43 protein-coding genes, 1 tRNA gene and 2 rRNA genes (2 of these 46 running past the window's edge) are annotated in these 51,157 nt (G+C 62.5%); 16 read left to right on the forward strand and 30 right to left on the reverse strand.

Annotated features, from left to right (window positions below; all coding sequences use genetic code 11):
• On the forward strand, positions 1-816 hold the 3' portion of the coding sequence (locus ACT5M9_RS10355) for a 1-aminocyclopropane-1-carboxylate deaminase/D-cysteine desulfhydrase (protein WP_457981729.1). It extends 120 nt beyond the left edge of the window; only the last 816 of its 936 coding nucleotides appear in the window; its start codon lies off the left edge, out of view; its stop codon occupies positions 814-816.
• Between the two features lie 52 nt (positions 817-868).
• Here the strand turns inward: ACT5M9_RS10355 and ACT5M9_RS10360 are convergent, their stop codons facing one another.
• Entirely contained in the window at positions 869-2,797 is a 1,929-nt protein-coding gene (locus tag ACT5M9_RS10360; protein ID WP_457981728.1) for an EAL domain-containing protein, read from the reverse strand.
• A 509-nt stretch (positions 2,798-3,306) separates the two neighbouring features.
• On the opposite strand from ACT5M9_RS10360, the gene ACT5M9_RS10365 reads away from it, so the two are divergent.
• Positions 3,307-4,839 (forward strand): EAL domain-containing protein, encoded by a 1,533-nt coding sequence (locus ACT5M9_RS10365; protein ID WP_457981727.1) that lies wholly within the window; start codon positions 3,307-3,309, stop codon positions 4,837-4,839.
• A gap of 161 nt (positions 4,840-5,000) precedes the next feature.
• Positions 5,001-6,098: a calcium:cation antiporter gene (locus ACT5M9_RS10370; RefSeq protein ID WP_457981726.1), complete on the forward strand. Its 1,098-nt coding sequence runs from the start codon at positions 5,001-5,003 to the stop codon at positions 6,096-6,098.
• Positions 6,099-6,202: 104 nt separating this feature from the next.
• Here ACT5M9_RS10370 and hutH read toward each other — a convergent pair whose 3' ends face one another.
• From hutH to ftsY, 10 genes are all read right to left on the reverse strand, one after another.
• Positions 6,203-7,735 (reverse strand): histidine ammonia-lyase, encoded by a 1,533-nt coding sequence (gene hutH / locus ACT5M9_RS10375; protein ID WP_457981725.1) that lies wholly within the window; start codon positions 7,733-7,735, stop codon positions 6,203-6,205.
• A 1-nt stretch (position 7,736) separates the two neighbouring features.
• Positions 7,737-9,440, reverse strand: coding sequence for a urocanate hydratase (hutU, locus tag ACT5M9_RS10380; protein ID WP_457981724.1), 1,704 nt, complete (start codon positions 9,438-9,440; stop codon positions 7,737-7,739).
• A 50-nt stretch (positions 9,441-9,490) separates the two neighbouring features.
• A complete protein-coding gene (gene hutG, locus ACT5M9_RS10385; RefSeq protein ID WP_457981723.1) occupies positions 9,491-10,429 on the reverse strand; it encodes a formimidoylglutamase in 939 nt (312 codons plus the stop codon).
• Positions 10,422-11,657, reverse strand: coding sequence for an imidazolonepropionase (hutI, locus tag ACT5M9_RS10390; protein ID WP_457981722.1), 1,236 nt, complete (start codon positions 11,655-11,657; stop codon positions 10,422-10,424). Before hutI ends, hutG begins: the two co-directional genes overlap by 8 nt.
• Positions 11,658-11,813: 156 nt before the next feature.
• The gene (gene hutC, locus ACT5M9_RS10395; RefSeq protein ID WP_457981721.1) at positions 11,814-12,518 is read right to left on the reverse strand and encodes a histidine utilization transcriptional repressor HutC; all 705 of its coding nucleotides are present in this window, start codon (positions 12,516-12,518) and stop codon (positions 11,814-11,816) included.
• 11 nt (positions 12,519-12,529) lie between these two features.
• Entirely contained in the window at positions 12,530-13,186 is a 657-nt protein-coding gene (can, locus tag ACT5M9_RS10400; RefSeq protein WP_349920686.1) for a carbonate dehydratase, read from the reverse strand.
• A 139-nt stretch (positions 13,187-13,325) separates the two neighbouring features.
• Entirely contained in the window at positions 13,326-14,180 is an 855-nt protein-coding gene (gene rpoH, locus ACT5M9_RS10405; RefSeq protein WP_349920685.1) for an RNA polymerase sigma factor RpoH, read from the reverse strand.
• A gap of 456 nt (positions 14,181-14,636) precedes the next feature.
• Positions 14,637-15,590, reverse strand: coding sequence for a permease-like cell division protein FtsX (gene ftsX / locus ACT5M9_RS10410; protein WP_438551738.1), 954 nt, complete (start codon positions 15,588-15,590; stop codon positions 14,637-14,639).
• Entirely contained in the window at positions 15,590-16,264 is a 675-nt protein-coding gene (ftsE, locus tag ACT5M9_RS10415) for a cell division ATP-binding protein FtsE (protein WP_438551739.1), read from the reverse strand. The genes ftsX and ftsE overlap by 1 nt, the downstream gene beginning before the upstream one ends.
• A 198-nt stretch (positions 16,265-16,462) precedes the next feature.
• Positions 16,463-18,277 carry a signal recognition particle-docking protein FtsY gene (gene ftsY, locus ACT5M9_RS10420; RefSeq protein WP_457981718.1) on the reverse strand — a complete coding sequence of 605 codons (1,815 nt, stop codon included), beginning with the start codon at positions 18,275-18,277 and terminating at the stop codon, positions 16,463-16,465.
• A gap of 111 nt (positions 18,278-18,388) precedes the next feature.
• On the opposite strand from ftsY, the gene rsmD reads away from it, so the two are divergent.
• Together rsmD and ACT5M9_RS10430 are read left to right on the forward strand one after the other, a co-directional pair.
• The gene (rsmD, locus tag ACT5M9_RS10425; protein ID WP_457981716.1) at positions 18,389-19,018 is read left to right on the forward strand and encodes a 16S rRNA (guanine(966)-N(2))-methyltransferase RsmD; all 630 of its coding nucleotides are present in this window, start codon (positions 18,389-18,391) and stop codon (positions 19,016-19,018) included.
• A 262-nt stretch (positions 19,019-19,280) separates the two neighbouring features.
• Positions 19,281-19,592, forward strand: a complete 312-nt coding sequence (locus tag ACT5M9_RS10430) for a DUF1145 domain-containing protein (protein WP_438551742.1) — start codon at positions 19,281-19,283, stop codon at positions 19,590-19,592.
• Between the two features lie 43 nt (positions 19,593-19,635).
• Here ACT5M9_RS10430 and ACT5M9_RS10435 read toward each other — a convergent pair whose 3' ends face one another.
• Positions 19,636-20,001 (reverse strand): YijD family membrane protein, encoded by a 366-nt coding sequence (locus ACT5M9_RS10435; protein ID WP_457981714.1) that lies wholly within the window; start codon positions 19,999-20,001, stop codon positions 19,636-19,638.
• 17 nt (positions 20,002-20,018) lie between these two features.
• Positions 20,019-20,639 carry an HTH-type transcriptional repressor FabR gene (gene fabR, locus ACT5M9_RS10440; RefSeq protein WP_349920678.1) on the reverse strand — a complete coding sequence of 207 codons (621 nt, stop codon included), beginning with the start codon at positions 20,637-20,639 and terminating at the stop codon, positions 20,019-20,021.
• Between the two features lie 149 nt (positions 20,640-20,788).
• Here fabR and ACT5M9_RS10445 point away from each other — a divergent pair, with 149 nt between their 5' ends.
• Entirely contained in the window at positions 20,789-21,907 is a 1,119-nt protein-coding gene (locus ACT5M9_RS10445) for a fatty acid desaturase (protein ID WP_457981712.1), read from the forward strand.
• A gap of 453 nt (positions 21,908-22,360) precedes the next feature.
• Here ACT5M9_RS10445 and ACT5M9_RS10450 read toward each other — a convergent pair whose 3' ends face one another.
• On the reverse strand, positions 22,361-23,611 hold the full coding sequence (locus ACT5M9_RS10450) for a phospholipase D-like domain-containing protein (protein ID WP_457981710.1): 1,251 nt from the start codon (positions 23,609-23,611) through the stop codon (positions 22,361-22,363).
• A gap of 75 nt (positions 23,612-23,686) precedes the next feature.
• Between ACT5M9_RS10450 and ACT5M9_RS10455 the strand changes: the two genes are divergently transcribed.
• Positions 23,687-23,839 (forward strand): hypothetical protein, encoded by a 153-nt coding sequence (locus ACT5M9_RS10455; RefSeq protein ID WP_457981708.1) that lies wholly within the window; start codon positions 23,687-23,689, stop codon positions 23,837-23,839.
• A 3-nt stretch (positions 23,840-23,842) separates the two neighbouring features.
• On the opposite strand, the gene ACT5M9_RS10460 is transcribed toward ACT5M9_RS10455, so the two are convergent.
• From ACT5M9_RS10460 to tatA, 3 genes are all read right to left on the reverse strand, one after another.
• Positions 23,843-25,303 carry an MltF family protein gene (locus ACT5M9_RS10460; protein WP_457981706.1) on the reverse strand — a complete coding sequence of 487 codons (1,461 nt, stop codon included), beginning with the start codon at positions 25,301-25,303 and terminating at the stop codon, positions 23,843-23,845.
• A gap of 122 nt (positions 25,304-25,425) precedes the next feature.
• Positions 25,426-25,722 carry a YfcZ/YiiS family protein gene (locus ACT5M9_RS10465; RefSeq protein WP_438551778.1) on the reverse strand — a complete coding sequence of 99 codons (297 nt, stop codon included), beginning with the start codon at positions 25,720-25,722 and terminating at the stop codon, positions 25,426-25,428.
• A 14-nt stretch (positions 25,723-25,736) separates the two neighbouring features.
• Positions 25,737-25,898: a twin-arginine translocase TatA/TatE family subunit gene (tatA, locus tag ACT5M9_RS10470; protein WP_100858833.1), complete on the reverse strand. Its 162-nt coding sequence runs from the start codon at positions 25,896-25,898 to the stop codon at positions 25,737-25,739.
• Positions 25,899-26,168: 270 nt separating this feature from the next.
• Here tatA and ACT5M9_RS10475 point away from each other — a divergent pair, with 270 nt between their 5' ends.
• A complete protein-coding gene (locus tag ACT5M9_RS10475; protein WP_457981704.1) occupies positions 26,169-27,137 on the forward strand; it encodes a LysR family transcriptional regulator in 969 nt (322 codons plus the stop codon).
• 33 nt (positions 27,138-27,170) lie between these two features.
• Here ACT5M9_RS10475 and ACT5M9_RS10480 read toward each other — a convergent pair whose 3' ends face one another.
• Together ACT5M9_RS10480 and ACT5M9_RS10485 are read right to left on the reverse strand one after the other, a co-directional pair.
• Positions 27,171-27,770: a YhgN family NAAT transporter gene (locus ACT5M9_RS10480; RefSeq protein ID WP_438551749.1), complete on the reverse strand. Its 600-nt coding sequence runs from the start codon at positions 27,768-27,770 to the stop codon at positions 27,171-27,173.
• A 99-nt stretch (positions 27,771-27,869) separates the two neighbouring features.
• Positions 27,870-28,115, reverse strand: coding sequence for a YecH family metal-binding protein (locus tag ACT5M9_RS10485; RefSeq protein WP_457981702.1), 246 nt, complete (start codon positions 28,113-28,115; stop codon positions 27,870-27,872).
• 208 nt (positions 28,116-28,323) lie between these two features.
• Between ACT5M9_RS10485 and ACT5M9_RS10490 the strand changes: the two genes are divergently transcribed.
• Entirely contained in the window at positions 28,324-29,607 is a 1,284-nt protein-coding gene (locus ACT5M9_RS10490; protein ID WP_438551751.1) for a dicarboxylate/amino acid:cation symporter, read from the forward strand.
• 400 nt (positions 29,608-30,007) lie between these two features.
• On the opposite strand, the gene ACT5M9_RS10495 is transcribed toward ACT5M9_RS10490, so the two are convergent.
• Positions 30,008-30,322, reverse strand: a complete 315-nt coding sequence (locus ACT5M9_RS10495; protein WP_457981700.1) for a putative signal transducing protein — start codon at positions 30,320-30,322, stop codon at positions 30,008-30,010.
• A gap of 57 nt (positions 30,323-30,379) precedes the next feature.
• Entirely contained in the window at positions 30,380-31,282 is a 903-nt protein-coding gene (locus ACT5M9_RS10500; protein ID WP_457981698.1) for a LysR family transcriptional regulator, read from the reverse strand.
• A 98-nt stretch (positions 31,283-31,380) separates the two neighbouring features.
• Between ACT5M9_RS10500 and ACT5M9_RS10505 the strand changes: the two genes are divergently transcribed.
• Both ACT5M9_RS10505 and ACT5M9_RS10510 read left to right on the forward strand, forming a co-directional pair.
• Positions 31,381-32,433, forward strand: coding sequence for an HlyD family secretion protein (locus ACT5M9_RS10505; RefSeq protein ID WP_457981696.1), 1,053 nt, complete (start codon positions 31,381-31,383; stop codon positions 32,431-32,433).
• Entirely contained in the window at positions 32,433-33,986 is a 1,554-nt protein-coding gene (locus ACT5M9_RS10510; RefSeq protein ID WP_457981695.1) for a DHA2 family efflux MFS transporter permease subunit, read from the forward strand. Before ACT5M9_RS10505 ends, ACT5M9_RS10510 begins: the two co-directional genes overlap by 1 nt.
• A 61-nt stretch (positions 33,987-34,047) precedes the next feature.
• On the opposite strand, the gene ACT5M9_RS10515 is transcribed toward ACT5M9_RS10510, so the two are convergent.
• Positions 34,048-34,674 carry a lysoplasmalogenase gene (locus tag ACT5M9_RS10515; protein WP_457981693.1) on the reverse strand — a complete coding sequence of 209 codons (627 nt, stop codon included), beginning with the start codon at positions 34,672-34,674 and terminating at the stop codon, positions 34,048-34,050.
• 172 nt (positions 34,675-34,846) lie between these two features.
• Between ACT5M9_RS10515 and ACT5M9_RS10520 the strand changes: the two genes are divergently transcribed.
• Positions 34,847-35,005, forward strand: coding sequence for a hypothetical protein (locus tag ACT5M9_RS10520; RefSeq protein WP_457981691.1), 159 nt, complete (start codon positions 34,847-34,849; stop codon positions 35,003-35,005).
• A 193-nt stretch (positions 35,006-35,198) separates the two neighbouring features.
• Here ACT5M9_RS10520 and ACT5M9_RS10525 read toward each other — a convergent pair whose 3' ends face one another.
• The 5 genes from ACT5M9_RS10525 to ACT5M9_RS10545 all read right to left on the reverse strand — a co-directional run bounded on the left by ACT5M9_RS10525 (position 35,199) and on the right by ACT5M9_RS10545 (position 42,764).
• Positions 35,199-37,763, reverse strand: coding sequence for a TRAP transporter permease (locus ACT5M9_RS10525; protein WP_457981689.1), 2,565 nt, complete (start codon positions 37,761-37,763; stop codon positions 35,199-35,201).
• A 77-nt stretch (positions 37,764-37,840) separates the two neighbouring features.
• Complete coding sequence (locus ACT5M9_RS10530; RefSeq protein WP_438551759.1) at positions 37,841-38,812, reverse strand: TAXI family TRAP transporter solute-binding subunit; 972 nt, start codon at positions 38,810-38,812, stop codon at positions 37,841-37,843.
• 679 nt (positions 38,813-39,491) lie between these two features.
• Positions 39,492-41,660, reverse strand: a complete 2,169-nt coding sequence (locus ACT5M9_RS10535; RefSeq protein WP_457981687.1) for a S9 family peptidase — start codon at positions 41,658-41,660, stop codon at positions 39,492-39,494.
• A gap of 299 nt (positions 41,661-41,959) precedes the next feature.
• On the reverse strand, positions 41,960-42,391 hold the full coding sequence (locus tag ACT5M9_RS10540) for a DUF411 domain-containing protein (protein ID WP_438551761.1): 432 nt from the start codon (positions 42,389-42,391) through the stop codon (positions 41,960-41,962).
• A 49-nt stretch (positions 42,392-42,440) separates the two neighbouring features.
• Positions 42,441-42,764, reverse strand: a complete 324-nt coding sequence (locus ACT5M9_RS10545; protein ID WP_457981685.1) for a hypothetical protein — start codon at positions 42,762-42,764, stop codon at positions 42,441-42,443.
• Between the two features lie 258 nt (positions 42,765-43,022).
• On the opposite strand from ACT5M9_RS10545, the gene kefF reads away from it, so the two are divergent.
• The 4 genes from kefF to ACT5M9_RS10565 all read left to right on the forward strand — a co-directional run bounded on the left by kefF (position 43,023) and on the right by ACT5M9_RS10565 (position 47,232).
• The gene (gene kefF / locus ACT5M9_RS10550) at positions 43,023-43,622 is read left to right on the forward strand and encodes a glutathione-regulated potassium-efflux system oxidoreductase KefF (protein ID WP_457981683.1); all 600 of its coding nucleotides are present in this window, start codon (positions 43,023-43,025) and stop codon (positions 43,620-43,622) included.
• A gap of 70 nt (positions 43,623-43,692) precedes the next feature.
• On the forward strand, positions 43,693-45,549 hold the full coding sequence (locus ACT5M9_RS10555) for a monovalent cation:proton antiporter-2 (CPA2) family protein (RefSeq protein WP_457981681.1): 1,857 nt from the start codon (positions 43,693-43,695) through the stop codon (positions 45,547-45,549).
• Positions 45,546-45,932, forward strand: coding sequence for a SirB2 family protein (locus ACT5M9_RS10560; RefSeq protein ID WP_457981679.1), 387 nt, complete (start codon positions 45,546-45,548; stop codon positions 45,930-45,932). The genes ACT5M9_RS10555 and ACT5M9_RS10560 overlap by 4 nt, the downstream gene beginning before the upstream one ends.
• A gap of 313 nt (positions 45,933-46,245) precedes the next feature.
• Entirely contained in the window at positions 46,246-47,232 is a 987-nt protein-coding gene (locus ACT5M9_RS10565; RefSeq protein WP_438551766.1) for a helix-turn-helix transcriptional regulator, read from the forward strand.
• Between the two features lie 1,210 nt (positions 47,233-48,442).
• Here the strand turns inward: ACT5M9_RS10565 and ACT5M9_RS10570 are convergent.
• The 3 genes from ACT5M9_RS10570 to ACT5M9_RS10580 form a co-directional block, all read right to left on the reverse strand.
• A tRNA-Asp gene (locus ACT5M9_RS10570) sits at positions 48,443-48,519 on the reverse strand.
• 96 nt (positions 48,520-48,615) lie between these two features.
• Positions 48,616-48,730: ribosomal RNA gene (gene rrf, locus ACT5M9_RS10575) — 5S ribosomal RNA — on the reverse strand.
• A 122-nt stretch (positions 48,731-48,852) separates the two neighbouring features.
• Positions 48,853-51,157, reverse strand: a 23S ribosomal RNA gene (locus ACT5M9_RS10580) (it continues 584 nt past the right edge of the window).

Raw genomic sequence — 51,157 nt, forward strand, 5'->3', positions numbered from 1 at the left:
AAACGGGACGATCTGATCCACCCGGCTCTCTCCGGCAACAAGTGGCGAAAGCTCAAATATCATCTGCTGCAGGCCAGGAAAGAAGGGAAAGATCACCTGCTCTCATTTGGTGGTGCCTACTCCAATCACATCCATGCTCTGGCGGCGGCAGGCCACCGGGCCGGGCTGAGCACCACGGGCATCATACGCGGTGAAGCCGGCACCGTCAGCAATTCCACCCTGAGTGCGGCCAGAGAATGGGGCATGACGCTGCACTTTGTGGACAGGCAGAGCTACCGGCGGCGCCAGGATCCCGAGTGGCTGGCCCAGTTCGAGGCCCCCCATACCCTGATAGTCCCCGAGGGAGGCAGCAGCCCGCTCGCCGTGCCCGGCGTCGCCGAGCTGGTGGCCGAGGTGCCCTTCTCGCCGGATCTCTGGGTGCTGCCCTGCGCCAGTGGTGGCACCCTGGCGGGACTGATCGCGGGCAAACGGGAGGCGGAACGGATACTGGCCATCGCCGTGCTCAAGGGGGGCGCCTTCATCCATGACGAGGTGTGCCGGCTGCACCCCCAAGCTGCCAGCACGACCGGCTGGCGCATCGCGCTGGATCACCACGACGGCGGTTATGCCAGGTTCAGTCAGGCCATGTGGCAGTGGGTGCAATCTTTTAGCGCAGAGACGGGTCTGCCCCTCGAGCCCATCTACAGCGGCAAGGCGATGTGGGGGCTGTTTCGGGAGCTGGCGGCGGGCAGGATCCCCCCTGGCAGCGAGATCGTCTTCATCCACACCGGCGGCCTGCAGGGGTTGGCGGGGCTGAGGGAGCAGGGCCGGATCTGACGGGGCTCATCAGGGCCTACTCCCCAGGGGCGGGCGGCCCCAAACGCCAGACTCAGGTGCCGGCCGCCTCCGCCGGCAGGCGCTGCGGCTCGGCGAACCAGGGCCCCTGCCCCGCGTGCACCCCGAGATGGCGCAGCATCTTCCACTCGTCGCCGCTCTCCACCCCCACTGCAATCACCCGGGTCTGGGTGTTGGCGCAGCCCCCCACTAGGCTGCGCACCGCCATCTGGTTCACCTGACGCAAGTGGATCTCCCGCACCAGGCTGGGGTGCAGCCTGAGGAAGTTGATCTCGAACTCCTTGATGTACTGGGTACTCACCACGTCCTGGCCCGCATGATCGATGGCCAGCTGGCAACCCAGCATGCGCAGCGCCCGCAGCGGCCGCTTGAGGGCCTCATAGTGACGGGTCACCTGAGCCTCCGACAGCTGCAACACCAGGGTCTCATTGGTGCTGCGGGGCAACTGGAAGAGGTCGAAGAAGAGCTCGCGCTGGAACTCCCGATTGAGCAGGCTCTGGGCACAGAGGGACAGGCTGATGGGGCAGCCCCCCTCAGGACGCTGACGCAGCAGGCGCAGGGTGCGGGCGACCACCAGCTTGTCCAGGGGCAGCAAGAGCCCGGCCTTCTCCGCCATGGGCATGAAGACCCCCGCCTGCAGCTCCCGCTCCTGCTCATCCTGAATGCGGATCAGCAGCTCCTGCTGCAGGATCACCTGATCCTGCTCCTGCTGTACCGGCTGCAGATAGAAGTGGACCCCCTGCTCTTCGATGCGGCGAGTGATCAGGGTGCGCCAGCGCACCGTCCCCTTGCTGCTCCCCTCCTCATCCAGGGATTTCTCGTACAGGAACCAGCCGCTGTGCCCCTGCAGCCTCGCACTCTTGAGCGCCAGCTCCGCCTCTTCCTGCACCTTGAGCAGCGAATCCTGCGCCTGATAGCAGACGGCACCGAGATAGATGGCGGTCTCGACATTGACCGCCTCCGGCCAGTGCAGGCGTTGCAGGCTCTTGAGCAGCTGGCTGGCACCGTCGACCATCTCGCTCTCGGACATGTTGGGCAGCAGCACGGCGAACACCTGGCCGGCATAGCGGGCCTGCAGGGCACCGCTGTGCTTGCGCACGAAGGCGGCGATGGAGGCGCTCGCCTCCATCAGCAGCTCCTGGCAAGGTCGCCCCGCCAGCTCGGGATCCAGCTCCTCCAGCCCGGCCAGCTCGATCAGCATGACACCGCCGCTGATCACGCTCGCCTCCATGATGGCGCTCTCCAGCCGGTTGTCGAAGAACAGGCGATTGCCGATGCCGGTCACCTTGTCGACGAAGGCGTTGCTGCGGATGAAGTTGTCGAAGCGGCTGCGCTCCTTGCGGGCATCCGCCAGCTCCGCCAGCAGATGGTTGAGTGCCTGGCTGGCGGAGGCGGGCCACTCGTCGGCCGGATCGTGCGCCAGCTTGGTGAGCTTGCCGTCCAGAATGAGCTGGGCCCGATCGGCCAGGAGTTCGGCTCCCCGTAGTTGCAGACGCAGCCAGCGAATGGAGTACCAGAGCCCGAACACTACTATGGTGACCCCGAGGGAGATGCCGGACATGGCCTGCATGGAGTATTCGAACTCCTTGAACGGCCGCTCCAGCTTGAAGTCGGCCCACATGCCGGCCTGATTGGGGATCGCCTTGCTGTAGGGGATCAGCAGGCTCTCGTCGGTCTGTTGCTGCACATCGCGAAACCAGTAGACCCGCTGCTTGTCCTGACGGATCTCCAGCTCCACCACGTGGGAGGCGCGCAGCAGGGAGGGCAGCCAGCGGGCCAGATCCTGGGGATCGTCGGCGGCGCCCACCTGCTTGTCGATGATCTCCACCAGCGAGTCGACCCGGTTCTGCTGCAGCTCCATCCCCATCTGACGAAAGCTGAACACCCCGCCGAGCAGCACCATGGTCATGGCCGAGATCACGCACAGGGTGATAAAGGAGACGAGTTGAGTGGTCAGTTTCATGTGCCTTTCCGTAGCCGACAGCATCCATTAGGGCATCATGGTATCAGCCTTGGTCAAAACCCGCCTATGGATGAAGATCCCGCTTCTGCAAATAAGCGGCAGCGGGCGTCGTGCCCGGGGAATGCAATGACCAAACGGGGAGAGGAAATGGGCCGGAAAATGGCGGAGAGTGGCGCGCAGGCAGAAAAATGGTCCCGCAGAGGGGACCAAAAGAAACACTCAATATCAAAACTAACACTCTGTGCTACTGACAAAAATAGATACAGGAGTATTGAACACACGGTGAGTCAAACCGCACGGCTACTCTAAACCAGTTCGGATAAGCTGAACAATTGTCACTTATGACAGGTTCACGATTGAATCTTAACCATTCATTATCACTAAATCAGAATTTATCAATGACTTAGCAATTAAACACTTAAAGGTTTTTTGCATTTATCAAATCGAAACAGCTAATGAACTATGATGGTCCGCCTCCACGCCTCGCCCCCATGTTCAACAGGTATGTTTTGAAACGATTCTCTTCCCTCTGGATCAGCGTGCTGCTGTTCGTGCTTCCCATCCTCGTCGGCCTCTCCCTGAATCAGCTGACGGGCAGCCTGCTGGCACAGCATCTGCTGCACAAGAAACGGAGCGAGATCGAGGCGGCCATGAACGATCGCCAGCTGGCGCTGGAGCGGAGCATGGGCGACCAGATGACCCACTTCGCCTTCGACTGTGGCGAGCGGGACATGATACTGCTGCGGGATCCCAAGCATTACAGCCGTTACATCCGGCTGCAGGGGGTGAAGCTGGCCTCGGGCAAGGGGTGCTCCAGCCTGGGACCGGATCTGCCGCTCTTCGATGCCGACAGTCTGCCCGACCCCGGCCTGGACACCATAGGTCTGACCGCCACCGAGCAGGATTTCAATACCGAGCAGGAGCTGGTCATCTTCTCCAAGCACCAGGGCCACCTCGCCTACTGGGTGCTGAGCAACAGCTGGAGCCACACCATTCTGGAGAAACCCTGCCTCGACTGTTTCTACCTCGAGCTCATTCCCCTGGTGCCAGGCCTCTCCCGCCAGGAGCTCTTCCCCCGGGGCGACAAGCGCATCAAGGAGGAGGCCGACAGCCTGAGCCTGAGCTTCACCCCCATCTCCAGTCAGCTCCAGCAGACCCTGTGGGCGGGGCGGGCGCTGCAGGAGTATGCCCAGAACAAGGCCAGACGGGACACCTTCTGGATTGGCGGAGCCCTGGGGCTCCTGCTGCTTGCCGGTTACTGGCTCCATCGCAACTACAGACGCTCTCTCAAGGGGCTGATCTATCGCGGCCTTGCCCGCCAGGAGTTCGTGCCATTCTATCAGGCCGTCGTCGACAGCCGGACCCGGGCTGTGGTCGGCTTCGAGGCGCTGCTGCGCTGGGAGCGCGAGAATGCGTTCACGCCACCCGGCGCCTTCATCGCCTACGCGGAGGAACAGGGGCTGATACTGCCGATGACGGAGCAGTTGCTGGAGAAGATCATCGCCGATCTCCCCCACCTGGCCCCCCAGCAGTGGGTCAGCGTCAACCTGGTGGCGGCCCACCTCGAGCACCCGCACCTGCGCAGCCAGTTGCAGCGCCATGACTGGCCGTCCCCGACCAGACTCACCTTCGAACTGACCGAGCGCGAGCCCATACTGGACATCCAGGCCGCCATCAGCGAGATCACCCTGCTGCAGGAGAAGGGATACCACTTCAAGTTGGACGACTTTGGTACCGGCTATGGGGGCTTTGCCTACCTGCAGCGCCTCGGCATCCGCCAGTTCAAGATCGACAAGATGTTCATCGACACCATAGGCACCGACGATCCCAAGCGCAATCTGCTGGAAGCCATCATCGCCTTCGGCCTCAAGTCGAGCATGGAGATGATCGCCGAGGGGGTCGAGACCCAGGAGCAGGTCGACTATCTCGCCCACCGTGGCGTGTACCTCATCCAGGGTTATCTGTTCGCCCGCCCCATGCCCCTGCGCGACCTGCTGCCCTGGCTGCAGGCTCAGACGGCGGCTCCGCATTCGGCGGGATGAGTCACGGCAGGGCACCAGATCGGCAGGCTGATACCTGTCCCGCCGGAAAAATGGTGTGACCTGCCGGCAACTACCCTTATCATGTGCGGATTCGCCATGGTCCATGACGGACTGTCCTGTCCCCGTCGGCATCCGCCGACCCGAGATGAGAACTACCGCCTATGAAGTCATTTATCCGGCAAGAGCTTGCCCTGCCCGTCAGCCTGCTGGCCCTGCTGTTCTTCAAGACGCAAGGCAGCGACCTGCTGACGGAGGCCACCCCCCTTGCCATCTATCTGCCGGTCTCCCTGGCCCTGCTCGCCATCGTCACCTGGGCCATCTTCTCCGTCGTGCGCCACTCCGATGCCCTGGCCATCAAGCTGGGGGAACCCTTCGGTACCCTGATCCTGACCCTGTCGGTCATCTCGCTGGAAGTGGTGATGATCTCCTCCGTCATGCTGACCGGCGAGCCCAATCCCGAGATGGCGCGAGACACCATGTTCGCCGTGGTGATGCTGGTCACCAACGGCCTGGTGGGCTTCACCCTGCTGTTCGGAGGCTGGCGCTACCACACCCAGAGCTTCAATCTGGATGGGGTGAAGTCCTATCTGGTGGCCATCATCCCCCTGGCCCTGCTCTGCCTGGTGCTGCCGAATTTCACCGAAGGGGGCGACCTTGGCAGCATGTCCCGCCCCATGTCCTGGATGCTGATCATCATCTCGGTGCTGCTCTACGGCGTTTTCCTGCTGATCCAGACCCGCAGCCACAGCCACTTCTTCGTCGACAGCGATCACGAGGATCATGAAGAGCACCACGGTCCGCTGCAGAGCAACGTCTACCACACCCTGCTGCTGCTCGCCTACCTGGTGGTGGTGATCCTGCTGGCCAAGACCCTCGCCATCCCCATCAACCACGGGGTGCATGTGATGGATGCGCCAGCCGCGCTGGGGGGCTTCATTGTCGCCTGTATCGTGCTGGCCCCCGAGGCGGTCGGCGCCATCAAGGCTGCCTTCAACAACCAGTTGCAGCGCGCCATGAACCTCTACTTCGGTTCAGTGCTGGCGACCATAGCGCTCACCGTCCCGGCCGTGCTGTTTATCGGCGCCATGATGGAGCAGGAGGTGCGCCTCGGCCTGTCGGCTGCCGACATGGTGCTGCTCATCACCACCCTGATGGTGTGCAAGGTCACCTTCAGCAGCGGCCGCACCAATGTGCTGCACGGCGCCACCCACCTGGTGCTGTTCGTGGTCTATCTGTTCCTGATGTTCGAGCGGGCCTGATCCCTGCCGCAAATGACAAGACCGCCCCTCGGGGCGGTCTTTTGTTATGGGGCCAAATAACCTCCCCTCATCACCCTTGTTGCAAGGGAAGAGGGGAAGGGAACCTAGAGGCTGGGCAGCACCCCAGCCGGGATCAGATCGTTGTAGCTGGCGCGGCCCAGCAGGGCGGCGGCGGCCTCGATGTCCGGTGCGAAGTATCTGTCCTTGTCGTAGAAGCTGACCTCATCCCGCAGCCGGCCCTTGGCCAGCTCGACGAGTTCGGTGCTGCGCAGGGGAGCACGGAAGTCCAGCCCCTGGGCCGCCGCCAGCAACTCCACCGCCAGGATGCCGCGGGTATTCTCGGCCATGTCTGCCAGACGGCGACCGGCGAAGGTGGCCATGGAGACGTGATCCTCCTGGTTCGCCGAGGTGGGCAGGCTGTCCACCGAGGCCGGGTGGGCCAGCGTCTTGTTCTCGGAGGCCAGTGCCGCCGAGGTGACCTGGGCGATCATGAAGCCGGAGTTGACCCCGCCGTTGTTGACCAGGAAGGCGGGCAAGCCGGACATGCGCGAATCGATGAGTAGAGCCATGCGACGCTCAGACAAAGAGCCGATCTCGGCGATGGCCAGGGCCAGGTTGTCGGCGGCGAAGGCCACGGGCTCGGCGTGGAAGTTGCCGCCGGAGAGGATCTCCTCGTCATCGGCAAACACCAGGGGGTTGTCGGAGACCGCGTTGGCCTCGCACACCAGCACCTCGGCGGCCTGACGGATCTGGGTCAGGCAGGCCCCCATCACCTGGGGCTGGCAGCGCAGGGAATAGGGATCCTGCACCTTCTCGCAGTTGTGGTGGGACATGCCGATCTCGCTGCCATCCACCAGCAGGTGGCGATAGCAGGCGGCCGCATCGATCTGGCCACGTTGGCCGCGTACCGCGTGGATGCGGGCATCGAACGGACGACGGCTGCCGAGCGCCGCCTCCACGCTCATGGCACCTATGGTGATGGCGCCGGCATAGAGATCCTCGGCGTGGAACAGCCCCTCCAGCGCGAACGCCGTGCTGGCCTGGGTGCCGTTCAGCAGGGCCAGCCCCTCTTTCGGCGCCAGGGAAATAGCCTCCAGCCCGGCAATGCGCAAGGCGGCGGCGGCGTCCATCAGCTCACCCTTGTGGCGGGCCTTGCCCTCTCCTATGAGCAGACAGCTCATATGGGCAAGTGGGGCCAGATCGCCGGAGGCACCGACGGAGCCCTTCTTCGGCACGACCGGGTAGACCTCGGCATTGATGAGTCGCATCAGGGCTTGCAGCACCTCCAGCCGGATGCCGGAGAAACCACGGGCCAGGGAGTTGACCTTGAGCACCATCATCAGCCGTACGGTGGCGTCATCCATGTACTCGCCGATCCCCGCCGCGTGGGACAGCACTATGGAGCGTTGCAGCTCGTCGAGCTGCTCCACCGGGATCCGGGTGTTCGCCAGCAGGCCGAAGCCGGTGTTGATGCCGTAGACCACACGATTTTGCTCGATCACCTTGGTCACCACGGCCGCCGAGGCCTCGATGGCGGGTCTGGCGGACGGATCCAAACTGATATGTACCGGCTCGCGGCTGACGCGACGTAGGGTGGCTAGGGTCAGTTCACCGGGTAACAGATTGAGTTCAAACATCTTATTTCACTCCTTTGCCAGCAGCCGCCAGCATGGGCAAGTCCAGTTTCGCCTCATGGGCACAATCGATGGCAATCTCGTAGCCCGCATCCGCGTGACGCATCACGCCGGTGGCCGGATCGTTGCGCAGCACCCGACCGACCCGCTTAGCTGCATCCTCGGTGCCGTCACAGACGATCACCACGCCGGAGTGTTGGGAGAAGCCCATGCCCACGCCACCACCGTGGTGCAGGGAGACCCAGGTCGCGCCACCTGCTGTGTTGAGCAGGGCGTTGAGCAGGGGCCAGTCGGAGACCGCATCCGAGCCGTCCATCATGGACTCGGTCTCCCGGTTCGGACTCGCCACCGAGCCGGAGTCCAGGTGATCGCGACCGATCACCACGGGGGCCTTCAGCTCACCGTTTTTCACCATCTCGTTGAAGGCGAGGCCGAGGCGCACGCGATCCTTGACCCCGACCCAGCAGATCCGCGCCGGCAGGCCCTGGAAGGCGATGCGCTCACGGGCCATGTCGAGCCAGTTGTGCAGGTGGGGATCGTCCGGGATCAACTCCTTGACCTTCTGATCCGTCTTGTAGATGTCTTCCGGATCCCCGGACAGGGCCACCCAGCGGAAGGGGCCTATACCCTCGCAGAACAGCGGGCGTATATAGGCGGGCACGAAGCCGGGGAAGTCGAAGGCGTTCTTCACCCCCTCCTCCAGGGCCATCTGGCGGATGTTGTTGCCGTAGTCCAGGGTCGCGGCGCCGCGGCTTTGCAGGGTCAGCATGGCTTCCACCTGCCGGGCCATGGAGTGACGGGCGGCCTGATCCACCTCCTGGGGCGCGGTTTTTTGCAGCTCGCGCCACTGGGAGACGCTCCAGCCCTGGGGCAGGTAGCCGTGGATGGGGTCATGGGCTGAGGTCTGGTCGGTCACCACGTCCGGGGTGATGCCACGGGCCACCAGTTCGGCGAACACATCGGCGGCGTTGCCGAGCAGGCCTACGGAGACGGCGGTGCCGTTACGCTTGGCCTCCTCGACCAGGGCCAGTGCCTCGTCCAGGCTGTGGGCCTTCTTGTCCACGTAGCGGGTCTTCAAGCGAAAATCGATGCGGGTCTCGTCGCACTCCACCGCGATCATGGAGAAACCCGCCATGGTGGCGGCCAGGGGCTGGGCGCCGCCCATGCCGCCGAGGCCACCGGTCAGGATCCAGCGACCCGCAGGCTTGCCGTCGAAGTGCTGGTTCGCCACCGCGAAGAAGGTCTCGTAGGTGCCCTGCACTATCCCCTGGGTGCCTATGTAGATCCAGGATCCGGCGGTCATCTGGCCGTACATCATGAGCCCCTTCTTGTCGAGCTCGTTGAAGTGCTCCCAGTTCGCCCAGTGGGGCACCAGGTTGGAGTTCGCGATCAGCACCCTGGGCGCATCCTTGTGGGTCTGGAACACCCCGACCGGTTTGCCGGATTGCACCAGCAGGGTCTGATCCTCCTCGAGCCGGGTCAGCACCTCGACGATCTTGTCGTAACAGGCCCAGTTGCGGGCGGCGCGACCTATGCCACCGTACACCACCAGAGACTGGGGATGCTCTGCCACCTCGGGATCCAGGTTGTTCATCAACATCCGCAGGGGCGCCTCGGTGAGCCAGCTCTTGGCGGTGAGCGCGGTGCCGCGCGGCGCGCGGATGATCCGGTTTGGATCGTGGCGGGGATCCTGGTGTTGCTGGGACATATACACTCCTTGTTTATCGATGCAGCAGGGTGGCGGACTGAGACAGGCCGCTACTTGGTTAACTGGTGGATCAGCCGGGCGGCCACGCGGGCGCTGCGGTTGTCCTGATCCAGACTGGGGTTGTATTCGGCCAGATCGGCGAGCCTGAGCTTGCCGCTGGCCCGGATATGAGCGATCAGGGGTTCTATGACTGCCAGCTCGACACCGCGGGCGGCGGGGGCACTCACCCCCGGCATGACGGCACCGGGCAGCACGTCGAGATCGATGGTGAGATAGAGGTGATCACAGCGGGCGATGAAGGCATCCAGCCCGTTCAGCAGCTCGGGCAGATCGGCCGGGGTCATGGCCTCATCCAGCACGTGCCAGGCCCCCAGCGCCTCGGCGCGGGCGAACAGGGCCGCCGTGTTGGCGGTCTCGGCCACCCCGAGGCAGGCGTAGTGGAACGCCGAGCCCTGGGCGGCGCACTGCTCGGCAATCTGGAAGAAGGGGGTGCCGGAGCTCGCCTGCTCCACCTTGCGCCGCAGATCGAAGTGGGCATCCAGGTTGATGATCCCCATCCTCCCCTGCTGTTTCAGATGGCGGTTGAGGCCGCTCCAGCTGCCGAAGGCCACCTCGTGCCCCCCACCGAGCACCAGCGGGAAATGCCCCTCGCCCAGCAGGCGGGCAACCCGCTCCGCCAGCCGATCGTGGGCGGCATCGAGATCCCCGTCCTCACAGGCCAGATCGCCACTGTCGTAAACCGGTTGGCTCAAATGCCAGGCGCTGTTGGCCAGCATCTTGCGGATGGCCTGGGGTGCCTGTGCGGCCCCCACGCGCCCCTTGTTGCGGCGCACCCCCTCATCGCAGGCGAAACCCACCAGGGCCACGCCGGGGGCTGCATCCCCTTGCCAGGGCAGAACCTTGTCGTGCCAGCGCAAGGCCAGCTCGCCATCCTCCGGATCCTGCCGCCCCTGCCAGACAGACATGTCGATCCCGTTGTACTCAGCCATGGAGCGTCTCCTCGCCGTTGAATACCCGGCTGACCAGCTGATCCACGCCGACCAGGTAACTGAGTTCCGCCGGGTGGGCGCAGTTCCAGACCAGGAAGTCCGCCTGCATGCCCACTCTCAACTGGCCGAGTTTCTCCTGCTCGCCGAGGGCCTGGGCCGCGTGCCGGGTCACCCCGGCCATGGCCTCGACCGGCGTCAGGCCAAACAGGGTGCAGGCCATGTTCATGGCCATGCGCAGGGAGACGATGGGGGCCGTGCCCGGGTTGATGTCGGAGGAGACCGCCATGGGCACCCCGGCCCGGCGCAGCGCCTCGATGGGGGGCAGCTTGGTCTCTTTCAGGAAGTAAAACGCGGTGGGCAACAGGGTGGCCACCACGCCGCGATGGGCCAGAGCCTGGATCCCGGCGGAGTCCAGATGCTCAAGGTGATCCACGGAGAGGGCGCCGAAGTGGGCGGCAAGCGTGCTGCCCCCCAAGTTCGAGAGCTGATCCATGTGTCCCTTCACCGCCAGACCGTATTGATCCGCCGCCAGATAGACCTGCTCGGTCTGGGCCAGGGAGAAGCCGATGTGCTCGCAGAAGACGTCCACCGCATCAGCCAGACCCGCCTCGGCGGCCGCCGGGATGATCTCCTGACAGATGGTCTCCACCCAGGAGTCGGGATCGTCGCGAAACTCGTGAGGTACCGCATGGGCGGCCAGCAGGGTGGTCTTGACCCGGATGGGTTGCGACTCCCCCAGGCGCCGGGCGACCCGCAGCATCTTGAGTTCGTCCTCCAAGGTGAGGCCATAGCCGGACTTGATCTCCACGGTGGTGACCCCTTCCCGGATCAGGGACTTGATCCTCGGCAACGCCAGCTCATAGAGCCGATCCTCGCTGGCGGCGCGGGTGGCCCGCACCGTGCTCAGGATGCCGCCCCCCTTGCGGGCGATCTCCGCATAGGGCACGCCCTTCTGGCGTTGCTCGAACTCCTCGGCGCGGCTGCCGGCGAAGATGAGGTGGGTATGGCAGTCGATGAGACCCGGCGTGACCAGTTTCCCCTTCATATCGCGCCAATGGGCGGGATGCGGCCCCTTCAGATCCTGCATGGGCACCAGAGCGTGGATCTTGCCGTCGTGGATCCCCAGGGCATGGGGTTCCAGCAGACCGTAGTCCGCCAGGTCCGGGCGCAGGGTGGCGGGCGTCACGTTGAGCCAGACCCGCTCGCAGTTCAACAGTTCCTTGTTCATAGCGACCTCAAATGTATATACAATAATTTATAGCCGATCTCGAACGAGAAAGATAGGATCTATTTCACATCTTGATAACAGCGTTTTCATTAGAGTTTAGGCACAAAAAAGCCCACCGGATGGGTGGGCTGTTTCAGTGCTGATATGTATATACAATTAACTGAATTGGGTCTTGGAACTCAGCTTGTAGCGGGATCCCGGCGACAGCAACCTGGCGTAGGAGACCAGATAGCCGTCCGACCAGGTGCGGCGATGTAACAGCAGGCAGGGGGTATCGACCCGCACCTGCAACAATCCCGCCTCACCGGCGCTCGGCAGCACGGCCTCCACCACATGCTCCATCTCGGAGAGGGGGCAGATCTCCATCAGATAGCTGTTCGGCGTCTGGCGGGTGAAATCCTGATCCCCATAGTCCGGCAGGCGTTCCGCATCGACGAAGCGCTCCTCCAGCTGCAGCGGCTCCCCATCGGCCTGGTGGACGATGAGGCTGTGGAAGGTAGGTGCCCCCACCCTCAACCCCAGCCGTACCGCCACCTTCTCGTCGGCGGCCTGGCGCTGCAGGCGGATCACCCTGGCACTGTACTGGCTGCCCCGCTCGGCGATCTCGTCGGCGATGTTGCGAATGGCCAGCAGGGGCGACTCCGTACGCCTGTCCGCCACGAAGCTGCCGGAGCCGGCGGTACGCACCAGCCATCCCTCGGCCACCAGCTCCCGCAGCGCCTTGTTGACCGTCATCCGGCTAACGGCAAACTGCTCGCACAGGGCCGCCTCGGTCGGGATCCTGTCCCCCGCCTGATAGTGGCGTTCGCGGATCCCGTCGAGGATGTGTTGCTTGATCTGCAGGTAGAGGGCTGGAGCCAAAGGCGGGATCCTCAGCGACGACGGGGCGGACGGGTGTCCGGCCAGGCACGATAGACGTCGGCGATCTGGTCCGGTCCGCTGATGCAGAGATCCAGATCGTGCAGCAGACCGTCCTTGATCCCGTAGATCCAGCCGTGCACCGCCAGCTCCTGCCCCTTGCGCCAGGCGTTCTGGATGATGGTGGTGTGACAGACGTTGGCCACCTGCTCGGCCACGTTCAGCTCGCACAGGTAGTCGTGGCGCTCGTGCTCGTCTTCGATGGCATCGAGCTGCTCACGGTACTTGAAGTAGACATCCTTGATGTTGCGCAGCCAGTTGTCGATGAGACCCAGCTCGGTGTTCTTCATGGCGGCCAGCACACCCCCACAGCCGTAGTGGCCGCAGACGATGATGTGTTTCACCTTAAGCACCTCCACCGCATATTGCAGCACGGAGAGGCAGTTGAAGTCGGTGTGTACCACCAGGTTGGCGACGTTGCGGTGAACGAACACGTCCCCCGGCAGCAGGCCCATCAGCTGGTTGGCGGGCACCCGGCTGTCGGAGCAGCCGATCCAGAGATACTCGGGCGCCTGCTGGGCCGAGAGGGTGGCGAAGAACTCGGGGTCTTCGGCCTTGATCTGCTCCGCCCACTCGCGGTTATTGGTAAACAAGTCGTTTAACAGTTTCACTTCAACTCTCCCTAGAGTGTTAACCGCGGCAACATAACACATTCAAGACCATTGGGGGCACAGCGTCACCACAGATCCGATCTGGTGGCGCAGATACAAAAACAGGGCCATCAGGCCCTGCTTCGTATGGAGAGTGCCCTCAGGCATCCATGGCGTCTTTCAGTTTCTTGAGCGCATTCTTCTCGAGCTGACGCACCCGCTCCGCCGAGACGCCGTAGGTATCGGCCAGCTCCTGCAGGGTGGTCTTGCTCTCTTCGTCGAGCCAGCGGGCACGGATGATGTGCTGGCTGCGCTCATCCAGGGTCGCCATGGCCGCACTCAGACGACGGGTGGCATGGTTGTCCCAGTTATCGTTCTCTATGGTGGCGGCGAGATCGGAAGACTTGTCTTCCAGATAGTGCACCGGGGCGAAGCCACCCTCGTCTTCATCATCGCCGACCAGATCGAACGCCTGATCGTAGTTGCTCATCCGCGCTTCCATCTCGGTCACGTCGGACGGGGAGACCCCGAGCTCGGCGGCGACGGCCTGTACCTCGTCGTGGCTGAACCAGCCCAGACGCTTCTTGGATTTGCGCAGGTTGAAGAAGAGCTTGCGCTGGGCCTTGGTGGTCGCCACCTTGACCATGCGCCAGTTGCGCAGCACATATTCGTGGATCTCGGCCTTGATCCAGTGCACGGCGAAGGAGACCAGACGCACACCGACGCTCGGGTCGAAACGCTTCACCGCCTTCATCAGGCCTATGTTGCCTTCCTGCACCAGATCGGCCTGGGGCAGGCCATAACCGGCATAGCTCTTGGCCACGTGAACAACAAAACGCAGGTGCGACATGACCAGCTGACGGGCAGCCTCGAGATCGCCACCCTGCTGCAAACGCGTCGCCAGTTCACGCTCTTCCTCTGCGCTCAGCACAGGAATCGAGTTAACTGCCTGGATATAGCCTTCCAGACTACCTTGCGGGATCAGGGCCATAGTGCGTTGCAATGAAGTTCCCATGTTCTACCTCTTACTTTTCAATCGAATCAGTCTAACACCCTGAGAGGGTCTGTCTACTGACCGGATGCCATTCTGGGGTCTGAATCAAACATCGGCGATCCCAGCGCGAACCCGGCTTATCTTAGGACTGGGGGATGAATCATAAATGAACAATCAAAAAAAAGGGGTCACAGTGAAGGACCCCTGAAAAGTAGCATGCTAAGTCCATTGTTGCGGAGCTCGCAACCTTCACATGCTTGCCAAGTCAGACGAGCAAGGCAGAGGGGCCATACCCGTATACATTCTGTCGCACTTAATAGACTGCTTATAAATCAAAAGGTTCACGGGACTCAGACAAGATCCTGCGATCAGGTATCATTCAGATTACTCTGAGAAACTTGCCCGTGCCAGAAACGGGCCCTTCTTTTACTTGATCCAGTTCTCAAAATCCAGCGCTTTGCAGCGCTGGTAAATCAATCAGGAAGGTTCTATGTCACGAATGTGTCTGTGCACCGAAAACCAGGACGCGATCAAGCCCAACAAGGCACCCAGAAGTATCAGATTGAGACCATCGACGGCCCCCATCCCCACCAGCCGGAAATTGCTGTTGTAGAGACCGGCCAGCTCCTTCACCACCCCTTCGCTCCAGATCACCATCACCTCGGTCAGCCACCAGGCTAGCATGCCGCCGATGACCCCGAACCAGATGCCGGTATAGAGGAAGGGACGGTGAATGAAGGCATCGGTTGCCCCCACCAGCTTGAGCACCTCGATCTCGGAGCGCTGGTTGAGAATATTCAGCCTGAGCGTGTTGCCGACGATCAGCAGCACGGCGGAGAGCAGCAGCACGGCGATGCCTGTGATGGTGTGGCGCAGCAGGTTCATGATCCCCTGCAACCGGGTCAGCCATTGCAAGTCCAGCTTGCCCTGCTCGACACCGGGTTCGTTCTCCAGCTTGGCGAGCAGCTCGGCGGCCCCTTCCGGGTTCTGCCAGCGGGGATCCGGGATCACGCTCAGCACAGGCGGCAGCGGGTTGCTGTCGAGGTAGTCGAGGGCGTCACCGAAGCCTGAGATCTCGCGAAACTCCTTCAGCGCCTCGTCCCGGTTCATGTAGGTGACGGACTCCACCTCGGGGTAGAGCAGGATCCGCTGCTTCATGTCGAGGATGCTCTGCTCCGGCAGGTCCTTGCGCAGATAGAGGGAGATCTGGGAACTGGTCTGCCAGCTCCCCTCCACGATCTCGGCGTTCTTCAGCAGCACGTGGAAGCAGGAGGGCAGCGCCAGGCTGACGCCGAGCACCGCCAGGGTCATCAGGGAGGCGAGCGGATTGCGCCACAGCTCCCCCATGCTGGCGAAGGCCTGACGCAGGTGATCCACCCAGTACATGACGAGGCGGCGCAACAGGGGCTGTTTATGACGAACGATGGCCATCAGACTTCCTCCTCCGGTTGCTGTGAATACATGCGGCCCGCCTTGAGGGTCAAGGTGCGATAGCGCATGCGGGCGATGAGACCCAGATCGTGGGTGGCGATCAGCACGGAGACGCCGAAGCGATTGAACTCCTCGAACAGCCGCATGATGTCCATGGAGAGCTGGGGATCCAGGTTGCCGGTGGGCTCATCCGCCAGCAGCAGCGGCGGCTTGTTGACGATGGCACGGGCGATGCCGACCCGCTGCTGCTCACCGCCGGAGAGCATGCGCGGCTGGTAACGCTCCTTGCCGAGCAGGCCCACCTTGTCCAGCGCCGCCGCCACCCGCTTGTTGATGTCCCCGTGGCTGTAGCCGTCGATCACCAGGGGCAGGGCCACGTTGTCGAACACGGTTCTGTCCATCAGCAGGCGGTGATCCTGGAAGATCATGCCGATCTGACGGCGCACATAGGGGATCTGGCCACGCTTGATCTGGCTGACGTCGTCCCCGTGGAAGAAGACCCGGCCGTCGGTCGGCCGCTCCATCACGCTGATGAGCTTGAGCAGGGTACTCTTGCCCGCCCCGGAGTGACCGGTCAGGAAGGCCATCTCCCCCTTGCGCAGGTGGAAACTGACCTTCTGCAACGCCTGATGGCCGCCACTGTATACCTTGCTGACCTTATCGAAACGAATCATTCGGCTCCCTCATATTGACCAGTCCCGACCGGGATCGAAGCACGGGACGCTCACTCATGGTGGCATCACCTGACTGCTTGCGTGCCGTCACCGCGACCGTACATCTTGTTGATCTTGTCCCTGTGAGCCATCACAGACCCCGATAGCGACATGCCCCGATCGGGGTCGGGGCATGGCACAGGTTCATCACGACAGGACTTATTCGTCCCGGCTGAACAGCGCCTCGATGAAGTCGTTGGCGACGAACGGACGCAGATCGTCGATCCCCTCGCCCACCCCGATATAGCGGATCGGGATCTGGAACTTGTCGGCCACCGCGAAGATGACGCCGCCCTTGGCGGTGCCGTCCAGCTTGGTGAGGGTGATGCCGGTCAGGCCCACCGCCTCGCTGAACAGCTTGGCCTGGCTCAGGGCGTTCTGGCCGGTGCCTGCGTCCAGAGTCAGCATGATCTCGTGGGGCGCCGCATCGTCCAGCTTCTTCATCACCCGCACCACCTTCTTGAGCTCTTCCATCAGGTTGCTCTTGTTCTGCAGGCGACCGGCGGTGTCGGCGATCAATACGTCGGCGCCACGGGAGCGGGCAGCCTCGATGGCGTCATAAATGACGGAGGCGGAGTCCGCCCCGGTGTGCTGGGCAATCACCGGGATGTTGTTGCGCTGGCCCCACACCTGCAGCTGCTCGACGGCGGCGGCACGGAAGGTATCGCCGGCGGCCAGCATCACGCTCTTGCCCTCGGCCTGGAACTGCTTGGCCAGCTTGCCGATGGTGGTGGTCTTGCCGACGCCGTTCACACCCACCATCAGGATCACGTAAGGCTTCTTGCTGGTGTCGATCACCAGGGGCTGCTCGACCTTGGCCAGCATCTCGCCCATGTCCTGCTTGAGCAGGCCGTAGAGCGCTTCGGCATCCTTGAGCTGCTTGCGATCCGCATGCTGCACCAGCCCCTCGATGATGCGGCTGGTGGTATCGACACCGAGATCGGCGGTCAGCAGCTGGGTCTCCAGCTCCTCGAACAGCTCGTCGTCGATCTTCTTGCCACGGAACAGGCCGAAGAAACCGGAACCGATATTCTCCCGGGTGCGCACCAGACTACGCTTGAGGCGGGCGAAGAAACCCTCCCGCTGCGGCTTCTCCTGGGTATCGTCGTCCACCTTGGCGGCCAGCGGCAGGGCAGCCAGGGCGGCGGCTTCAGCCTCCATCTCGGCCACCAGGCGCAGATCTTCCGCGCGCTGGGCCTCTTTGGCGATACGGGCCTCTTCCGCGGCCTGGGCCTCGGCGGCAATGCGGGCCTCTTCGGCGGCCTGAGCCTCGGCGGCAATACGGGCCTCTTCGGCAGCCTGAGCCTCGGCGGCGATACGGGCTTCTTCGGCAGCCTGGGCCTCGGCGGCGATGCGATCCTCTTCCGCAGCCTGAGCTGCGGCAACGATGCGCTCTTCCTCCGCAGCCTGAGCCTCGGCGGCGATACGAGCCTCTTCGGCAGCCAGAGCCTCGGCGGCGATGCGGGCCTCTTCGGCGGCCTGGGCCTCGGCAACGATGCGGGTTTCTTCGGCAGCCTGAGCGGCGGCGGCGATACGAGCCTCTTCGGCGGCCTGAGCCTCGGCGGCGATGCGATCCTCTTCCGCAGCCTGAGCCTCGGCGGCAATGCGAGCCTCCTCCGCAGCCTGAGCTTCGGCGGCGATGCGGGCCTCTTCGGCGGCCTGTGCCTCAACGGCAAGACGAGACTCTTCCGCAGCCTGCGCCTCGTCGGCGATCAGGGCTTCGTTGACGATGACAGGTTCGAGCTCGGAGGTGCACTCCTCCACCACCAGGGGGCCTTCATCCGGTGTCTCGGGGAACTCTTCGGCAGTTGCAACGGCTGCCTCGGGCAGGGGAGTCTCGGCAACGGGAACGGAGGCCGCACCGGCCTCGGACTCAGGGATCACCGGGGTGGCTGCGGGGGCCTCTGATGGGGCGACCTCGGCCTCTTCTTTCTTGCGGCCGAAACCCAGCCAGGAAAACAAACCTTTTGCCATCTAAAAAATACTCACTTCGTTGGCTGACTGCTAAGATAGCCGTCCCTCGGTGGGCCGGCATAAAAATGAACCGGCTTATACTACCACTTTATTTTCTGACGACGAAACGCGATGCCCAGAGTGAAAACCAGCCGTAATAACCCCCACCCCAAGCCATCTTCACAGGGCAAGAGCGGGTTTGTAAGAATCATCAGCGGCCAGTGGAAGGGGCGTAAACTGCCGGTCAGGGACCTGGATGGGCTCAGACCCACCACGGATCGTGTCAAGGAGACCATCTTCAACTGGCTGGCCCCCCATGTGCGCGGCACCCGCTGCCTCGATCTCTTTGCCGGCAGTGGCGGCCTGGGGCTGGAGGCGCTCTCCCGCTATGCCGAGCAGGTGACCCTGGTCGAGATGGACAAGGGGGCCGCCGAGCAGCTCAAGAAGAACCTGGCGGCGCTCGGCAGCCCGCAGGGTCGAGTCATCCAGGCCGATGCCGTCAGCTGGCTGCAGGGCCCCGCGACTCCTTTCGATCTGGTATTCCTGGATCCGCCGTTTCGCCGCGAGCTGCTGCCCCAGGTGTGCGACCTGCTGGAGCAGCGTGGCTGGCTGGCGCCGGACGCCCTCATCTATCTTGAACGGGAAAAAGAGATGGCCGATCTGGCGCTGCCCGCCAGCTGGCAATTGCTCAAGGACAAACAGGCCGGTCAGGTCTGCTATCAGCTCTATCTGCGGGACACCAAGAATGACGCTGCGGTTTAAGCACCGGTCGGGAGGGGGAATGGGCGATGGGCCCCTCCCCGGTCAATGTGGGCAATGACTCAAGGACAAGCAGGTCGATCAGATCAGGCAGGTCTGCTACCAGCTCTATCTGCGGGACACCAAGAATGACACTGCGGTTTAAACACCGGTCGGGTGGGGAAATGGGCGATGGGCCCCTCTCCGTCAATTTGGGCAATTATTCAAGGACAAGCAGGTCGATCAAATCGGGTCTGCTATCAACTCTATGTGCGGGAGGTAAGTGATGAAGCGGGTGTTTAATCTGTTGGCGATGGGTGTGCTGCTGTTCTTCTGGCTCGGCGTGATCCTCGCGCTGCTGGGTACCCTGCCCGGCAAGTTGAACGGCTTCCTGCCGGTCTGCGGCCTGATCGTGGCGCTGATGCACTGGGTACAGGCCAGCCTCATCAAGGCGGCCTGCAAGCCCTACTTCGCGGTCACCCGGCTCGAGTTCACCCAGGTGCTGGTCTTCGGCGTCTTCGGCATGATGGAGATCCGCGCCAAGCTGCAGGCCATCATAGATGCCAAGCAAAAAGGCACGCCTCCTCAAGCCGACTGAGGTCGAGCCCTCAATCCAATCCCAGTGAGAAAGGAGTGATTCGTCACTCCTTTACTTTTTTCCCCAGGCTGATGCCGAGCTTGATGGAGAGTACGGCCAGCAGCAGCAACATGGCGATCAGGGAGAAGAAATTGCTGCCCAGTTCCGGGTATTGCACCTTGATCAGTGCCGAATGGCCGAACACGCCGATGAAAAAGCTGAGCACCATGCAGGCCGGGGTATTCCCCACCATGGGCTCATGACGGTAATGCTGATAGAGCTGATAGGCCGCCAGCACCAGGGCGATCAGGGGGAAGAAGGAGAAAGGCACGGCCGACTCGGTCAACACCGACAGGAAGGCGTCACCACAGATGCCGACGAGCAGGGCCAGCAGCAGGGGTTTCTTCGGGATAGGATTCGGTTCATGCATGTCAGTCCATCCTTGCGTTAAGAGAGTGATTCACGACGCTTGCGGTTCAGCACCTCGGCACCCATGGCGATCATCCGCAGCTGGCTGATGGTGCGATCGGAGAGGGCCTTGCACTCCTCGCTGGTCATGTCGAGGGCATCGGCGCCGGCGCTGAAGACGATGGTCACCATGGCCTCGGCCTGGATGAAGGCCTCTTCCCGCGGCGCCTCCGTGGTCGCCTCCAGGTAATCGGTCAGCTCGGCGATGAAGTGCTGGATCTCCCGGGCCACCGCCTGGCGGAAAGCCGCCGAGGTGCCGGAGCGCTCACGCAGCAGCAGGCGGAAGATGTTCGGGTTGTTTTCCACGAATTCCATGAAGGTCTGCACCGAGGTGCTGATGACGCTGCCACCCCCCGCGATGCGCTGGCGCGCCTGGCGCATCAGCTGGCGCAGGGTCAGGCCCCCTTCGTCCACCAGGGTCAGCCCCAGCTCTTCCATGTCGCGGAAGTGTCGATAGAAGGAGGTCGGCGCTATGCCCGCCTCTCGTGCCACTTCCCGCAGGCTGAGATTGGAGAAGCTGCGGTTGGCACAGAGTTGACTGAATGCAGCCTCGATCAGCGTACGCCGGGTTTTTTCTTTTTGTTGTGCGCGAATACCCACGAAAACAGTCACCTTGAGGTTAGCGAGGCCAAATGATAACCCGAAGGGCGGGCCGGGATCAGGTTTGTCTCCCACTTTTTTACCATTGACCCGCATTCCGGCTCAATGGAGAATGGCGCACAGCTGTTCGCTGAAAGGAACCGAGTGAGATGGAACGTCCCCCGATCATCATGACCAACACCCTGCTGTTCGCCCTCTCCGGGCTGACGGCACTGATTGCTGTGCCCTGGTACGGGCTGACCCATGGCTACGATCTCTGGCAGTGGCTCAGCTTCCTGCTGCTGTTCTGCTATTGCGGCATCTCCATCACCGCCGGCTACCACAGACTCTGGTCCCACAAGGCCTACAAGGCGCATCCGATCCTGCAGTGGATCTTCGCCATCGGCGGTGCCCTCGCCCTGCAGAACTCGGCCCTGCACTGGTCCTCGGATCATCGCCGCCACCACCGCCATGTGGATGACAACCAGCAGGATCCCTACAGCGCCGGCCGCGGCTTCTGGTACTCCCACATCGGCTGGATGCTGCGGGAATACCAGGGCGAGCGCTATCACGACTACGGCAACGTGCGGGATCTGCAGAACAACCCCATCGTCGCCTTCCAGCACAGGTACTATCTGGCCCTGACCCTGGCCACCAACCTCGGCGTCCCGCTGCTGCTGGGACTCATCCACGGGGATCTGCTCGGCATGTTGCTGCTGGCCGGGGTGCTGCGCATGGTGATGACCCATCACACCACCTTCTTCATCAACTCGCTGGCCCACATCTGGGGCAGCCAGCCCTTCACCGATCGCAACAGCGCCCGGGACAACGGCATCCTGGCCTTCTTCACCTTCGGCGAGGGGTACCACAACTTCCACCACCTGTTCGAGAACGACTACCGCAACGGCATCCGCTGGTGGCAGTTCGATCCCACCAAGTGGCTGATCCAGGGCGCCGCCTGGTGCGGGCTGGCGAGGGATCTGAGATCCTGCCCGGAGGAGCGCATCGAGCAGGCCAGGCTGCAGATGCAGCTGAAACGGGCCCAGGCCCGGTTGCACAAGCAGGATGACAGGGAGCTGTGGCAGGCGCTGCTGCAGGAGGAGTACGACAAGCTGAGCCAGCAGATCCAGCACTACTACGCGAGCCGCAAGCACCTGCTGGAGCAGCGTAAACGCAAGGCACTGGCCCGTTACGACAGGTTGAAGCTGCAGCTGGAGTACCGCACCCTGCGCGATGGCTTCATCGCCAGCAAGCGCAACTGGAGCCGACTGCTCGCCGGCATCGCCTGACGAGGCTCGCACGAACAAAGACCGCCAGATGGGCGGTCTTTGTTCGTGCGAGCCAGGCATAAAAAATGGGGCGACATTCGCATGTCACCCCCTCGCAAATAGCATGTTCCATATTGGGTTCCGAACAGGGGAAGCGTCTGTTTCACCTCAGGGGTTTCCGCTCCCCGAAGGTGGCGCCTGCCGGAGCAATCCGGTCGACCATTCCCTTCCACTCCCTTCACCCACACGGCAGCACGCCGCCGTGTTTGTCCTTGCCCTTGAAATACTACGCAGTTAAATAAAATAAAAAACCGCTTTGTACGACCCCCTATGCAAACCCCTGCTAGACCTCTGCTTCATGCATGAACATAAAGTGATTAAAAACAAAGCGATAGGATGATGAAGAGAGATTGGATGGCAAACGTTATCCACCAAGGCGCACAAGGCTTTGCGAGATCTCGCACAAGGGTACCGTCACAGCCAGGGATGCAAGGGCAACCAGTCGCTCAGCCTGGCCAGCAGGCGCCGTGCCGCCGACGGGGTCGCCACCCGCTGGACGGAGACCTGCAGCCAGCGCTCCAGCCACAGCTGCAACTCGGCGCACAGGGAAGGGCTGTGCAGATGCAGCATCAGCTCGGTGTTGAGCATCAGGGAACGGGGATCCAGATTGAAGCTGCCGAGCAGGGCCTCTTCCTCCCCCATCAGGATCAGCTTGGCGTGCAGGCTCAGGGCCTCGTCATCCAACTCGAACAGGGCTATTTGCTGGTGCGCCAGCCAGGGCCTGTGCCGGCGATAGGCACCGTACACCAGGGGCACATCCGTGCTGGCCAGGGAGTTGGTCAATATGGTGACATTCACCCCCGCCTCCCGCTGGCGTCTGAGGCTGCGACGCAGGCTCCGGGTCAGGACAAGGTAAGGGCTCACCAACCGCAACGCTCCCGGATTGCGGTTCAGACGGCGGCTCAGCTCCCGCGACATGGTCGGCCGGGCCACCAGTCCCTTGCCCGGCCGATCGAAGCAGAATTCACCCAGACCCGCATGCCAGCGCAGGGGGACGGGCTCGTCGTCGAACAGGCTGGCGGGCAGATCGTAGAGGGCCGCCACCGCTGGCTCGATCAGGGTGAGCAGGAAGCCATTGACCGCCGCCACCTCGGCGGGCAGCAGTTTGCGTCGCAGCAGACGGCGGATGGGGTGGCTCCAGCGGCTGCGCCAGTAGAGCGCGAAGCCCTGCCCGGCCAGCTGGCAGAGCACCCCGCGGCAGACCAGATCCAGGTCGACGAAGTGTGGGGCCTCCCCCAGCCCGAAGTAACGATCGCCGATGTTGCGGCCTCCTATCACCCCCTGGCAGCCGTCCACCAGCAGCAGCTTGTTGTGCATGCGGTGATTGATGCGCCGAAAGCTCAGCAGGCCCTCCAGCAACAGGGTCAGCCGTCGCCAGCCCCGCAGCCAGAAGGGGTTGAACAGGCGCACCTCGATACCGGGCTCATGGGCCACCATCTCCAGCAATCGGTTATCACCGGCATAGAGATCGTCGATCAGCAGTTGCACCCGCACCCCGCGCCTGGCGGCGTGCAGCAGCTCCGCCAGCAGCAGCTTGCCGCTGCCGTCCTCCTCCCAGCTGTAGTACTGGGCCTGGATCCGGCTGCGGGCGGTGCGGATCAACTGGCAGCGCAGCTTGAGGGCCGCGCCAGGATCCTCCAGCAGAGCAAATTCGGCGGGGATCAAGCGTCATCTCCTTGTCATGGGGTCGTGGCATAACCCGGGCAAGCGCCCCAAACGCAGCGTGCCAAGGAGTCGACCATGGAGCTTCATGACAGCCCCTCACTCAGCCACAGGCCCCAGGCCTGTCAGCCGGAGCCCGTCGCCAGGCCGCTGGCACCCTGGTACCTGCAACACAGGGATCAGGGCTGGGGTGCCTCGATCGATGTCCGGCAGGATCCTTGCCTGGGATGAGCGTCAGGGTTGCGCCGCCTCGATGGCCTCCGTCTTGCCCTCCAGCTGGGGCAGGCTGAAACGATAGGCCACGTAGTATTTGTAGATGGTGCCGACGTAGTTGATGGGCCCCTGCCCCACTTCGTTGGCCACCAGTTGCTCCACGTTACCGAACCAGACGTTCGGATCCAGCCCCCTGGCCTTGGCCTTGGCCTGTAGCGCCTGCACCCGGTTGGGGCCGGCGTTGTAGGCCGCCAGCGCGAACAGGTGGCGGTTGAGGTTATCCATGTCGGGATCGTTGAAGTAGACATCCAGGATGTGGCGCATGTAGCGGCAGGCCGCCTCCACATTGCCCTCCAGGCTGGTGAGCCTGGCCCCGCGGATCCCCACGGCGCCGCCGGTACTCGGCAGCAGCTGCATGATGCCCACCGCCCCCTTGTTGGATCGCACGTTGGGGTTGAGCCCCGACTCCTTGTAGCCGAGCGCCGCCAGCATCAACCAGTCCAGCTGGTACTTGCCGGCCTGGGTCTCGATCACCTTGCGGATGGTGGAGAGCCGCCCCAGGGGATCCGGCGCCAGTATGTTGCTCATCCGCTCGCTCTGGGCCAGCAGGCGGCGCAACGTCATGTCGCTGTAGAGGGTGCGCTTGCTCGCCTCCGAGATGTAGTCGTTCACCGCCTTGAGCAGGCCGGTGTCGTCCTTGCGCAGGGCCCAGGCGCTGCGGCCCTTGTCCCGCAGGGGGATCAGCTTGTGGGCCTTGAGCCCCCCAATCATGTCGAGCCAGATCCGCCCCTTGAAGCTGTCGGTCACGGTGAGCGGTATGATGCCCGCCGCCACCATCTCCATCAGATCCCCGTCCTGCAGGTACTCGGGCACCTTCTCGATATAGACGGGGGGCAGCCCCAGCTCCCGGAACAGCCAGTTCAGCTGGTTCAGGCTCTCGTAGTAGCTGGAGCTGGCGCGCACCCAGATCCGCCGCCCGGAGAGCTGGGTGATGCGGTTGAAGGCAGGCAGCTCCCGCTGGCTCACCACCCACTCCTCGATGGGGGTGATGAGGGGCTGGGAGAAGGTCACCTGTTCGCGCCGGGTCGGGGTCACCGTCATGTTGGCCGCCACCAGATCCCCGCGCCCCTCGGTGAGGTAGTCCAGCAGCTTGTCCTGGCGCACCGGGATATAGATGATCTTGAGTTTGAGCTTCTCTTTGGGGAGGTAGGTCTTGTTCAGCCAGCGCTCGAAGCCCTGCAGCTGATTGACCAGGATGCCGTACTGGGCGCCCTTGTCGAAGAAGAAGAAACCCCGCTCATAGACTACCAGGGCCCTGAGCTCCTTCTTTTCCAGGATATGGGCGAGATCCCCGGGTTGGGGCAGGAGCTTGGGTCTGACGTCCGGGGCGCGGGAAGGGGTGGCGCCAGACTGGGGATTGAGATCCGCCGCCGGCAGGGGAAGGGAACAGAGTGTCAGCAGGACCCAGAGCCATAGCCGCATATCTTCTCCTTCTGCTGGCCGACGCCCGGAACAGGGTTGCCCGCGGGATAACTCAATATAGAACGGGAGAAGCAGGCTGGAGGGGCAAGACGGCAGGCGGGCCTGCCGTCAGATCGCAGGGCTCAGATCGAGCGGGCACGCATCTCGAAGATAAGCTTCTCGGCGGTGCAGGTGAATTGCAGGCGGGCCTTGAGGATCACCCCGTCGGCACCCTGGGTCAGCTCGCTGTGGCACTGGGCCTCGGCGGTGACCTGCTTGGCCAGCGCCTCATAGGCGGCCAGCTTGGCGCGGGCGTCGGCCTCTGCCGCGGCCTCGATCACCAGCTCCATCACATCATCACCCTCACCGATGATGGTTCCAATCTCGGCCATGCTGCCGCAGCTGTCACAGGTTTCCAGCACTTCATCTTTTACAGACATCATTCAACTCCTACTTATTTCGGCTGCGTATCATCGTCACGCAAGGCCTTGCGAAAGTCCTTGATGGCGGTACCCAGATCCTCACCGGCGCCGGCCAGGCGCTTGCTGCCAAACACCAGGACCACGACCACCAGCAGGATCAACAAATGCCAAATATGAATGCCACCCAGTCCCATCGGGATACTCCTGACTGATAGATACCCATTGTTTGTATCAAAAGAAAGCGTAGAAATTGTTGGGCGAAATCAAGGCAGGTGCAAGTTTACAAATCAATCGGCAAAAAAATACGGCGACCATGGCCGCCGTACGAGTCAGTGCTACTTGTCCCCTCAACCGCTACATCCTGTACCAGCCGCCACAAGGCGAGAGACGAATCGAGCATAGAGTCGCCAAGATATGAAAACAAATGGTATAAATTCAACTAAGAATTGACGAGGATTCATATCATGTTGCTGGAACAGCTCGGCCGTATCGACCTTAATCTATTGATTATCCTGCAAGTGTTGCTGGAAGAGCGCAACGGCAGCCGGGCCGCCCGCCGACTGCACCTGAGCCAGTCCGCCGTCAGCAAGGCCCTGGGTCGCCTGCGGGAGACCTTCGACGATCCCCTGTTCGTGCGCTCCGCCTACGGGCTGGATCCCACCCCCCGCGCCCTGGATCTGCAGCAGCAGTTGCAGCCCATACTGCTCTCCCTGGACAACCTCATCCAGCCGCCGGCCTTCGATCCGGCCAGCACGGAGCGGGAGTTCGTCATCGCCAGCATGGACAGCGCCTTCACCCTGTTTGCCCCCCTCTATCTGAGCGAGCTCAAGCGCCAGGCCCCGGGCGTGCGGCTGCGCTACGAGGAGTGGACAGAGCACAGCCTGACCGAGATGGGCCAGGGCCAGGTGGATATCGCCTTCGCGGTGCGGGAGAACTGCATCACCTCGGACTACCGGTTGGATACCCTGCCCGGCAACATCTGCCAGCGGCTGCTCGCCATCGATGACCTCACCTGCCTGGTGCACGCCGATCACCCGGCACTGCATCAGCCCGAATGGGATCTCGCCCGCTACCTGGCCTATCCCCATGTGCAGACCTACTGCGAGGGACGGGATCGCTGGATGCTGGATCACAAGCTGGCAGAGCAGGATCTCTATCGCCGCATAGAGGCGACGGTCCCCTCGTTCGAGGCGGCGCTGCGCATGACGATGCACTCGGACATGGTCGTGACCCTGTCCAAGCTCTATGCCCGCCACGCGACCCAGGTCTATCCGCTGGTGCCCCTGCCGCTACCCATGGCGCTGGACAGCATCTCTCACCTGCTGATCTGGCATCAGCGTCACGAGGAGGATCCGGGACACCGCTGGCTGCGGGAGACCCTGCTCACCCTCATCATGGGCAAGCTGGAGACCCCGGCGGCCGAGGCGGCCTGACCCCTCAGGGCTGGCCCGGCGCCAGCCCTTGCCTTACCCCTTGCCGGTCACTTCCAGATAGTGGTGCACCCCGTCCAGCAGCATCTGTACCGAGATCATCACCAGCAGCATGCCCATCAGCCGCTCCAGGGCGGTGAGTCCTCGCTCACCCAGCAGCTTGTTGAACACCTCGTAGAACATCAGGATCACGGCGCTGGCGCCCCAGGCCATCAACAGGGCCAGGGACCAGTCCGTCATCCGGGTCGGCTCCTGGTTCGCCAGCAGCAGCAAGGAGGCCAGGATGGAGGGGCCCGCAATCATGGGGATGGCCATGGGCACCAGGAAGGGTTCCTCCCCGGCAGCCAGTCCGGTCACGCCCCCCGGGGTCGGGAAGATCATCTTGATGGCGATGAGGAAGAGGATGATGCCGCCGGCGATGCTCACCGCCTCCTGGCGCAGGTTGAGGAAGCTCAGGATCTGCTGACCGGCGAACAGGAAGGCCATCATGATGACCAGAGAGAACAGCAGCTCTCGGATCATCACCTTGCGGCGCCGCTTGGGATCGACGTGACGCAGGATTGAGAGGAAGACCGGCAGGTTGCCCAGCGGGTCCATGATCAGAAACAACATGACGGCAGCGGAGAAAGTATCCATACAACGCCCTGGCTAAGCCTTCAGCTAGAGAAGAGAGGGCAGAATACTAACAAAGGGAGGGAGATTGCGCGAGCCACCCAGGGCGGCTCGCCGCCGGCCTCAGCCGTGATTGCAGATCTTGTCGGCGTGGGTCTGGAAACCCTCACCGGATTCGATGAACTTGCCGCGCTTTGCCAGGAAATCGATCAGGGCCTCGGCATCCATCTCGCTGGCGCTGCAGGTGTGAAAGCGGGCGTCGGCGCCGAAGTGCTCGTCGATCGCCTGCTTGAGGCTGGCACGGCTGAACTGCCCCCCCTGCGCCAGCATCATCTCCATCACCTCGTGACCATGTATCGATTGGAACATCTGAAACCTCGTTAATTATCATGTCAGATGCCAATTAGAACCCCAAGCCGGCTCCCCGATCTTGACATAGACCAATAAATTGCCGTTTTTCACCCCGTCGGGCTGGTCGTGGCCGCCGCTTTGTCGATAATGTGGCAACCTGATGGCGGGATGGCTACACTAGCGCCCCTTTTTGCCATCGCAGTCAGAAAATAAGGACATTGGCGTCATGCTGTTCCATGGATGGGCCTTCAAGCCCTGGCGGATCTGGACCCGCCGCCCGCTCTGGTTGAAGACCCTGCTCGGCATGCTCGGCGGCATAGCGCTCGGACTCTGCTTCAGCGAGCAGGCGCTGCTGCTCAAGCCCATCGGCGTGCTGTTCGTCAACACCATACAGATGCTGATGGTGCCCCTCATCTTCTGCTCCGTCATCGCCGGCCTGACCGCCCTGCTCGGGGGCAAGGCCCTGGACAGGATCAGCGGCAAGGCCATCGCCCTCTATCTGTTCTCCACCGCCATCGCCATCTGCATCGGCCTGATGATGGGCTGGCTGCTGGAGCCCGGCATGGGCGCCAACATGGGGCCCTACGAGCGCAGCGGGGCCATGGCCCAACCCACCCTGGCCAGCGTGCTGAGCCATCTGGTTCCCCGCAATCCCATTCAGGCCATGGTGGACGGCAAGATCCTGCAGGTGATCGTCTTCGCGGTGGCCCTGGCCCTGGCCCTCAATGCCAGCGGTCGGCGCGGCCGCCCCGCCATCCGCTTCTTCGGTTCATTGGCGGAGGGCATGTTCAAGCTGACCCAGATGGTGATGGCGCTGGCCCCTTACGGCGTCTGCGCCCTGATGGCCTGGATGACCGGCAAGTACGGGCTGGACCTGCTGCTGCCCCTGCTCAAGGTGATCGGCGCCGTCTACCTCGGCTGCCTGCTGCACGTGCTCGGGGTCTACAGCAGCCTGTTGATCCTGCTGGCCCGCCTCAACCCCCTGCACTACTTCAAGAGCATACTGGATGCCCAGGCGGTAGCCTTCACCAGCAGCTCCAGCAGCACCACCCTGCCCATCAGCCTGGCCTGCGCCGAGCGCAGGCTGGGGGTCTCCCCCGCCATCACCGCCAAGGTGCTGCCCATAGGTGCCACCATCAACATGGATGGCACCGCCCTCTATCAGGGGGTAACGGCGCTGTTCGTGGCCCAGGCCTTCGGGGTAGATCTGCACTTAGTGGATTACCTGACCATCATCAGCATCGCCACCCTGGCCAGCATCGGCACGGCGGGCACCCCGGGCACGGGGCTGATGCTGCTCACCCTGACGCTCACGGCGGTGGGCCTGCCCCTGGAAGGGGTTGCCCTCATCGCCGGAATCGACCGTCTGCTGGACATGGCCCGCACCACGGTCAACGTCTCCGGGGATATTCTGGTGTCCGTGCTGATCGCCCGCAGCGAGGGGGAGCTGGATCTGGCGACCTATCACGACGCCAATGCGGGCGAGGATATCGACTTCACCCTGCGTTGAGCTAGGGCGAGAAGGGCTGGCTCTGGCGTGCCCGGATCACGACACCAATGCGGGTGAGGATATCGACTTCACCCTGTGTTGAGCTAGGGCGAGAAGGGCTGGCTCTGGCGTGCCTGGGTCACTACGCCAATGCGGGCGAGGATATCGACTTCACCCTGTGTTGAGCTAGGGCGAGAAGGGCTGGCTCTGGCGTGCCCGGGTCACGGCGCCAATGCGGGTGAGGATATCGATTTCACCCTGCGTTGAGCTAGGGCGAGAAGAGCTGGCTCTGGCGTGCCCGGATCACGACGCCAATGCGGGCGAGGATATCGACTTCCTGCGCTGAGGCGCCTCTTGGCGCCGACGGGAGCGGAAGTCCGGGCTCCCGTTCCCTCCATCACCGAAGAGAGTCGCGGGGGGATCAGTGGTCGTGGGGATCGTGGTGACAGTGCCAGCAGATGTCGAAGTTGGGGCCGTTCTCCTCCCCGCACTGGCCACAGAGCCAGCCGTTGCCCTGGCGCTGCTGGTAACGCTCGATGATCCTGCCGGCCCGGCTGCGATCCACCTCGCACACCATCAGGGTCACCTGCAGCAGATCCACCGGCAGCTCCCCCAGGGCTCCCGACAACCCCTCTCCGCTGAGCCGCACCCGCACCCCCTCGACCTCCAGCGCCCCCTTCAGGGCGTGGGCCTCCAGGGAGTGAGAGGCCCGATACAAGTTGATCCACTGTTCCATAGCGTCTCCTCAAGACTGCTTGTCGATACCGCCTCGGCGTGGCGTCGCCACCGGCATTCACAACAGGTTGTCGATGCCGTAGTCCGGCCCGTTCGCTACCAGAAAATCGATGAAAACCCGTAACTTGCGCGGCATCAGCCGCCGCTCCGGGAACAGAAGATAGATCGGAACCTTGGGCTGGCGCCAGTCGGACAACAGGGCTACCAGGGCGCCGCTCGCCAGCTCATCATGGCACAGCATGGCGGGCAGGGAGGCCAGCCCCAACCCGGCCTTGGCCGCCTCGCGGGCACAGGTAATGTTGTTGACGGTGAACCTGGCGGGAGGATCCACCAGCACTTCTCTACCATCCAGTTCAAAGCACCAGTGAGAGGCGAGAAACCCCGTACTCACCGCAATCCTTTCGTGGCGGACTAGGTCCTCCGGCCGTTCCACACCCTGGCTGCGCGCCAGGTATTCGGGGCTGGCACAGAGCAGCCGCTCCGTGCTCCACAGCCGGCGGGCCGCCAGGTTGGAGTCATTCATGTCGCCGATCCGCACTATGGCATCCAGCCCCTCGCTGATGGGATCCACATAGCGATTGGTCAGCTCCAGATCCACCCTCAACCCCGGATAGGCTTGCAGGAAGCGCGCCACCAGCCGGCCGACCACCAGCTGCCCCGTCTCGATGGGGACAGCCAGCTTGAGGGTCCCTGTCACCTCCTGCTGGCTGGCGCTCAGCATCAGCTCCGCCTGAGCCAGCTCCTCCACCGCCTTGCTGCAGCGCAGGTAGTACTGCTCCCCCGCCTCGGTCAACCTGAGCTGACGGGTGGAGCGGTAGAGCAAACGAATCCCGAGCCGCTGCTCCAGCTCGGCGATGCGACGGCTGACCGTCGCCTTGGTCATCCCCAGATCCTGGGCCGCCGCGGTGAAGGAGCCCTTGTCGACGATGCGCACCAGGATCAAGGCTGCATTCAGATCCATTGTCTCACCAGTGAAACTGTATATCTCATAGATGGATACTAATCGAAACAGTGGGCCGATGTTAGCCTGCACTCCACAGTTCAGGAAAAACCAATATCATGAGTCAACACAAGAAGATCCCCCTGCTGGCCGCACTGGTACTGGCCATGCTCGGCATGCTGTTTGCCGCCTACTGGTATCTCCATGGCCGCTATTTCGAGAGCACGGACAACGCCTATCTGCAGAGCGAGGTGACCGGCATCGGCTCCAAGCTGCCCGGTTATATCAGCGAGGTGCTGGTGACCGACAACCAGGAGGTGAAGGCGGGGCAACTCATCGCCAGGCTGGACGATCGGGAGTACAAGACCAAGGTGCTGGAGGCCGAGGCTGACTTGCGCCTCAACCAGGCCACCGCCGAGAACCTGGCCGCCACCCGCATCCAGCAGCTGAGCCAGATCCGCCAGGCCGAGGCCAAGGTGGCCTCCGCCAATGCCGAGCAGGTGCGGGCCCAGCAGCAGGTGCGCCGTGTCAGCCAGCTCAATCAGCGTCACTACAGCTCCCAGGACAGCCTGGACGAGGTACAGGCCGGGCTGCAGGTCAATCAGGCCCTGCTGCAGGAGGCCAGCGCCGCCCTGCAGGCTGCCCGTGAGCGGCTGCTGGTGCTGGATGCGGAGGCCAAACAGAACCGGGCTAGACTGGCCCTGAGCGAGGCTCAACTCGAGCAGGCCAGGTTGGAACTCGGCTACACGGAATTGCGGGCCCCCGCCGATGGCATCATCGGCAAGCGCAGCCTGCGGGAAGGGCTCTACGTGCAGTCCGGCATGCAGGTGGCCAGCCTGGTGCCCCTGCAGCAGGTCTGGGTCGAGGCGAACTTCAAGGAGACCCAACTGCAGCACATGCAACCGGGTCAGAAGGTGGAGGTGATCCTGGATGCCTATCCGGATCAGCCGGTGGAAGGCATCATCGACAGCCTGGCCCCCGCCACCGGCGCCAAGTTCGCCCTGCTGCCGCCGGAGAACGCCACCGGCAACTTCACCAAGATAGTGCAGCGGGTGCCGGTCAAGATCCGCATCCCGGAGCCGGGCGTGCTGGCCGGCAAGCTGAGGCCCGGCCTCTCCACCGAGGTGATCGTGGATACCCGTGATCCCGAGCCCATGGTCGCGGCCCACTGATGGACGCCATTCCGCGCCGCAACTGGATAGCGGTCATGGGGGGCCTCATCGGCGCCTTCATGGCCATCCTCGACATCCAGATCACCAACGCCTCCCTGAAGGACATTCAGGGAGCCCTGTCGGCCACCCTGAGCGAGAGCTCCTGGATCTCCACCTCCTACCTGGTGGCGGAGATGATCGCCATCCCCCTGAGCGGCTGGCTCAGCCGCGGCCTGGGGGCGCGCCGCTACCTGCTGTGGACCACGGGGGCCTTCATCATCGCCTCCGTGCTCTGCTCGTTCAGCTGGAACCTCACCAGCATGATCGTCTTCCGGGCCCTGCAGGGGTTCACCGGCGGCGCCCTCATCCCCATGGCCTTCTCCCTCATCATCAGCCTGCTGCCGTTGCACAAGCGGGCCACCGGCATGGCGCTGTTCGGCCTCTGTGCCACCTTCGCCCCCACCATAGGGCCGACCCTGGGGGGCTGGCTGACGGAGCAGCTCTCCTGGCACTACATCTTCTACCTGAACGTGCCCCCCGGCCTGCTGGTGATGGCCATGCTGGCCCACGGCCTCGACAAGAAAGGGGTGGACTGGGAAGTGATCAAGCGGGTGGATCTCATCGGGATCCTCACCATGGCGGTGGGGCTGGGGCTGCTGGAGGTGGTGCTGGAGGAGGGCAACAGGGAGGACTGGTTCGGTTCCAGCTTCATCGTGCGCCTCAGCGTCATCTCTGTGGTAGCGCTCATCTTCTTCGTCATCAGCCAGCTGCTGCGCCGCCACCCCCTGGTCAACCTGAGGCTGCTGCACAGCCCGCGCTTCGCGCTCGCCTGTTTCGCCTACCTGGTGCTCGGCATGGCGCTGATGGGCTCCATCTATGTGCTGCCCCTCTACATGACCCAGATCCACAACTACAACGCCCTGGAGATCGGGGAGGTGCTGATGTGGATGGGGTTGCCCCAGCTGCTGGTGCTGCCCCTGGTGCCCAGGCTGGTGACCAGGATAGACCCGCGCTACCTGGTGAGCTTCGGCTTCCTGGTGTTCGCCATCAGCTGCTTTATGAACATGCACATGAGCGCCGACTACGCCGGTCCCCAGCTGATCCAGTCGCTCATCGTGCGGGCCCTGGGCCAGCCCTTCGTGATGGTGCCCCTCTCCCTGGTCGCCACTGCCAGCCTGACCCCAGACGAGGTGCCCTCCTCCTCCACCCTGCTCAACGTGCTGCGCAACCTCGGCGGCGCCATCGGCATCGCCATCATCGCCACCATGCTGGACAACGACACCCGCATCCACGCCAGCCAGATCGGCAGCACCCTGGCCGCCAGCAGCATAGAGGGGCAGAGCTACCTGCTGCAGCTGGCCCAGAACATGATGGCGCAGGGGGCAGGCCCGGAGCAGGCACAGTTGCAGGCCCAGGCGATGCTGGCGAACACCATCAACCGGGAGGCGGCCATCATGGCCTACAACCAGGTGTTCTACGTGATGGGGATCTTCCTGCTCATCGCCAGCGCCCTGATGCTGCTGCTCAAGCAGCCGCCCCCCAAGGCGGCCGACGCCGAGACACTGGAGGCGTGACAGCGCAACAAAAAACGGGCCCATTGGCCCGTTTTTTATGGTCGATTCGCTGGCCGAGAGATCAGCCCGCCAGGGAGGCGGCGATCAGGAACTGGGCGGAGTAGTAGCTGCTCATGATCCAGGCCTTGGCATGGGGGAAGGGGCGACGGAAGCGGTCAAGGGCCAGCATGCTGTCGGAGAAGAGGAACATCAGGGCCCCCACCAGGGCGGCGGCGCTGCCGGCGGTGAGCGAAGCGTGCCAGGCGCCGGCGGCCACCCAGGCCATGGCGATGATCACCAGCATGTAGCAGAACACGGGGATCTTCATCTCTCCGAGCTTGCTCCACAACATGCCGAACACCATGCCGGCCACCGCCAGCAGCAGCAGGCCGTCCACCAGCTTGAGCACCAGGGGTCCCTGGGCAAAGCCCACTATGTAGCAGATGTGCGCGACAAGAAATGCCGCCAATCCCTGGATGAAACGGTCCCGCGGCAGCATCAGCAGCACGTCACCGGCGAGGGAGAGGCAGAGGCCGAGCAGGATCCAGGCGTTGGATCCATTGTGATCGTCGCTCTGATAACCGAACGCGAGGGCGATGATGAACACCATGGTCAGCGGCTTGCTGATATAGAACTGGCGGGCGTCCGAACCGTAGGCCGCGCGGATATGCCACCAGCCGGATGCGATGATCAAGAAACTCAATAACATGCCCTGCTCCTCACCGGCTGCTCACCCTGAAGCGGCAGCCTCTTTAATGACTGCCAGATTAACAAATTCCCGGGGGCAGTGGCAGGGGGCGCGACAGATGGAACCCTACGCCTAAAGTCTAATTGCCCCCTCCCCCCGGCTCGGGCATAAGAGTCAGCTCAGGAGGATCACCATGGAAGACGCAATGACCAACTATCTGCCCGCCATCGACATCATGATGTGCCATCTGGGGATCAGCTTCGAACAGGCCTGTGAGCAACTGGGGCTGAGCCCGCAGGAGCAGCAGACCCTGGATCTGCTACAAAAGCAGCAACAGACCCAGTCCAACTAAGATCCCCAGGTGACATCATGAAGTGTCATCTGTGGGGATCCGCTTCGAGCAGGTCTGTGAGCAACTGGGGCTGAGCCCGCAGGAGCAGCAGACCTTGGATCTGCTGCAAAAACTGCAACAGGCACAGCCAAACTAAGGCCTCCAAGCAGTAACATCCCCATATTGAAAACGGCGCCCGAGGGCGCCGTTTCTATTAACAAGCCAGGCGACGCCTGCGTTGCAGCCAGACCACCAGGCCGAACAGCAGGAAGCCGGGCAGCCACATCAGCTCCTTGTTCCAGCGCGCGGTGGGTGCCTTGACGGAGAGGATCCGCTGATCGATCTCCAGCCCCAGCTCGGCGGCCGGCGAGCCGAAGCCCACGTTGTCCAGCAGCACCTTGCCGTCCTGCTCGTAGAGGGCGAGCCCCAGATGCTCGAGGCGCGCCTCCCCACTCGTGCCGTCCGGCACCGGCAGCAACACGGTGAACTGGCGCAGCTTGCCGACCGCGTCCTCCCCTTCCATGCGCAGACGCAGGGTGCTCTCGGCATCCACCTGGCCCAGGGTCTGGGTCAGGGCGGCGGGATCCGTGTCGCGATAGGGGTCGTGCACCATGTCCATCCAGAAGCCCGGGCGGAACAGGGTGAAGGCCACCAGCAGCAGCAGGACGCTCTCGTACCAGCGGCTCTTCACCAGGAAGAAGCCCTGGGTGGCGGCAGCGAAGATCAGCATGGCGGCGGTGGCCACCGCGAAGATCAGCACCCCGTGGGCGAAGTCCACGTTGATGAGCAGCAGGTCGGTGTTGAAGATGAACAGGAAGGGCAGCGCCGCGGTGCGCAGGCTGTAGTAAAACGCCGTGATCCCGGTCTTGATGGGATCCCCCTTGGAGACGGCGGCGGCGGCGAACGAGGCCAGCCCCACCGGCGGGGTCACGTCCGCCATGATGCCGAAGTAGAACACGAACAGGTGCACGGCGATGAGCGGCACTATGAGGCCGTTCTGCTGCCCCAGGGTGACGATGACGGGTGCCAGCAGGCTGGAGACCACTATGTAGTTGGCGGTAGTCGGCAGTCCCATGCCGAGGATGAGGCTCAGCACGGCGGTGAGCAGCAGCATCAGCAGCAGGTTGCCCATGGAGAGGAACTCCACCAGATCCGCCAGCACCAGGCCGACCCCGGTCTGGGAAACCGCCCCGACTATGATGCCGGCGGTGGCGGTGGCGATGCCGATGCCGATCATGTTGCGGGCGCCGGCGATCAGCCCCTCCCGCAGATCCACGGCCCCGTCGACGAAGGAGCCGTAGTGGTGCTTGCCGTCGGTGCGCAGCCAGTTCAGCAGCGGCCGCTGGGTCAGCAGGATCACCACCAGCATGACGGTGCCCCAGAAGGCAGACAGGCCGGGGGAGAGGCGTTCCACCATCAGGCACCACACCAGCACCACCACGGGCAGCAGGAAGTGCAGGCCGGAGAGCAGCACGGCGCGGGTGTTCGGCAGCTCGTCCAGCGGCTTGTCCGGATCCTCAGCGGGCAGGGGCTCGTTGCTGGCGGCTATCTTCAAGAGCCCCAGATAGGCGGCGACCAGCAGCACGGCGATCCCCGGCAGGGCATAGTCACCCAGGGCGGGCTTTAGCCAGCCGAGGCCATAGTAGACCGCCATGGAGAGGCCGCTGATGAGGGCGGCGCCGAAGGCGAAACCGGTCAGGCGACGCAGCCAGGGCTTGGGCTGGCGATTGCCGATGGGCTCCATGCCGAGCTTGAGCGCCTCCAGATGGACGATGTAGAGCAGGGCGATATAGGAGATGGCCGCCGGCAGGAAGGCGTGCTTGATGATCTCCACATAGGGGATACCCACGTACTCCACCATCAGGAAGGCCGCCGCTCCCATCACGGGGGGCATGATCTGGCCGTTGACCGAGGAGGCCACTTCCACCGCCCCCGCCTTCTCCTTGGAGAAACCGACCCGCTTCATCATGGGGATGGTGAAGGTGCCCGTGGTGACCACGTTGGCGATGGAGGAGCCGGAGATGACCCCGGTCAGGGCCGAGGCCACCACCGCCGCCTTGGCCGGGCCGCCGCGCAGGTGGCCGAGCAGGCTGAAGGCGAGCTGGATGAAGTAGTGGCCGGCACCGGCCCGCTCCAGCAGGGCGCCGAACAGCACGAACAGGAACACGAAGCTGGTGGAGACCCCGAGGGCGATGCCGAACACCCCTTCGGTGGTGATCCACTGGTGGTTGGCCAGCGCGTGCAGGCTGACCCCGCGGTGGGCCAGCAGGGAGGGCATCCAGGGACCGGCCAGGCTGTAGGCCAGGAAGACGATGGCGATGACCGCGAGGGCCGGCCCCAGGGCACGGCGGGCGGCCTCCAGCAGCAGCGGCACGCCGATGCAGGCGACCACGAAGTCCATGGTGGTCAGGTTGCCTGGGCGCTGGGCCAGCTCGGCATACATGATGAAGAGGTAGCCGGCGGCGGCGGCCCCCACCAGGCCGAGGGCGATGTCGGCGAGGGGCACCCTGTCCCGCGGCGAGGTACGAAGGGCCGGGAAGACCAGATAGGCGAGCAGGATGGCGAAGGCCAGGTGGATGGAACGGGTTTCCGTGTCGTTGAACACGCCAAAGCCCAGGGTAAAGGGCAAGGGGGAGGCGATCCACAGCTGGAACAGGGACCAGAGCAGGGCGAGACTGGCGATGGTGGCGCCCATGGCACCGATCGGCAGCCGTGCTCCCACGTCCTGGGCGATCAGCTCCTCGGCCGAGAGCGCCTCTTGTTGTTGTGCTTGTTGCATAGTGTGACTCTGTTGCTACCGCTTATAAGCAAGACTCGCCCCGGGCGGGGCGAGTCTGGGGATGAGACACCGGGCCGTTACAGCCAGCCACGCTCCTTGTAGTAGCGCGCGGCGCCCTCATGCAGGGGAGCGGAGAGGCCCACCTTGATCATGTCGGCTTCCTTCAGATCGGCGAAGGCCGGGTGCAGGCGCTTGAAGCGATCCAGGTTGTCGAATACCGACTTCACCAGCTGATAGACCACTTCCGGATCCGCCTTGGCGCTGGTGGAGAGCACCGCCTTGCCGCCGATGGACGGGGTCGGGTTCGGGCTGCCCTTGTAGATGCCACCGGGGATCTCGGCCTTGGTGTAGTAGCTCTTCTCCGCCAGCAGCTTGTCGATCTCGGGGCCGGTCACCGGCACCAGCACGGTGGCCGTGGTGGTGGAGGCCTCCTGGATGGCGCCATTCGGGTGACCCACGAAGTAGCTCATGGCATCGATGTTGTTGTCACCCAGGGCGGAGGCCTGCTCCGCCGGTTTCAGCTCGGAGACCAGGCTGAAGGCGGACTTGTCCCAACCCTTCACCGCCATGATCTCTTCGAAGGTGTCCCGCTGGCCGGAGCCCGGGTTGCCGATGTTGACGCGCTTGCCCTTGAGATCGTCGAAGCCGGCGATCTTGGCATCCTGGCGGGCCAGTATGGTGAAGACTTCGCTCTGCAGGGAGAAGACGGCACGGATGTCCTCCATGGCACCTTCAGCCTGGAAGGGAGCCAGCCCCTTCATCGCCTTGTACTGGTGGTCGGACTGCATGATGCCGAAGTTGAACTCACCACTGCGGATGCCATTGACGTTGGCCACGCCGCCGCCACTGGCTGGTGCGTTGCACTTGATCTGGTGATCGGCGGCGCCGCGATTGAGGAAGCGGCAGATGGACTGACCCGCCACATAGTAGACGCCGGTCTGACCGCCGGTGCCTATGGTCACGAACCGCTCGGCGGCTTGTACCTGTCCACCGAACGAGGCCCCGACCAGGGCAGCGGACAAGGCGCACGCCAAGGATAATCCTTTCATGTTTTTCTTCCTTTTCATCGATTTATCTCACCCGATTCCCGGGTGAATATGAGTCAGGCCCGCATCAAGACTGGGCCTGTCTATATGACCTCATGCGAGGAAGGGGTCGGGCGAAAATGGATGCCCTTCCCAAAGCCACCATCGTCCTGTGGTGAGATAATCGGCGTCATGCCGACCGAGGGTGATTCGACCAGAAGAGGGCCGGATCAAAAGTTGCAACCACTCGATTAAGCACAGAGCGCCAACATTAATCAAACAAAACAGCAAAATGGTGGATTAAAATAGCGAGAAATTTGAAGCGGATCATCAATTTTTCGATCCTGGATTAATTTGTTGTGCTAGCGGCAGGAGCCGGGAATGGAGAGGGTTAGATTCCTTTGTAGCCCTTGCTGGACAAGGGGTGGCGCACCAGCGTGTTGTGCTGCCTTGAATGGAAAATACGAAATAAATGGCAGAAAGAGATCCCGCTGACAGCAGAAGCTGATGACGTCCTGACAGGGGACGATCCCGTCGACCCGCCGCCATCCAGTTAACATCTTCGTAGCATGGGGCCGTCCCGGTGAGGCCCGCAGAGACCGAGGGGAGACGGGATCATGGCCCCGCAGATAGCAGAAGGCCCGGCTCCCCATCGACCTTGGGTAACCGGGCCTGTTGTCAGCCGAGGTGATCCCCCAGCGGTTTATGCCTTCGGTTTGGCCAGATCCAGGATAAACGCGAACTCCAGGGCGATGTCCTCATAGGCCTTGAAGCGGCCGGACTTGCCGCCGTGACCGGCGTCCATGTCTGTGCTCAGCAGCAGCAGGTTGTCGTCCGTCTTCAGCTCCCGCAGCTTGGCCACCCACTTGGCCGGCTCCCAGTACTGCACCTGGGAGTCGTGCAGACCCGTGGTGACCAGCAGGTTCGGGTAGGCCTGGGCCTTGACCTGATCGTAGGGGCTGTAGGCCAGCATGTAGTCGTAGTAGCGCTTCTGGTTCGGGTTGCCCCACTCGTCGTACTCCCCTGTGGTGAGGGGGATGGACTCGTCCAGCATGGTGGTCACCACGTCCACGAAGGGCACCTGAGCCACCACGCCGCGATAGAGCTCAGGCGCCTGGTTGATGACGGCCCCCATCAGCAGGCCACCTGCGCTGCCCCCCATGGCATAGACCTGATCCCTGGCGCCATAGCCCTGCGCCACCAGCGCCTCGGTCACGTCGATGAAGTCGTGGAAGCTGTTCTGCTTCTTCAGCAGCTTGCCGTCCTCATACCAGCCGCGGCCCAGCTCCTCGCCACCCCGGATGTGGGCGATGGCGTAGACGAAGCCACGGTCCAGCAGGCTCAGCCGGGCTGTGCTGAAGTCCGGATCCATGCTGGCGCCGTAGGAGCCATAGCCGTAGACCAGCAGGGGATTGTGGCCATCCTTCTTGAACAGATCCTTGCGATAGACCAGGGAGACAGGCACCTTGATCCCGTCGCGGGCGTCGATCCAGAGCCGCTCGCTGGCATACTTCGCAGGCACGAAGCCCGCCACCGCCTGCTGCTTGAGCAGGGTGCGCTTGCCGCTGTCGAGGTTGAGCTCATAGGTGGACGACGGCGTGGTCATGGAGGAGTAGCCGTAGCGCAGCGCACTGGTGTCCGGCTCGGGGTTGTAGCCAAGCCAGGTGACATAGGCGGGGTCGTCGAAGGCGATCTCCTTTTGCTCGCCGCTCTGCCAGTTGACCTGGCGCAGCCGGGTCAGCCCCTGGCTGCGCTCCTCCAGCACCAGCCACTCCTTGAACAGGGCATAGCTCTCCAGCAGCACGTCCGGGTTCGGGGCGATCACCGCCTTCCAGCGATCCACCGGGCTCTCCTTGGTCTCGTACAGGCCGAAGTTCTTGCCGTCCTTGTTGGAGCGCACGTAGAAGCGGCCGCGGTAGTGATCCAGGCTGTACTCGTGATCCACCTGGCGCGGCAGGAAAAGGCGCGGCTTCTGGCTCGGGGTGTTGGCATCGATGAGGCGCGCCTCCCCCGTGGTGGTGCTGGAGAGGGCGATGACGATGAAGTCTTCCGAGGTGGTGGCGTAGAGGCTGACGTAGAAGCTGTCATCCTTCTCCTCGTAGACCAGCTGATCCTTGGCGGGATCCGTGCCAAGCTCGTGGCGATAGACCTGGTAGGGCAGCAGGGTCTGGGGGTGCTTGCGCACATAGAACACCGTCTTGCTGTCGTTGGCCCACACCAGGTTGCCGGAGGTGTTCTCCAGCTTGTCCGCCGCCCACTGGCCGCTCTCCAGATCCAGGAACTGCACCTGGTACTGGCGGCGGGAGAGGAAGTCTTCCGCCACCGCCAGCCAGCGGTTGTTGCGGCTCACCTCGAGCGCCCCAAGGGCGTAGAACTCGTGCCCCTCGGCCCGCTGGTTGCTGTCCAGCAGCAGGCTGGGTTTGGGTTCTGCCTGCCCTTGCGCTCCCACAGGGGTGCGGGAGTAGATACCGTACTCCTTGCCCGGCTCGTAGCGGGTCTGGTAGCGGTAGCCGTTCTTCACGTAGGGCACGGACTCGTCCTGCTGGGGGATGCGGGCCACCATCTCCTTGTAGAGCTGCTCCCGCAGGGGCTGGGTCGGCTTGAGCACCGCCTCCGTATAGGCGTTCTCGGCCTTGAGATAATCCAGCACCTCGGGCTTCTGGCGGTCGTCGTCCCGCAGCCAGTAGTAGTTGTCGACCCGGACCTCCCCGTGCTTCTTCAGTGAATGGGGGTGCTTGGCGGCCACGGGCGGGAGAATGGCAGGCTGGATGGCGGTATCGCTTGTCGGCATGGCGGACTCTTCATTGGCATGGGTGGAAGGTGCGGCGGCCAGACAAGCCAGCAGCAGCAACCCTCGGGAAACGTTGAACATCTCGCATCCTTTGCGCACTGACAGGATGGGGGAAACGCTGGCCAGACGCCACGGCATGGAGGCCCGTTGGCTGGCCAGGGCACCGCGAAGACGGAGGCCCTTATCCTGTGGGAATAATTTGGCGTTCAATCTGCCCCTTGTCGCCCCGGGTTGCAAGCGATCCCCCCTCATTCCCCCCAAAACAACGAAAAAGGGCCACCATCTCGCGATGGTGGCCCCCTTCTCTGGCCATGAGCGACACGGGTTCGCTCAGGTGTGCCTCACATGATGGAGTTATGTCGGCTCATGACCAGTGTTCGTCAGCCGGGATAGCTCGACCAGACCTTGGTCGCGCCCTCCTGGTCTATGCTCAGCACCTGATAGGGCTGACCCGGGATGTCCATGCCCGGCGCACTCTGGGGCATGCCCGGAATGGTCAGGCCACGGATCGCCGGTTTCTCCTTGAGCATCTTCTGCACGTCGGCGGCGGGCACATGCCCCTCGATCACATAGCCATCCACCACCCCAGTGTGGCATGAAGCCAGCTGCGGGGTAATGCCATATTGCTGCTTGATGGGGTCGAGCTGCTCGGTTTCCACGACCTTGACCTCAAAGCCGTTGTCTTCCATGTGCTTGACCCAGGTCTTGCAGCAGCCGCAGTACTTGGATTTGTAGACTGTCATCTGCTCCGCTGCCAGGGCAGAGAAACTGACGGTACCGGCCAGCAGGGCCAGTAACAGGGACTTGTACATAACTCACCTCGGATAAGAAGAAATGCCCAACGATGGGGAAAGTATCGACTCAATCCAGGGTGCGAGGGGGGCGCTCCAGCCGCGCCCTGGGGGCATCCGGCACATAGAGGGAGGGGGAGAGGAAGTCCGGGGAGTCAGGTTCCAGCCTGGCCACCGTCAGGCTGTCGCCCGTCAGCACCGTCATGGCGAGGGCCGAGGTGAAGCTGCCGCAGGGCATGGCCTTCTCCAGGGTACGCTCGCTCTGGCTGCAGTGGGTCGTCAGGGTACAGAGATCGGTCGCCGCCCGGCTGCCAAACGACATCAACACCAGCAGCAGACTCCACAGGGGGAGCCAGCGACGGGCGTGAGCGAGTTGGCGACGGGTCAAAACCATGACATGACTCAGTAATCAAAGGAGGCCTATGGTAACCCTTGGCCCTGGGGGAGGGTCAAGCCTGCCACCTGAGGGAAATCAAAAGAGGGTGAGATAGGCCGGATGCCGTGGCACACTGCCCCTGACAGCGTGGCGCCAAAAGAGACGCGTACCACCAGGGCCCCTCGCCCGCCACTGGCGACTCGGGGCGCTTCTTGATAACGTCGCCACTCGATGCATCTTTTTCGCAGGCGCGAATTCCGCTCAGGTTATGACCCCATGAAACGCATTCTGGTTATCTTCTCGCACCCGGCGCTGCAGAGTTCCCGGGCCAACCGGCAACTGCTGCAGGCCATCGACGGCCTGGAGGGGGTCACCCTGCACGACCTCTATCAGCAGTACCCGGACATGTATATCGACGTGAAGCGCGAGCAGGCGCTGCTGGCGGCGCACGATCTCATCGTCTTCCAGCACCCCTTCTACTGGTACTCCTGCCCCGCCATCATGAAGGAGTGGATGGACCTGGTGCTGGAGTACGGTTACGCCTACGGCCCCGAGTCCCAGGCGCTGGCCGGCAAGCAGTGGCTCTCCGCCATCACCACGGGGGGCGCCCCCGAGTCTTATTGCAGCGCGGGTTACAACCAGCGTCCCCTGCTCGACTTCCTGCTGCCCTTCCGGCAGACCGCCCAGCTGTGCGGCATGGATTGGCTGCCCCCCTTCGTGCTGCATTCCTTCCACAAGTTGCAGGATCCCCAGGCACTGCACCGCTGCGGTCAGGACTATCGCCAGCTGATCGAAGCCCTGCGCGATGAACGGCTGACCCCGGCCCAACTGGGGGCGAGCCCTTATCTGCGAGATCTGCTGGAGGTGCTCTCATGACACGAACCCGGATCTTCTCCCGGCTCACCCAACCGGCTCGGGTGAACCCGTCCGAACGGAGGGCCAGCTGATGGGACATGGATTACTGTTTGATGCCCTCATCTATCTGTCGGCGGCGGTGATCGCCGTGCCGCTGGCCAAACGCTGGGGGCTGGGATCCGTGCTCGGCTACCTGCTGGCCGGCATCATCATAGGCCCCTTCCTGCTCGGCCTGGTGGGGGAACAGAAGGACGTGATGCACTTCGCCGAGTTCGGGGTGGTGCTGATGCTGTTCCTGGTCGGGCTGGAGCTCAGGCCAGCGCTGCTGTGGCAACTCAAGGGCCCCATCCTCGGCACCGGCGGCCTGCAGGTGCTGCTCACCACGGCCGCCCTCACCGGGGTCGCTACCCTGATCGGTCTACCCTGGCAACAGGGGCTCGCCATCGGCCTCATCCTGGCGCTCTCCTCCACCGCCATCGTCTTGCAGAGCCTGCAGGAACGCAAACTGATGCAGAGCGAGAGCGGCCGCTCCGCCTTCGCCGTGCTGCTGTTCCAGGACATCGCCGTGATCCCCATACTGGCGGTGCTGCCCCTGCTCGCCATAGCGCCCGTGGTCAGCAACGGCAACTCGGATCTCGCGGGCTGGCAGCACGGCCTGCTGGTGGTGGCCGCCATCGCCGGCATAGTGCTGGGCGGTCATTACCTGATGCGGCCGGTGTTTCGCGCCATCGCCCAGTCCCACATGCGGGAGATCTTCGTCGCCGCCGCCCTGTTGCTGGTGATCGCCATCGCCGTGCTGATGGAGTCGGTGGGCCTCTCCCCCGCCCTCGGCTCCTTCCTTGCCGGCGTGGTACTGGCGGACAGCGAGTATCGCCACGAGCTGGAGGCGGACATTGAGCCGTTCAAGGGGCTGCTGCTCGGCCTCTTCTTCATGTCGGTAGGGGCAGGCATCGACTTCAGCCTGTTCGCCCAGCATCCCCTGCTGATCCCGACCCTGGTGATCGGCCTGATGGTCTTGAAGTGGCTGGTGCTGATGGCGCTCGGATTCATCATCCGGGTCTCCCCCAGCCAGCGCTGGACCTTCGCCCTGGCGCTGGCCCAGGGGGGGGAGTTCGCCTTCGTGCTGTTCTCGTTCGCCGCCCAGAACAAGGTGCTGCCGGGCACGACCATCTCCCTGCTGACCCTGGTGGTAGCCCTCTCCATGGCGCTGACCCCCTTGCTGCTGATCCTGAACGATAGGGTGATCCAGCCCTGGTTCGATTACCGCAACCGGGAAGACCTGCCCAAGCACGAGCAACCCGAACTGGTGGAGCACCCCGTCATCATCGCCGGCTTCGGACGCTTCGGGCAGATAGTGGGTCGTCTGCTGCACGGCCACGGCATTGGCACCACCATCCTGGAGCAGGACGCCAGCCAGATAGAGATGCTGAGAAAGTACGGTTATCAGGTGTTCTATGGGGATGCCAGCCGGCTCGATCTGCTGTACGCCGCCGGGGCCCACAAGGCCAAGCTGCTGGTACTCTCCATCAACGATCCCGCCACCTCCCTCGCGGTGATCGAGATGGTGAAGAAACACTTCCCGCACCTTAAGATACTGGCGCGAGCCCAGGACAGACCCACGGCCCACGAGATCCTGCGCCTCGGCGTCGACAGCGTGCACCGGGAGACCCTGGGTTCGGCGGTGGATCTCGGGGTCGAGGCCCTGACCCAACTGGGTTTCAGGGCCAACCAGGCCTGGCGCGCCGGCCAGATGTTCAAGCAGTACGACAACCGACTGCTGCGGGAGCAGGTCAACTACCTGGACGACGAGCACACCTATATCAACAAGAGCCTGCAATACCGGGAGATCCTCTCCGATCTGCTGCAAGACGATCAGGAGGGACAGGAGCGTACCCACGCCCACAACTGGAACAGCGGTCTGCACGACAACGACAAGGAAGCAATATGATTGCCTATTACCCCCTGCTCAAACACCTGCACATGACGCTGGCGCTGGTCAGCGTGCTGCTGTTCCTCTACCGCTGGCTGCTGGCTCTCGGCGGCAGCGCCCGCTTGCAGCAGAAGTGGCTCAAGATCCTGCCTCACCTCAACGACACCCTGCTGTTGGTGTTTGGCGTGCTGCTGGCGGTGACCCTGCAGATGAGCCCGGGCCAGCAGCCCTGGCTGATGGCCAAGCTGGTCGCCCTGGTGCTCTACATCGGCCTCGGCGTCATGGCGCTCAAGCGCCCCGCCCGCGGCCAGAAGCTGGTGGCCGGCATCGCCGCCCTGACGGTATTTGGCTACATAGTCGGTGCCGCCATGACCAAGTCCCCCTGGCCCTGGCTGGTTTGAATCCTTGACTGAAAGGGTGAGGGTGCGGCTCTCACCCTCTGCGTCCCTCTCCCTGCCTGACTCGGCTCCCTCTCCGCTCTCCCCGCCTCATATTTGATCTCGTTCACGGATAATCCCTTGTCGCCACTGTCATTTTTCTCAGCCAAAAAAGGCTTCATACAGCACTCGTTGTGGCGTATTTTATTATCACTATCAGTGAGTTAGCCACGCATGTATGAAAATGGCGACAGTTGTCGCAGCAAAACTTGCGACATAGATTGTCGCAACTGCTGGCTAGGATAAACTCAACGCTAAACCAGTGAAGGCATGCACCATGAGTAAGAAGCTGTTACGACAACTGACCTTGGCGCGTTGCATCCCGCACCGCCCTTACAAGCTGACCGCCAGCCAACTTCAGGTAAAACTGGAAGAGGAAGGCATACACGTCAGTCTGCGTACCGTGCAACGGGACCTGGAAGAAATGTCCGGCATGGGACTGTTCGACCTCACCTCCGATGAACGCAGCAAACCCCATGGCTGGTGCTTCGAGCGCCACGGTCTGAACGACTTTGCCAACATCATGCCGCTCTCCCTGGCGGTGGCCCTGAAAACCTGGAGCGACCAGGCGAGCCAACTGCTGCCGGCGAGCGTGCTGACCGAATTGAACCCTTTGGTCGACAAGGCCGGCCAGGTGATCCGCGACAGCCAGAGCGAACTGGCGGAGCGCTGGCTCGAGAGCGTGCATCAGTCCCCGCGCCCCTTCGCCGGCAATCCGGAGATCCGTCGCAGCACCCTGATCCGCGATGCACTGTGGCGTGGGCGCAAGTTCAGCGCCGAGATCCAGCGTGTCATCAAAGAGCGCACCGTGTGGCTCTGCTATGACCGCATCAACCCGCTCGGCATCCTGAATCAGGCCGACGGCCCCGTGCTGCTCTGTACCCTGTCCGAGCTGGACCCCAAGGTCTACGGCATTCCGTTCGATCACATCAAGAACGTGGAGCTGACCAACTTCAGCGCGACCCAGCCCAAGGAATTCAACATCCAGAAGCTGATCCGCGACCAGGGCTACCAGGACGTCAGCGGCCCCATCCGCTTCGTCGGTCGCATCGATGCCAACTGCCCGACCCTGATCGATGGCCAGATCCCGGGCCACAACCCGCGCATGACCCGCTACGACAAGCGCAGCGTGGTGGTGGAGACCGAGGTGCAGGACACCCCTGAGTTCCGCTCCTGGCTGAACAACATGAGCGGCAACCTGGAAGTGTTGGCCCCCGAGTCACTGCGCAAGGCATATCCGACGCCTGGCACTCGAGTCAGCTGATCAAAACTCGCCATTAGCCATCAAAAGCCGGGATTTATCCCGGCTTTTGTATGATTAACCAGCATATTCATTCAATAAATTTTGAACGATTACACCCCTGTTTGAACCTTTTGTACCATCGTTTTCCTGCCGTTTTCCCCGTGTGAGAGATCCGCCATCCCCCCTGTAAGACCCCTCAGTGTCGAACCGTACGTGAAGCCATCCCTGGCCTGTAACGCTTTCCTCAGAAACCATTCAATACATTGATATATATGGAAATTAAATTTCAATGGTTAAAAATAACACTCCCGCCTGCCCTCCAGAAGGCGGTTGTACGTCTTGTTCCCCCCTGCCGTTGCCTTAATATGGGTCTCACAAGGACGGCGCGGGTTCGGCAGGATGCAGAAGCAGCGCATAAATAGGACAAGCCGCAGGATGTGGCAGGACACCTCAGGACGAGGCCGATAACCAGGATGGTTATCACAAGGATGAAAGGACAGCCGCAGGATGCGGTGTCGGACACCTCGGGACGAGGCAGAGTGGCAGGATGACCGCTCTTCAGGATGAAAGGAACCTCGCCGGAGGCGACAGGAACGGCTTCAGGATGAAGCGAGATAATCCGGATGGTTGTCTGTCAGGAAGACGCAAGGAACACCGCGGGATGCGGTAATGGACACCTCCAGGACGGAGAGGGTGAAGCAATCAGGAAGGATTGCCAGGCTAGGATGGCCACAGGACACCCCAACGGAATGGGAAGGGGAATTTCCAAAGGAAAGGATAGAGTCAGGGATTGCAGGGAGCATGGCAGTTCAGGGACTGGACGAGATGACTTGAGGGGACGGCAGCCGCCGTCCCCTTTTCTTTTGCGGGATATCCGAGCAACAGCCTTTCACTCCAGCTTCCTGCTGACTCCACTCTATAGCCAGAGCTCACCATATCAGTGCCAACGGCGGCTCTCTGCCGCTTTCTCGGATCAGGATGGCGCTCTTCCCCGGATGCATAAAGGCCGCGTCTCCAAGCCCCTTGGAGTGGTCTCGGAGTCCAGTCACCCCTAGCGTACCTGGCCCGATAACCACTCCCCTGGCATTGCATATTCTACTGACAGAGCTCAGAAGCCCTAAAAACCTGTACTTTGTGGTGAAGTGGACGAGAAATGGTGAGGAAAGTCTGTGGGGATGAGGGAGTGCAGAAATGAAAAAAAGCCCAGTCGTTAGACTGGGCTTCTTGTTAGTGGCGGAGCGGACGGGACTCGAACCCGCGACCCCCGGCGTGACAGGCCGGTATTCTAACCGACTGAACTACCGCTCCGCATTCGGTTAGCTTTCGCTAAATCATGTGCCGCTTCGTTGAGGTGTCATCCTCGCAGCCAGTGATGTGATTTTGCACATCGCTGTTTAATTGGGTGCCTGGCAGTGTCCTACTCTCGCATGGCGAATGCCACACTACCATCGGCGCTACCGCGTTTCACTTCTGAGTTCGGCATGGGATCAGGTGGTTCCACGGCGCTATGGCCGCCAGGCAAATTCTTAATCCAGAAAGCTGACGTGAATAACGATGTTGCTCGTGGCTTGTCGTTATCACTGAATTTTTGAGTAGTTCTTGGGGTTTGTTACAAGTCTCAGAACACTTCTTGGGTGTTGTATGGTTAAGCCTCACGGGTAATTAGTATGGGTTAGCTCAACACGTCGCCGCGCTTACACACCCCACCTATCAACGTTGTGGTCTCCAACGGCCCTTTAGGACCCTCAAGGGGTCAGGGATGACTCATCTCAGGGCTCGCTTCCCGCTTAGATGCTTTCAGCGGTTATCGATTCCGAACTTAGCTACCGGGCAGTGCCACTGGCGTGACAACCCGAACACCAGAGGTTCGTTCACTCCGGTCCTCTCGTACTAGGAGCAACTCCCTTCAATCATCCAACGCCCACGGCAGATAGGGACCGAACTGTCTCACGACGTTCTGAACCCAGCTCGCGTACCACTTTAAATGGCGAACAGCCATACCCTTGGGACCGACTTCAGCCCCAGGATGTGATGAGCCGACATCGAGGTGCCAAACACCGCCGTCGATATGAACTCTTGGGCGGTATCAGCCTGTTATCCCCGGAGTACCTTTTATCCGTTGAGCGATGGCCCTTCCATTCAGAACCACCGGATCACTATGACCTACTTTCGTACCTGCTCGACCTGTCCGTCTCGCAGTTAAGCTGGCTTATGCCATTGCACTAACCTCCTGATGTCCGACCAGGATTAGCCAACCTTCGTGCTCCTCCGTTACTCTTTGGGAGGAGACCGCCCCAGTCAAACTACCCACCAGGCACTGTCCGCGAGCCCGATTCAGGGCCCTGCGTTAGAACATCAAACATACAAGGGTGGTATTTCAAGGACGGCTCCACGACAACTGGCGTCATCGCTTCAAAGCCTCCCACCTATCCTACACATGTAGGTTCAATGTTCAGTGCCAAGCTGTAGTAAAGGTTCACGGGGTCTTTCCGTCTAGCCGCGGGTACACCGCATCTTCACGGCGAATTCGATTTCACTGAGTCTCGGGTGGAGACAGCATGGCCATGGTTACACCATTCGTGCAGGTCGGAACTTACCCGACAAGGAATTTCGCTACCTTAGGACCGTTATAGTTACGGCCGCCGTTTACCGGGGCTTCGATCAAGAGCTTCGCTTGCGCTAACCCCATCAATTAACCTTCCGGCACCGGGCAGGTGTCACACCCTATACGTCCACTTTCGTGTTTGCAGAGTGCTGTGTTTTTGATAAACAGTCCCAGCCATCTGGTCACTGCGACTCCCGACAGCTCCATCCGCAAGGGACTTCACCATCAAGAGCGAACCTTCTCCCGAAGTTACGGTTCTATTTTGCCTAGTTCCTTCACCCGAGTTCTCTCAAGCGCCTTGGTATTCTCTACCCGACCACCTGTGTCGGTTTGGGGTACGATGACTTGTAATCTGAAGCTTAGAGGCTTTTCCTGGAAGCAGGGCATCAATGGCTTCCGCACCGTAGTGCGTTCGTCTCGTGTCTCAGTGTTGTGTCTCCGGATTTGCCTAGAAACACCACCTACGCACTTTCACCAGGACAACCGTCGCCTGGCCCACCTAGCCTTCTCCGTCCCCCCATCGCAATTACAAGTCGTGCAGGAATATTAACCTGCTTCCCATCGACTACGCCTTTCGGCCTCGCCTTAGGGGTCGACTCACCCTGCCCCGATTAACGTTGGACAGGAACCCTTGGTCTTCCGGCGAGGAGGCTTTTCACCCCCTTTATCGTTACTTACGTCAGCATTCGCACTTCTGATATCTCCAGCATGCCTCTCGACACACCTTCGCAGACTTACAGAACGCTCCCCTACCACTCACGCTTAGCGTGAATCCGCGGCTTCGGTGCCTGGTTTGAGCCCCGTTACATCTTCCGCGCAGGCCGACTCGACTAGTGAGCTATTACGCTTTCTTTAAATGATGGCTGCTTCTAAGCCAACATCCTAGCTGTCTGAGCCTTCCCACATCGTTTCCCACTTAACCAGAACTTTGGGACCTTAGCCGGCGGTCTGGGTTGTTTCCCTCTTCACGACGGACGTTAGCACCCGCCGTGTGTCTCCCGGATATTACTTACTGGTATTCGGAGTTTGCATGGGGTTGGTAAGTCGGGATGACCCCCTAGCCCAAACAGTGCTCTACCCCCAGTAGTATTCGTCCGAGGCGCTACCTAAATAGCTTTCGGGGAGAACCAGCTATCTCCGAGTTTGATTGGCCTTTCACCCCCAGCCACAGGTCATCCCCTAACTTTGCAACGTTAGTGGGTTCGGTCCTCCAGTTGATGTTACTCAACCTTCAACCTGCCCATGGCTAGATCACCCGGTTTCGGGTCTACACCTTGCAACTAGACGCCCAGTTAAGACTCGGTTTCCCTACGGCTCCCCTATACGGTTAACCTCGCTACA

This window comes from Aeromonas sp. AE23HZ002T15, from assembly GCF_054165525.2.

What these genes read in the sequence shown, in the direction of transcription:
- ACT5M9_RS10360 (WP_457981728.1), bottom strand. Translation starts at nt 2,797, where the DNA reads ATGAAACTGACCACTCAACTCGTCTCCTTTATCACCCTGTGCGTGATC.
- ACT5M9_RS10370 (WP_457981726.1), top strand. Translation starts at nt 5,001, where the DNA reads ATGAAGTCATTTATCCGGCAAGAGCTTGCCCTGCCCGTCAGCCTGCTG.
- hutH (WP_457981725.1), bottom strand. Translation starts at nt 7,735, where the DNA reads ATGTTTGAACTCAATCTGTTACCCGGTGAACTGACCCTAGCCACCCTA.
- hutU (WP_457981724.1), bottom strand. Translation starts at nt 9,440, where the DNA reads ATGTCCCAGCAACACCAGGATCCCCGCCACGATCCAAACCGGATCATC.
- hutG (WP_457981723.1), bottom strand. Translation starts at nt 10,429, where the DNA reads ATGGCTGAGTACAACGGGATCGACATGTCTGTCTGGCAGGGGCGGCAG.
- hutI (WP_457981722.1), bottom strand. Translation starts at nt 11,657, where the DNA reads ATGAACAAGGAACTGTTGAACTGCGAGCGGGTCTGGCTCAACGTGACG.
- rpoH (WP_349920685.1), bottom strand. Translation starts at nt 14,180, where the DNA reads ATGGGAACTTCATTGCAACGCACTATGGCCCTGATCCCGCAAGGTAGT.
- ftsX (WP_438551738.1), bottom strand. Translation starts at nt 15,590, where the DNA reads ATGGCCATCGTTCGTCATAAACAGCCCCTGTTGCGCCGCCTCGTCATG.
- ftsE (WP_438551739.1), bottom strand. Translation starts at nt 16,264, where the DNA reads ATGATTCGTTTCGATAAGGTCAGCAAGGTATACAGTGGCGGCCATCAG.
- ftsY (WP_457981718.1), bottom strand. Translation starts at nt 18,277, where the DNA reads ATGGCAAAAGGTTTGTTTTCCTGGCTGGGTTTCGGCCGCAAGAAAGAA.
- rsmD (WP_457981716.1), top strand. Translation starts at nt 18,389, where the DNA reads ATGCCCAGAGTGAAAACCAGCCGTAATAACCCCCACCCCAAGCCATCT.
- ACT5M9_RS10430 (WP_438551742.1), top strand. Translation starts at nt 19,281, where the DNA reads ATGAAGCGGGTGTTTAATCTGTTGGCGATGGGTGTGCTGCTGTTCTTC.
- ACT5M9_RS10435 (WP_457981714.1), bottom strand. Translation starts at nt 20,001, where the DNA reads ATGCATGAACCGAATCCTATCCCGAAGAAACCCCTGCTGCTGGCCCTG.
- ACT5M9_RS10445 (WP_457981712.1), top strand. Translation starts at nt 20,789, where the DNA reads ATGGAACGTCCCCCGATCATCATGACCAACACCCTGCTGTTCGCCCTC.
- ACT5M9_RS10455 (WP_457981708.1), top strand. Translation starts at nt 23,687, where the DNA reads ATGGAGCTTCATGACAGCCCCTCACTCAGCCACAGGCCCCAGGCCTGT.
- ACT5M9_RS10460 (WP_457981706.1), bottom strand. Translation starts at nt 25,303, where the DNA reads ATGCGGCTATGGCTCTGGGTCCTGCTGACACTCTGTTCCCTTCCCCTG.
- ACT5M9_RS10465 (WP_438551778.1), bottom strand. Translation starts at nt 25,722, where the DNA reads ATGTCTGTAAAAGATGAAGTGCTGGAAACCTGTGACAGCTGCGGCAGC.
- tatA (WP_100858833.1), bottom strand. Translation starts at nt 25,898, where the DNA reads ATGGGACTGGGTGGCATTCATATTTGGCATTTGTTGATCCTGCTGGTG.
- ACT5M9_RS10475 (WP_457981704.1), top strand. Translation starts at nt 26,169, where the DNA reads ATGTTGCTGGAACAGCTCGGCCGTATCGACCTTAATCTATTGATTATC.
- ACT5M9_RS10480 (WP_438551749.1), bottom strand. Translation starts at nt 27,770, where the DNA reads ATGGATACTTTCTCCGCTGCCGTCATGTTGTTTCTGATCATGGACCCG.
- ACT5M9_RS10485 (WP_457981702.1), bottom strand. Translation starts at nt 28,115, where the DNA reads ATGTTCCAATCGATACATGGTCACGAGGTGATGGAGATGATGCTGGCG.
- ACT5M9_RS10490 (WP_438551751.1), top strand. Translation starts at nt 28,324, where the DNA reads ATGCTGTTCCATGGATGGGCCTTCAAGCCCTGGCGGATCTGGACCCGC.
- ACT5M9_RS10495 (WP_457981700.1), bottom strand. Translation starts at nt 30,322, where the DNA reads ATGGAACAGTGGATCAACTTGTATCGGGCCTCTCACTCCCTGGAGGCC.
- ACT5M9_RS10500 (WP_457981698.1), bottom strand. Translation starts at nt 31,282, where the DNA reads ATGGATCTGAATGCAGCCTTGATCCTGGTGCGCATCGTCGACAAGGGC.
- ACT5M9_RS10505 (WP_457981696.1), top strand. Translation starts at nt 31,381, where the DNA reads ATGAGTCAACACAAGAAGATCCCCCTGCTGGCCGCACTGGTACTGGCC.
- ACT5M9_RS10510 (WP_457981695.1), top strand. Translation starts at nt 32,433, where the DNA reads ATGGACGCCATTCCGCGCCGCAACTGGATAGCGGTCATGGGGGGCCTC.
- ACT5M9_RS10515 (WP_457981693.1), bottom strand. Translation starts at nt 34,674, where the DNA reads ATGTTATTGAGTTTCTTGATCATCGCATCCGGCTGGTGGCATATCCGC.
- ACT5M9_RS10520 (WP_457981691.1), top strand. Translation starts at nt 34,847, where the DNA reads ATGGAAGACGCAATGACCAACTATCTGCCCGCCATCGACATCATGATG.
- ACT5M9_RS10525 (WP_457981689.1), bottom strand. Translation starts at nt 37,763, where the DNA reads ATGCAACAAGCACAACAACAAGAGGCGCTCTCGGCCGAGGAGCTGATC.
- ACT5M9_RS10530 (WP_438551759.1), bottom strand. Translation starts at nt 38,812, where the DNA reads ATGAAAGGATTATCCTTGGCGTGCGCCTTGTCCGCTGCCCTGGTCGGG.
- ACT5M9_RS10535 (WP_457981687.1), bottom strand. Translation starts at nt 41,660, where the DNA reads ATGTTCAACGTTTCCCGAGGGTTGCTGCTGCTGGCTTGTCTGGCCGCC.
- ACT5M9_RS10540 (WP_438551761.1), bottom strand. Translation starts at nt 42,391, where the DNA reads ATGTACAAGTCCCTGTTACTGGCCCTGCTGGCCGGTACCGTCAGTTTC.
- ACT5M9_RS10545 (WP_457981685.1), bottom strand. Translation starts at nt 42,764, where the DNA reads ATGGTTTTGACCCGTCGCCAACTCGCTCACGCCCGTCGCTGGCTCCCC.
- kefF (WP_457981683.1), top strand. Translation starts at nt 43,023, where the DNA reads ATGAAACGCATTCTGGTTATCTTCTCGCACCCGGCGCTGCAGAGTTCC.
- ACT5M9_RS10555 (WP_457981681.1), top strand. Translation starts at nt 43,693, where the DNA reads ATGGGACATGGATTACTGTTTGATGCCCTCATCTATCTGTCGGCGGCG.
- ACT5M9_RS10560 (WP_457981679.1), top strand. Translation starts at nt 45,546, where the DNA reads ATGATTGCCTATTACCCCCTGCTCAAACACCTGCACATGACGCTGGCG.
- ACT5M9_RS10565 (WP_438551766.1), top strand. Translation starts at nt 46,246, where the DNA reads ATGAGTAAGAAGCTGTTACGACAACTGACCTTGGCGCGTTGCATCCCG.